The organism is Streptomyces sp. NPDC096012, assembly GCF_040426375.1.
In the GTDB taxonomy this organism is placed as follows: domain Bacteria; phylum Actinomycetota; class Actinomycetes; order Streptomycetales; family Streptomycetaceae; genus Streptomyces.
Window position 1 is genome coordinate 12,210 of the sequence record NZ_JBEOTD010000037.1, and the last position, 57,671, is coordinate 69,880.

The following is a 57,671-nucleotide window of genomic DNA, read 5'->3' on the forward strand; positions in this document are numbered from 1 at the left end:
ACACCCGACACCCGCACTATTGGGACGGGAGTACAGCCGTGTCCTCTTCCGATCGGGCCCTCCGCCCAACGGGCGGGGCCCGGGCGGCAGGGCACCGTCCGGTCCTCCCGCGGGAGGACCGGACCGCCGTGCGTCAGGCGTCGTCGCGGGCCCGCAGCAGCAGCATCGCCACGTCGTCCAGCCGCTCCCGGGCCGCCGCGCTGTGCCGGAGGATCTCGTCCGCGAGTCCCTCCAGCGGCTGGTTCCCGACCTCCGAGAGCAGCCCGCCCAACTCGACCAACGCGTCCTCGATGTCGATGCCCGGGGACTCCACCAGACCGTCGGTATAGAGGACGAGGACCGAGCCCGGCGCGAGGGAGACCTCGGTCGTCGGATAGACCGCCGCCGGGTCGATCCCCAGCAGCGGGCCGCCGGCCAGGTCCAGCACCCGTACCCGCCCGTCCGGCCGTCTCAGCAACGGCGGCGGATGCCCGGCGCGCGCCATCACGGCATGACCGCGCCCCGGATCCAGCCGCAGATACAGGCAGCTCGCGAACAACTCGGCACCGAGATCGATCAGCAGCCGGTTGGTGCTGCCCATGACCTCGTGCGGCGCCTGCCCCACCGTGCTGTACGCGCGCACCCCGGTGCGGATCTGCCCCATCAGGCCCGCCGCCGTCACGTTGTGGCCCTGTACGTCCCCGATCACCGCGGCAGCCAGCGGCCGGGTCGGTACCAGGTCGTAGAAGTCGCCGCCGATCTCCATGCCGTGAGTGGCCGGCAGATAGCGGGCCGCCGCGTCCAGGCCGGGCGGCGGGACCAGCGAACGGGGCAGCAGCGCCTGCTGCAGCCCTTGCGCCAGGCGGTGCTTGGCGTCGTAGAGCAGGGCCCGCGCCAGGGCCTGCGCGATCAGCCCGCCGAGAGAGGTCAGCACGACCCGCTCGTCGGCGGGGAAGGGATGCGGCTCGGCGTACGCCAGCACGCACGTGCCCACCGGCCGCCCGGACGCGATCAGCGGCAGGTAGGCCCAGGCCGCGTAGCCGTCGGGGGTGTCGTGCCGGCCCGGATACAGCCGTTCCAGCTCCGCCCGGGACTCGAAGAACGCGGGCACCCCGCTGCTCAGGGCCTGGGCGCCCGGGGTGCGCTCGGTCAGCGGCAGTCCGGTGAACCGCTCCACGACGTGCGCGTCCGCATATCCCCGGTGCCCCAGTACGTGCAGCCGTCCACCCTGCGTGCCGAGGACCGCGAACGCCTGGCTGCCGACCGCCGGGGCCACCTCGTCCCAGACCAGCTGGACCACGTCCTGCACGCCCACCGCCTCGGTCAGCGCCCCCGCCAGACTCAGTACCTGGGAGATCGTCACCAGCCGGGCCGGGTGCGGTTCCACCGCCGGCGCCCGCCGCGCCGGATCCACCGCCGTCCGGGCCCTGGAGACGCGCACGGTCAGCCCGGTCCTGCCGGGGTACAACCGGAACGACAGCCACTCACCCGGTGGGCGCACGGCGACGAACGACATCACCTGCTGGCTGATCAGTGCCGCCCGGTAACGGTCCTCGTACACGGGGTCGTTCAGCCAGGGCACCGCCACCCACAGCGGGCTGCCGAGCAGGTCGCCGGCCGGCCTCCCGAGCAGATCGGCCGCCGCCGCGTTGACGAAACCGATCCGGCCGTGCAGGTCGAGCGAGACCAGGCCGTAGGGCAACCGGGACGCCATCCGGGCCGCCTCCACCGCACCCAGCGTGTCCGCCACGCCCGGCGCCTGCGCCGCGAGCACATCCGACTCCGGGCCGACCGGCCGGTTCTCCGCGGCGGCCCGCTCCAGCCGCAGTGCCAGCCGCTCGCAGGCCCCCGTCAGATGCTCGCGCTCCACATCGGACAGCTCCGGCGCGTGGCCGCCGGGCCAGGTCACGTACACCGCGCCGTACACATCGTGCCGCGTCGCCACAGGCACCGCCGCCAGCGCGAACGGGTACGGCAGCACCACCGAGATCCGTGGATAGCGGCGGGCCATCTCCTCCTCGCCGCCCACCCACACCAGCCGCCGGTCGCGTGCCGCGTCGGCGACCGGGATCGGCGCGCTGAGCCCCACCCGCTGCCACGGCGCGGCGAAGGCCCGCGGCATGCCCGCCGTCACGGCCATCTCCAGGACCGGCTCGTCGGGGCTGAGCAGGTACACGGCGCCGGAGTGCGCCCCCACCTCCTCCATCATGGAGGCCAGCGCGAGCGACAGCATCGGCTGCCCGACCGGCACCGAGTCGGCGGCCGGTGCCCGTTCCGGCCCGGGCCCGTCGGACACGCCGACCACCTCCTCGTACGGCCGCGCGTCGCATCCAGGGGACAAGACTCCCTCGCGGGGGCCTCACCCGCACGGCGAGCGCGGATTCCCGCGCACTGCGAGCGCGCCGCTCACGCCCGCGCGTGGGCGCCGAGGGGTGGTCACTGCCCGGGAGCTTCCCGCTCAAGCCCGCGCAGCCGGAGCATGCCGCGGCACACCGGTCCACCTGTGCGCCCCCACGCGCCCGGATGGCTGATTTTGTATGGGTGGTGGCCGTCGGCCGGTACTTCGGCTCGTTCTCGACGGTGTGGCGGTGGCGTGACTCTCCTCGCCCGGCTCGCCGGAACCGTCCGCCGTGGGCGGCCGGTGGAGGGAAGCGCTCCGGTGCGGCCGTTCGACCCGGCCTCCGTCAGTAGCGGGATCGTCTCCCCTGGTCAGAGGCGGCTCGGGCCGGCCGCCTGGCCGTACGGCAGGGCCCGGCACGGCGGATGGCGGGGTCCGGTCGCAGATGCGCGGCCGGTCACCGGAGCGGATTTTTTTCCGAGCCACCCGGTTTGGCGACGGGATGCCCGGGCACACGCGGGGGCGGCGACCCGGCCCGAGCGTCGCCTGAGCGCGAGGGGGGACGAAGTGGCCGGGTGGTGACGCAAAAGCACGGCCGAAGTACTCTCCGTTCAACCTCATGGGGTTGCTATCCGATGACCCGCCGTGAAGACTGTGGCCGGGTTCCATCGAAACGAAGGTGTTTTGAGGTGCGGAACGTGCCATTCCTGGGTCAACACGCCTCTGGACCACGTATTCTCTCACCTCGTTTCGAGCGGCCGGGTCCTCGGACCCCCGTTGTCCGTTCACGACCGGGAGGGTCCCGCGCGCTCACCGCGCGGGAGGTGTCACCAAGGGGGAAGTGTTATGCCGGGTTGGTCCGCCGGAAGGGCGGGTGCCGAACGGGCCCGTGGCCGGCCGCGCGGCGGCGGCGTCCGTCATCGGGCGTGTTGAGATGCTTCCAGCCGTCGTGGCGGCGAGCTGAGGCCGTCTGACCATCGGACCGCGCACCGAGCGCCGCGCGAGTCGCCCGCTGTACGCCCGCACGTGGCGAACGCGGTGGCGAGGCCCTGTCCGGGCCGCCCGGTCCGTCCGTCGTGCTCGTCCCGAAGCACCACGCTGTCCGCGATCGGCCCTGCCCGTGTGCCGTAACCGAGGAGAACACGTGACCAGTGAGCAACTGACCGAGGAGCCACTCCTCCTGGAGGCGTTACCCGAGCGCTGGCAGAGACTGCGCGAGGCCGGCCCCGTGCGCTACGACGAGGACCAGGGCGTATGGCAGGTGCTGGACCACGCCACGGTCTCCACCGTGCTCGCCGACCAGGCGACCTACTCCTCCGACCTCTCCGCCCTCGCGCCCACCCAGGAGGACTTCGAGACCTTCCGGCAGGGCAACTTCGTCGGCATGGACCCGCCGGAACACCGCAAGCTGCGCACCCTGGTGAGTCAGGCCTTCACCCCGCGGGTCGTACAGGAACTCGGGCCCCGCATCGAGGACGTGAGCGCGCGGCTGCTGGACGCCGTGGCCGACCGCGACCGCTTCGACCTCGTCGACGCGCTGGCCTACCCGCTCCCCATCATCGTGATCGCCGAACTGCTCGGCATCCCGGCCGAGGAGCACCGGCTGTTCCAGGACTGGGCGAGCGTCCTGTTCGGCGGCGACCAGCTCGGCGAGACCCCCGACATGGCCGACCTGGAACGGGCGCTGGAGGCCATCGCGCCGACGGTGCGCGAGATGAACGGCTACATGCTGGACCACATCCGCCACCGACGTGCCCATCCCGGCACCGACCTGACCAGCAGGCTCATCGCCGCCGAGGTGGACGGGGTCCGCCTCGAGGACCAGGAGATGGTCGGCTTCGTGGCGCTGCTGCTGGTCGCGGGTCACATCACCACGACCGCACTGCTCGGCAACGCCGTCGTCACCTTCGACCGGCATCCCGGAACCGACGCCGCCCTGCGCGCCGACCCCGCCCTGCTGCCCCAGGCCGTCGAGGAAGTGCTGCGCTGGCTGCCCCCCTTCCCCGAGCTGGGGCGCCGCGTCGCCCGTCCGGTGGTCCTCGGCGGTCACGAACTGCCCGCCGACGCCCTGCTGATGACGCATCTCGGTGCCGCCAACCGCGACCCGGCCCGCTTCGACCGCCCCGATGTGTTCGACGTGACCCGGCGGCCCAACCCCCATCTGACCTTCGGCCACGGCATTCATTTCTGCTTCGGCGCGCCGCTGGCCCGGCTGGAGGCACGGATCGCGCTGCGTATGTTGCATGAACGATTCCGCATGCTGGCGGTCCCCTCCTACGAGGACGTCACCTTCCAGAACCCCGCCGTACTCATCGGCGTACGCCACCTGCCGGTCGAGGTCGGCAGAGCTTGACTCCGGCGCGCAGGCGCCCCGGCCGCCCCGCGCCGTTCACCTGCGGGCCGGACCGGTCACCCGCACAGGAGACCCACTCAACGGGAGTCCTCTTCTCATGCCCTACACCGTCCCCACCGCTCCTGCCCCCTCCGCGGCGCCCTCCCCGTCATTACGCCAGGAACTGCAGGACCGCCTCGACACCCTCGCCCGCCGGCACCGCGTGCCGGGCGCCCAACTGGCCCTGGACACCGGCGCCGACCTCCTCACCCTGCACACCGGAACCGCCGACGTCACGACCGGTGCGCCGGTCACGGACGACACGGCCGTACCCCTCGGCTCGCTCACCAAGCCCTACACGGCCGCCCTGGTGCTGCTCCTGGCCGACGACGGCGACCTCGACCCGGACGAACCCGCCGCCGCCCATCTCCCCGAGCTGCGGCAGCTGCCCGGGGTGACCATCCGCCACCTGCTCAGTCACACCTCGGGTCTGCCCACCGGACCCGACTCCGACACCGCGGCGGCGACCACCGGCGCCCGCTACCTCACCGCCCTGTGCACCCCCCGCAGCCTGCTCTTCGCGCCGGGGACCGACTTCTCGTACTCCAACGCCGGCTACGTCGCCGCCGGACGGCTGGTGGAGGCGGTCACCGGCATGCCCTGGCACGAGGCCGTCCGGGCGCTCCTCCTCGAACCCCTCGGGACGGTGCCCGCGTTCCTCGGCGACAGCGGCGCCGACCGCCCCGTGGCCGCAGGTCACGCCGTCAACACCGCCACCGGCAGGGCCCGTCCGGCCCGGCAGAACCTGGCACCCCTGGAGGCGCCGGCCGGGGCACTGCTGGCGAGCGCCCGCGACCTGCGGGAGTTCGGCAGGCTGCTGGCCGACCGCTCGGACGTCCTGCCGCCCGCCGTGGCCAAGGAGATGCGCCGCGCCGAGAGCGCCGCGCGCCCGAATGCGCTGGCCGACGGCTGGGGGCCCGGCCTCGCGCTGTACCGGCAGGACGACCGTGTGTGGTGCGGCCACGACGGCAACGCCCAGGGCACCTCCTGCCATCTGCGGGTCGACCCCGCCGGCGGCGTGGTGGTCGCCTTCACCGGCAACGCCGGCGGCGCCACCGCCCTCTGGCGCGACCTCGCCGAGGACCTGGCCCGGATCGCCGGCGTCCGGGTCCCCGCCGCACCGCCGACCGGGGGCCGGGGCGCCCGCATCGCCCTGCCCGACGCGGTCGGCACCTACCGCAACGGGGACGTCACCTACCGGGTGGCCCCGGGGCCCGACGGCTCATCGGCCCTCTCCGTGGACGGCGACGTGGGCCTGCCGCTGGTCTGTTACGCCGACCTGTCGTGCGATCTGCTCGACCCGGTCACCGGCCGGCTGGAACCCGGCGGGCACTTCCACCGCGACCCCGTCACCGGCAGGATCGACCGCGTGCAGATATCCGGGCGCACGGCCCGCCGCACCGACGACGGCTGACCGCCCGGCCCGGTCGCCGCGCCCGGACCCGGCCCGCCGGACCACCGGACGACCTGGCCGCCGGACCCCCGCGCCCACCGCCGGCTGAGGGACGCCCGTAGGCCGTCGCCGTCGCCGGAGCGCACCGCCCGGCGCCGGCCCGAAGCGCGCCGTGCGGCTTCCGGGTCAGCGGCCCTCCCGCCCTCCGTGTGCCGCCGGGCCGCCGAGGCACCGGTTCACCCCCGGGTACGCCGACCGCCCCGACGGCACCGGCGTGCCGCCCGGCGTGACCGCCCCCGAGCCGCCGCACCGGCGCCGGTGTGCGGACCGCGCGCGTCCGCCTTCGCACCCCGCGCCGCATCGTCCAGCCCTGCAGAAGGACTTCACCCATGACGGACCTGCACGACAAGCCCGCACCGGCATCCGCACCGGCACCGTCCGGCCATCCCTCCGGCTCTTCGGAGAGCGCCGTGGCCGCCCCGGCGCGGCCGCGGCCCACGCTCGGCGAGTTGTTCACCGCCTGGGTGGCCCGGACTCCCGACGCGCCGGCGCTCACCGACGGCCGCCGCACCTGGTCCTACCGCGAACTCGCCGCCCGGGCGGACCGGTTGGCCGGCCACCTCGTACGCCGGGGGGCGGGGCCGGACCGCGTGGTCGCACTGGTCCTGCCGCGCTCGATGGAACTGATCGCGGCGGAGCTGGCCGTCGCCCGGGCGGGCGCCGCCTTCCTCCCCGTGGACCCCGCCTACCCGGCCGAGCGGCGGGCGCTGATGCTCGACGACGCGGCGCCGGCGGTCGTCATCGACGACCCGCAGCACGTCAGCCGGTTGCTGGAGACCGAGGACTCCGCAGAGACGGTCGCGGGCGGTGCGGGCGGTGCGGGCGGTGCGGACACGCCGGGTACGTCGGGTACGTCGGGCGGCGTAGAGACCTCGGGCCGCGTGGAGACCTCGGGCCGCGTGGAGACCTCGGGCCGCGCAGGCACCGCGGGAACCTCCGGCCCCGCCGACACCTCGGGCACCTCGCACACCGCGGATGCCGCACAGGATGCCGCGGTCACCCCAGGCGCCGGACCCATTTCCGGCCGAACAGGCGGGCCCGGTGAGGGAATCGGCACGCGTGCCGGAGACGGAGACGGACCGCGTGCCGGAAATGGAGGCGCACCGCGTGCCGGTAACGGACCGGGTGCCGGTGTCGGAGGCGCTCCGCGTGTCGGTGACGGACCCGGTGCCGGAGGCGCTCCGCGTGTCGGTGACGGACCCGGTGTCGGAGGCGCTCCGCGTGTCGGTGACGGACCCGGTGTCGGAGGCGCTCCGCGTGTCGGTGACGGACCCGGTGTCGGAGGCGCTCCGCGTGCCGGAGACGGACCGGGTGCCGCTGCCGGAGGCGCACCGCGTGCCGGAGACGGACCGGGTGCCGCTGCCGGAGGCGCACCGCGTGCCGGTGACGGGCCGGGTGCCGCAGACGGGCCGGGTGCCGCAGGCGGGCCCGGCGGTGCCGGGGCCGTCGGCGACGACCACGTGGCGTACGTGATCTACACGTCCGGTTCCACCGGGACGCCCAAGGGCGTGGCGGTGACCCACCGCGGCATCGGCGGCTTCACGGCCGCCGCCGGCGAACGTTACGCCGTGGGCCCCGGCGACCGCGTGCTGCAGTTCTCCTCGCCCAGCTTCGACGCCTCCGTACTGGAGTTGTGCATATCCGTGCTCTCCGGCGCGACACTCGTGGTGCCGCCGCACGGCCCCTGGCTGGGCGACGAACTCGGCGCCGTCCTGGACGACCACCGGATCACCCACGCCCTCATCCCGCCGGCCGCCCTGGCCACCCTTCCCGACCCGGCTCGGGGCACCGCCCGCCGGCTGCGCACACTGATCGTCGGAGCCGAGGCCTGCCCGGCCGGACTCGTGGACCGCTGGGCACCCGGTCGCCGCATGATCAACTCCTACGGGCCCACCGAGGCCACCATCGTCGCCACCTGGACCGGGCCGCTCACCGCGGGCCGCGGCACGCCGACGATCGGCGACGCCCTGCCGCACACCCGGGTGTACGTCCTCGACGCCGCGATGCGTCCCGTACCGCCCGGCGCGGACGGGGAGTTGTTCGTGGGCGGCGACGCGGTCGCCCGCGGCTACCTGGGCCGGCCGGGACTGACCGCCGCCCGTTTCGTCGCCGACCCCTTCGGGGTGCCCGGCGGCCGCCTCTACCGCACGGGGGACCGGGCCCGCCGGACCCCCGACGGGGAGCTGGAGTTCCTCGGCCGCCTCGACCGGCAGGTGAAGATCCGCGGCTTCCGCATCGAACCGGGCGAGATCGAGGCGGCCCTGGTGCGGGCCGGCGGCGTCGGCGAGGCCGTGGTCGTCGTACGGGAGGACGACCCCGGCAGACGGCGCCTCGTCGGCTACGTCACGCCCGCCGGGCCGGCAGCCGCCCCCGACCCGGCGGCCCTGCGCACCGCGCTGGCCGGCGCCCTGCCCGCCCACATGGTGCCGTCCGCCGTCGTGGTCCTGGACCGGTTCCCGCTCACCGAGAACGGCAAGACCGACCGGGCCGCCCTGCCCGCCCCGGACCGTGCTCCCGCGGCCGGTCACGTGCCGCCGCGCACCGCCCGGGAGCAGGACCTGGCCGCCATCTGGTCGGACGTCCTGGGCGCCGAACCGGTCGGCGTCACCGACGACTTCTTCGAGCTGGGCGGCGACTCGGTCCTCGCCGCCCGCGCCCTGGGCCGCATCCGGGACGACCTCGGCGTCCGGCTGACCATGCGGGACGTCTTCACCGCGCGCACCGTCGCCGCCCTGGCCCCGCTGCTCGGCGACCCGTCAGCCGCCGCGCCGCCGGAGCCGATCCCGGCCGCCCCCCGCGCCGGCGGCCTCCCCCTGTCCAGCGCCCAGCGGCGGCTGTGGTTCCTCGACGACCTCACCGCCGGCGGCACCGAATACAACACCGGTGTGTCCCTCAGGCTGAGCGGCGCGCTGGACACGGACGCCCTGCGCCGGTCCCTGACGCGTCTCGCCGCCCGCCACGACGCCCTGCGCACCACGTTCGCCACCGTCGACGGACAGGGCGTCCAGCGCGTCGCACCGGAGCCCCGGCTGCCGCTGCGCACGGCCGACCTGCGCGACGTACCCGCGGCCCACCGCGCCGAGAACGCGCGGCGGCTGCTCACCGACGAGCTGAACGACCCCTTCGACCTGGCGGCCGGCCCGCTCACCCGCGCCCTGCTCGTCCGTCTCGCCGACCAGGACCACCTGCTGCTCCTGGCGCAGCACCACATCGTGACCGACGGCTGGTCCGTGGGCGTCCTCACCCGGGAACTCGCGGCCCTGTACCACGCGGAGGCCACCGGCGAACCCGACGGGCTGCCCGCACCGGCCGTGCAGTACCCCGACTTCGCCGTGTGGGAGCAGCGGCAGCGGTCCACCGGGACGGACGCGCAGGACCTCGCCTACTGGAGACGGCACCTGGCGGGCATCCAGCACCTGGAACTGCCCACGGACCGGCCCCGGCCCGCCGTCCGCACCGCCGTCGGCGCGGCACACCGGCACCACCTCCCCGCGGACCTGGTCGACCGGCTGCGGCAGCTGGCCGGCGGACGGGGCACCACGGTGTTCACCCTGTTCGCCGCCGCCTCCGCGCTGCTGTTCTCCCGCTACTCCGGCCAGCGGGACGTGGCCTTCGGCACCGTCACCAACGGGCGGGGGCGCCCGGACCTGGAGGACGTGGCGGGCTTCTTCGCCAACACCCTGGTGCTGCGCGGCGACGTGGACGAGACGATGACCGTGGACCGGTTCGTGGAGCACATGCGCGCGACGGTGCTGGACGCCTTCGCCCACGACGCGGTGCCCTTCGACCGGGTGGTGGAGGAACTCGCGCCGCCCCGTGACCCGAGCCGTACCCCCCTGGTCCAGGCGCTCGTCGTGCAGCAGACCGCCATGGGCGTGCCCCGGCAGGCGGGCGGCCTGCGCTTCGACGCCCACCCGCTGCCCCGTCCCGCCGCCCGCTTCGACCTGGTCCTGGAGTTCGCGCCGGACACGGACGGCGGCTGGGTGCTGACCGCCGAGTTCGACACCGGCCTGTTCGAGGCCTCGACCGTGGCCCGCGTCTGCCGTCATCTGCACCGTCTGCTGGACGGCATGGCCGACGGACCGAGCCGGACGCTGACCGAACTGCCCATGCTCGCGGACGACGAGCAGCGCACCCTGGTCGACAGCTGGAACCCGCCCGTACGGCGTGTCCGCGACACCGGGGCCGGCACGCTGCCCGGGCTGTTCCGGGCGCAGGTGGACCGCACCCCGGACCGGACCGCCGTGGTCTGCGGCTCCGACCGGCTCGACTACGCCGAGACCGACCGGCGGGCCAACCGCCTGGCCCGGCTGCTCGTCGCCCGCGGCGCCGGCCCGGAGGCCCTGGTCGCGCTGTGCCTGCCGCGCTCCGCCGACCTCGTGCCCGTGCTGTGGGCGGTGCTGAAGGCGGGCGCCGGCTACCTCCCCGTCGACCCCGCCTACCCGGCCGAACGCGTCCGCTTCATGCTCGACGACGCCCGCCCCACGCTCGTGCTCGCCACCCGCGAGACCGCCGCCGCCCTCCCCGGGGACTGCGAGCCGCTGCTCCTGGAGGACTGCGACCGGCTGGCCCGGCAGGTCTGCGCGGACCCCGCGACGGCCCAACGCGACCTGGGCGACGACGACCGCGTCCGCCCGCTCTCGCCGGACCACCCCGCGTACGTCATCTACACCTCGGGTTCGACCGGCCGCCCCAAGGGCGTCGTCGTCACCCACCGCAGCGTCGCCGCGCTCGCCGCCTGGGCGGCGGAGCGGTTCGGCCCGGACCGGCTGGCGCACGTGATCGCCTCCACCTCACTCAACTTCGACGTCTCCGTCTTCGAGCTGCTCTGCCCGCTGCTCGCCGGCGGCAGCGTGGAGGTCGTCGCGGACCTGCCGTCCCTCGCCGACACGCCGGGCGGCCCGCGGCGTGCCGGTCTCGTCAGCGGCGTGCCGTCCGTGATCTCCCGGCTGGTCGCCGACGGAGCGGCCCCGGTGACGGCGGACACGGTCGTCCTCGCCGGCGAGGCCCTGCCCCTGCAGACCGTGCGCGACCTGCGCGCCGCCATGCCCGGCTGCGAGATCGCCAACGTCTACGGGCCCACCGAGGCCACCGTGTACGCCACCGCCTGGTACGCCGGCGACCGGACCCCCGGTCAGGCCCCGCCCATCGGCCGCCCGGTCGCCCTCACCCGGGCCTACGTCCTCGACCGTGCGCTGCGCCCGCAACCCCTCAAAGTCACCGCCGAGTTGTACCTCGGCGGCGCCGGACTCGCCCGCGGCTACCTGGGCCGGCCCGGCCTGACCGCCGCCCGGTTCGTCGCCGATCCGTTCGGCGCCCCCGGCGACCGCATGTACCGCACCGGGGACCTGGCGCGCTGGAGCGCGGACGGTGAACTGGAGTACGTCGGCCGGATCGACCAGCAGGTGAAGGTGCGCGGCTTCCGCATCGAACTCGGCGAGGTGGAGGAGGCGCTGCGCGGCTGCCCGGGCGTGGCCGAGGCCGCGGCGACCGCTTCCGAGAACGACGGGCACCGGCGCCTGGTCGGGTACGTCGTCCCCGCCCCCGGGGAGCGGGTGGAGCCGGAGGCGGTCCGCCGGGCGCTCGGCCGCACCCTGCCCGACTACATGGTCCCCTCGGCCGTCGTACCGCTGGACGCCCTGCCGCTCAACCCCAACGGCAAGCTCGACCGCGGCCGGCTGCCCGACCCGGGCCCGGCCGTGCCCGCCGTACGGCACGTGCCGCCCCGCACCCCGGCCGAGCGCACCCTCGCCGCCATCCTGTGCGACGTACTGCGGGTCGAGCGGGTCGGCGTCGACGACAACTTCTTCGAGCTGGGCGGCGATTCGATCCTCAGCATCCAGGTCGTGGCACGGGCCCGCCAGGAGGGCCTGGCGCTGACCTCCCGGGACGTCTACCAGCACCAGACGGTGGCCGCCCTCGCCCGGTGCGCGACCGCCGCGGCCGCCCTGCCGGCGGCCGGCGCCGAAGCGGCGGAGGCCACCGGGACGACGCCCCTGACACCCATCCAGCACTGGCTCCTCGACACCGCGGCCGACCGGGCCGCCCACTTCGCGCAGGCGCTGTCCCTCGAACTGCCCGACGACCTGGACCCCGCGGCGCTGCGGGACGCACTGGACGACGTGGTCGCCCACCACGACGCCCTGCGCTCCCGGTTCGTCGCCGCCGACGACGGTTCCGGCGCGGTCCGGTGGCACATCGACGAGCGCGCGGCCCCCCTCACCCTGACCCACCACACCGGCCCCGACACCGACACACCCCACTTCGGCCCCTTCGACCTGGCCCGGGGACCGCTGCTGCGCGCCGTGCTGCACGACCGCGGTCCCGGCCGGTCCCGCGTGCTGCACCTGGCCGTGCACCACCTCGTCGTCGACGGCGTCTCCTGGCGGCTGCTGCTGGAGGACCTCGACCGCGCCTACCGGGCCCGGCGCGCCGGCGGCGACGGCGCGGCGGCGCTGCCCGCCAGATCCTCGGCACTGCGGCACTGGGCCCGCCGGCTGGCCGCCCACGCCGCCGACGGCGGTTTCGCCGACGAGACGGAGTACTGGAACACGGCCCTCCCGGACACCGAGCCCCCGCTGCCCGCCGACCTGACCGGCGCCGACACCTACGCCTCGGCCCGCGCGGTGACCGTACGACTGAGCCCGAAGGACACCGCCGTCCTGCTGCGCACCCTGCCCGACACCTACCGCACCCAGGTGAACGACGTGCTGCTCAGCGCCCTCGGACGGGCGCTGTGCGGCTGGAGCGGCCGGGACCGGGTGGTGGTGGACGTCGAGGGGCACGGCCGCGAGGAACTCTTCGCCGACGTGGACCTCAGCCGCACCGTCGGCTGGTTCACCACCCGCTACCCGGTCGCCCTCGCCGTCCCCGAAGAGAGCGGCTGGGACGCCGTACTGAAGCAGGTCAAGGAGCAGCTGCGGGCCGTACCCCGGCACGGGCTCGGCCACGACGCGCTGCGCCATCTCGCCACGCCCGGGCCGGCACCGCGGACTCCCACGGCCCAGGTCAGCTTCAACTACCTGGGCCGGATGGGGGTGTCGGACGAGCCGGACGGCCTGTACCGCGGCACCGTCCGGCCGCTCGAGCTGGACGCCGACCCGCGGTCCGGACGCCCGCACCCGCTGGAGGTCGTGGGCCGGCTGGACGGCGACACCCTGGAGTTCAGCTGGTTCTACTCCGGCGGCCGGTACCGGCACGACACGGTCGCGGCGCTGGCCCGGCGGTTCGCCGACGCACTGGCCGACCTCGCCCGGCACGCCGCCCGGCCGGGGGCCGCCGGGCGCACCCCGTCCGACTTCCCGCTCACCTCGCTGGACCAGGCCACCGTGGACCGGCTCGCCGGGCAGGACCCGGCGGCGGTGGAGGACGTCCTGCCGCTGACCCCCACCCAGGCCGGCATGCTCTTCCACGGCCTCTCCCAGGACGACCGCGGCGTCTACTTCCAGCAGCTGACCTTCGTCCTGGACGGCGTCCCCGACCCGCGGGCCCTCGAAGCCGCCTGGCAGCGGGTCACGGACCGCACCGCGGTGCTGCGCGGCCGGGTCGTCTGGCAGGACGTACCCGAACCGCTCTTCGTGGTGCAGCGCCACGCCGCCGTGCCCGTCACGCACCTCGACTGGCGCGAACTGACGGACGACGAGCGCGCCGCCCGGCTGGACGAGCTGACGGACCGGGACCGCGCGGCCGGCATCGACCTGGCGCGGGCCCCCCTCCAGCGGCTGGCGCTCGCCCGCGTCTCGGACACCGCCGTGCGTGTGGTGTGGTCCTTCCACCACCTGATCCTGGACGGCTGGAGCCTCTTCCAGGTGCTCTCCGACGTCTTCGCGGCCCACGCCGGATCCGGCCCGGACGCCCTGCCGGACCGCCGCCCCTACCGGGACTACGTGGCCTGGCTGCGCACCCGCGACCGGGCCGAGGCCGAGGAGCACTGGCGCCGGCGCCTGAGCGGGCTGACCGAGGCCACGCCGCTGCCCTTCGACCGCGAGCCGCGCGAGACCCACCGCGCCGAGTCCACCCGGGCGGTGCGCGTCACGCTGCCCGACGACCGGACCCGCGCGCTGGAGGAACTCGCCCGCAGCTGCGGGGTCACCCTGAACACCCTCGTCCAGGGCGCCTGGGCGCTGCTGCTGGCCCGGCAGGCGGGCCGGGACGAGGTGGTCTTCGGCACCACCGTGTCCGGGCGGCCGCCCGAGCTGCCCGGCGCCGACTCCATGACCGGTCTGTTCATCGCCACCCTGCCCACCCGCGTCACCGTCCCCGCCGGCGGCACCCTGCGCGACTGGCTCCGCCGCCTCCAGCACGACCAGAGCGAGGACCGGCGCTTCGACCACGTGCCGCTCACCCGGATGCGGGCGCTCACCGGACTCCCGGAACGCGTCACCCTGTTCGACAGCATCGTCGTCTTCGAGAACTACCCGGTGGACGACCGCCCGGCCGCCGCCCACGGGCTGGGCCTGAGCGGCCTCGACGGCATCGAGACCACCAACTACCCGCTGAGCCTCGTCGCCTACCCGGGTGCCCGGCTGGCGCTCCGGCTGGGCTACGACCCGGAGCTGTTCGACGCCACGACCGTCCAGCGGCTGGCCGAGTACCTCGGCGTCCTGCTGCACGGCATGGTGACGGGAGCCGAACGGCCGCCCGCGCGGCTGCCGTTGCTGACGCCCGAGCGCCGCGAGCAGGTGCTGCGCGAGTGGAACGACACCGCGACCGGCCTCCCCGAGGCCACCGTCGCGGACCTCTTCGCCGCACAGGTCCGGCGCACACCCGACGCCGTGGCCCTGGAGGCCGGCGACCGGCGCGTCACCTACCGCGAACTCGACGCGGCGGCCTCCGCGTTGGCGCACCGCCTCGCGGGCCTCGGGGTGCGGGCCGAACGCCCGGTGGGCGTGCTGATGGACCGCTCCGTACAGCTGGTCGTCGCCCAGCTGGCGCTGGTGCGCACCGGCGGGGTGTACGTCCCCCTGGACGGCAGGGCACCCCGCGAACGGCTGCGCCGGATGCTGGCCGAGGCCGGAGCCGACCTGCTGCTCACCGACACCGCGTGGCAGGAGAGTGCCGGACAGCTGCTGCCCGCCGACGGCATCCTGCGGCTGGACGACAGCGCGGTGCCGTCGGGTGGTGGCGGTTCGGGACCGGCTGACGACGCGTCCGCTTCCCGCGACGGGGGTTCGGGAGCGGCTGACGACGCGTCTGCTTCCGGCGATGGTGGTTCGGGACCGGCCGGCGATGCTTCGGCGTCCCGCAGCGGGAGTCCGGGAGCGGCCGGTGACGCCTCGGTGTCCCGCAGCGGGGGTTCGCGGCCGGCCGGCGGGGCCGCGGCGTCCGGCGACGCGGTCGCGGTGGGCGCCGGATCGCCGGGGGACCGGGCGGTCCATCCCGACAACGTCCAGTACCTGATGTTCACCTCCGGCTCCACCGGAGTGCCCAAGGGAGTCGCGGTACGCCAGCGGGACGTCGCCGCGCTCGCCCTCGACCGAGCCTTCACCGGCCACGACCGGGTCCTCGTACACTCCCCGCACGCCTTCGACGCGGCCACGTACGAGGTGTGGGTGCCGCTGCTGCGCGGCGGCACGGCGGTCCTGGCACCGCCGGCCGACCTGGACGCCGCCGCCGTCCGGCACGCCGTCACCGAACGCCGGGTCGGCTGCCTGTGGCTGACCGCGGGCCTGTTCCGGCTCCTCGCCCAGGAGGACCCCACCTGCCTGCGCGGCGCGCGCGAGGTGTGGACGGGCGGCGAGGCCGTGCCCGGAGCGGTCGTACGCCGTGTCCTGGACGCCTGCCCCGGCCTCACCGTGGTCGACGGCTACGGCCCGACCGAGACCACCACCTTCGCCACCCGGCGCGTCTTCCGCTCCGGCGACCCGCTGCCCGCCGTGCTGCCCATCGGACGGCCGCTGGACAACACCCGCGTGTACGTCCTGGACGCCGCACTCCAGCCCCAGCCACCCGGCGTTCCGGGCGAGTTGTTCATCGCCGGGGCCGGCGTGGCCCGCGGCTACGCGGGGCGGCCGGGGGCGAGCGCCGCCCGCTACGTGGCCGACCCGTTCGGGCCGCCCGGCGGCCGGATGTACCGCACCGGCGACGTCGTGCGCTGGAGCGCCGACGGCGAGCTGCACTTCGTGGGCCGTGCCGACGACCAGATCAAGATCCGCGGCTTCCGCGTCGAACCCGCCGAGATAGAGGCCCGGCTGACCGCCCACCCCGCCGTCGCCGAGGCCGTCGTGTCCCTGTACGAGGACGGCGGGCGCAAACGCCTCGCGGCCCACCTCGTGGCGGCCGACGGCGCCGCCGTGCCCTCCGGCGCCGAGCTGCGCACCCATCTGGCGGCCGGCCTGCCCGACTACATGCTGCCCGCCGCGTTCGTCACCGTGCCGGGACTGCCGCTGACCGCCAACGGCAAGGTCGACCGGCGCCAACTGCCCGACCCCGACTGGTCGGCGGCCGGCGGCGACCGCGCCCACCGCGCCCCGCGCACCGACGCCGAGCGCGTCCTCGCCGGGATCTGGGCCGAACTGCTCGGCGTGGAACGCGTCGGCGTCGACGACAACTTCTTCATGCTGGGCGGCGACTCCATCCTCAGCATCCAGGTCGTCTCCCGCGCCCGCGCGGCGGGCCTCGATCTCACACCCCGCGATCTCTTCCGCCGTCCCACGGTGGCCGAACTGGCGGCCGCGGGCGGCACCACCGCGTCCGTCGCCGGCACCGGACCGGTCGCCGGCGAGGTCGCGCTGACCCCCATCCAGCACTGGTTCCTCGACCCCCGGCCGCCGCAGGCCGCCTTCTTCAACCAGTCGGTCGTCGTCGAGGCGCCCGGCACCGTCGACCCGGACGCCCTGTGCCGGGCGCTCGCCGCCCTGTGGACCCACCACGACGCCCTGCGCTCGCGCTTCGTCCTCCAGGACGACCGGACCTGGCGCCAGGACGTCACCCCCGCGGACGCCCCCGTGCCCCCGCTGCTCGAGGTCTGCCCGCTCGACGCCGCGACCGCCGAGGAGGCCGAGGCCGGCATCACGGCGCAGGCCCACGCCGGTCTCCGCCTCGACGAGGGCCCGCTGCTCACCGCCCGGCTGTTCACCACCGACGGCCCCCGGCCGGACCGGCTGCTGCTCGCCGTCCACCACCTGGTCGTCGACGGCGTGTCCTGGCGGATCCTGCTGGAGGACCTGGAGACCGCCTACCGGCAGGCCGCGGCGGGGGAGCCGGTGCAGCTGCCGGACCGCACCACCTCCGTCCGGGAATGGGCCGGCCGGCTGCGCGCCCGCACCGCCGGCGGCGGCTTCGCGGCACAGCGCGCCTACTGGGAGGCCACCGCCCGGCACTGCGCGGCGCCGCTGCCGGTGGACGGCGACGGCGGCAACACCAGCGCCGACGTCCGCGAGGTCACCGTCCGGCTGGACCGGGAGCGCACCGACCACCTCCTGCGCACGGTCCCCGGCGTGTACCGCACCCGCATCGACGACGTGCTGCTCACCGCGCTGGGCCGGGTGCTCGCCGACTGGACCGGACGCGACACCGTCGCCGTGGGCCTGGAGGGACACGGCCGCGAGGACCGGATGTTCGAGGACGTCGACCTGTCCCGCACGGTCGGCTGGTTCACCTCGCTCTTCCCCGTCGCCCTCCAGGTCCCCGCAGGCGGGTGGGGGACCGCGCTGAAGGCGGTGAAGGAGCAGTTGCGCGCCGTACCGGACCGCGGCATCGGCCACGGCGCCCTGCGCCACCTCGCACGCGACGAACGGATCGCGGCGGCCCCGGCTCCCGGCATCAGCTTCAACTACCTGGGCCGGTTCGACTGGACCGCCGACGGCGCCGCCCTGGTCGGCGCGGTGCCCGGCGGCCTCGGCGGCGCGGAGGCGCCCGGCACCGAACGGGCCCACCTGCTGGACGTCGTGGCCCGCGTGGAGGACGGCCGGCTGGAGATCACCTGGTACCACAGCCGCGGACGGCACCGCGAGGAGACCGTCACCGGCCTCGCCGAGGGCATGCTGCGGGCGCTGGAGGACATCGTCGCGCACTGCGCCCGCCCCGGGGCCGGCGGCCGCACCCCGTCGGACTTCCCGCTGGCCCGCCTCGACCAGACGGCCGTGGACCGCATCGCCGGGGACGGCCGCGACGTCGCCGACATCCTCCCGCTGACGCCGATGCAGGCGGGGATGCTCTTCCACAGCCTGCTCGAGCCGGGCGGCCCCGCCTACGTCAACCAGGTGCAGCTGGTGCTGTCCGGCGTCACCGACCCGCACGCCCTCGCCGAGGCGTGGCAGCGCACCGCCGACGCCAACCCGGTCCTGCGCACCCACCTGGTGTGGCGGGAGACCCCCGAACCGGTCCAGGTCGTACGGCACCGGGTCACCGTGCCCGTCACCCACCACGACTGGACCGGGTGGCCCGCCGACCGGGGCGCGGCCGCACTGGACCGGCTGCTCGCCGAGGACCGGGAGTCGGGCATCGACCTGGCGGCGGCGCCGCTGATGCGGCTGGCCCTCATCCGCCTCGCACCGGACCGGGTACGCCTGGTGTGGACCTTCCACCACGTGCTGCTCGACGGCTGGAGCGCGGCCCAGGTCTTCGACGAGGTGTGCGAACGGTATGCGGCGCTGGTCTCGGGACGCCGCGCGCAGCCGGCCGAGCGCCGGCCCTTCGCCGACTACCTGCGCTGGCTGGCCGGGCAGGACACCGCCGCGGCCGAACGGCACTGGCGCGAGACCCTCGCCGGGTTCCCCGCGCCGACCGCGCTGCCGAGGGACCGGCAGGCGGCCGGCGCCCACAGCGGCTCCTCGTCCGGAACGGTCCGGGTGACCCTCGACGCCACCGTCTCGGCGCGGCTGCGGGAGACGGCCCAGCGGGCGGGCCTGACCCTCAACACCGTCCTGCAGGGCGCGTGGGCGCTGCTGCTGTCCCGCTACGGCGGCGGTGACGACGTCGTGTTCGGTACGACCGTCTCCGGCCGGCCCGCCGAACTGCCGGGCGTGACCGCGATGGTCGGCCTGTTCATCAACACCCTGCCCACCCGGGCCCGCGTCGACGGGCGGCGCCCGCTGCTGGACTGGCTGCGCGAACTGCAGGCCGCCCAGTCCGAGGCCCGCCGCCACGACTTCGTGTCGCTGGCCCAGGTGCAGACGTGGAGCGAAGTGCCCGGCGGCACCCGGCTGTTCGACTCCATCGTGGTCTTCGAGAACTACCCCTTCGACGAGGGTGCGCTCGCCCGGCACGGGCTGGCCATGGAGACCGAACGGGACCTCGAACCCACCAACTACCCGCTCAGCGTGGTCGTCGCCCCCGGGGACGCCCTGGCCGTGAACCTCGACTACGACCCGGCCGCCTTCGACGCGGCCACCGTGGAAGGGATCGGGCGGAGCCTGCGCACGCTGCTGACGGAAATGGCCGCCGACCCGGACCGCACCCTGGCCGGCCTCCCGCTCCAGGAGCACGGCGCGGCGCGGGAGGTGCTCGGCCGGTTCGCCGGAGCGAGCGTCCGGGCGCCGCACGACACCCTGCCCGAGGCGTTCCGGCGGCAGGTGGCGCGCACTCCCGACGCCCCGGCCGTCATCGCCGGTGAGGAGCGCCTCACCTATCGCGCACTCGACGAGCGCTCCGGCCGGCTCGCCCGGCTGCTCCGCGCCGCCGGAGCGGGACCGGAGCGCTTCGTCGCGCTCGCCCTGCCCCGCACCGCCGACCTGGTCGTGGCGCTCTGGGCGGTCCTCAAGAGCGGCGCCGCCTACCTACCGGTGGACCCCCGGTACCCGGCCGAGCGCATCGCGTTCCTCTTCGACGACGTACGCCCCGACGCCGTGATCACCACCTCCGGCACCGCGGCCGGGCTGCCCGAGGGCCCGTTCACCCGGATCCTGCTGGACGACCTCGGCTCCGACCTCGGCTCCGGCTCCGACCTCGGCTCCGGCTCCGACCTCGGCTCCGACTCCGGCCCCGACTCCGACTTCGGGCGCGCCCGTGACCGGGCCACCGCGCCGGCCGTCCCGACCGGCGCCGACGAGCGGGACCGGCCGGACGGGCCGCACGCCACCCTGCTCCCGGACCATCCCGCCTACGTCATCCACACCTCCGGCTCCACCGGCCGCCCCAAGGGGGTCGTCGTCAGCCACGCGTCGGTGCTGGCCCTCACCGACTGGGCCGCGGCCGAGTTCAGCGGGCGGGGCCTGGAGCACGTCGTGGCGTCCACCTCGCTCAACTTCGACGTGTCCGTCTTCGAGATCTTCTCGCCGCTGCTGTCCGGCGGCTGTGTGGAGGTGGTCCGCGACCTGCTGGCCCTGGCCGAACGCCCCGGGCCGTGGCGCGCCGGACTGCTCAGCGCGGTTCCCTCCGCGCTGGACCGGCTGCTGGCCGAGGACACCGTGCACGTCACGGCGGACACCGTGGTGCTCGCGGGCGAGGGGCTGCCCGCCCGGACGGTCCGCCGGGTCCGCGCGGCCGTCCCCGGCTGCCAGGTACGCAACATCTACGGGCCCACCGAGGCCACCGTCTACGCCACCGCCTTCACCTGCGACCCCGCCGACCCCGACCGCGACCCGCCGATCGGCCGGCCGGCCGGCGGTGCCCGCGCCTACGTCCTGGACGACCGGATGCGCCCGGTGCCCGTCGGCGCGCCCGGCGAGCTGTACCTGGGCGGCACCGGTGTGGCGCGCGGCTACCTGCGCCGGCCCGGCCTGACCGCGTCCCGCTTCGTGCCCGACCCCTTCGCCGCCCCCGGCGACCGCATGTACCGCACCGGTGACCTGGTGCGCTGGACGGCCGACGGCGACCTCGTGTACCTCGGCCGCGGCGACGACCAGGTCAAGGTCCGCGGCTTCCGCATCGAACTCGGCGAGGTGGAGGCCGCGCTGGCCCGGCACCCGGCGGTGGTGGCCGCCGCGGCCCGGGTGGTGGAGCACGACGGCCACCGCCGGCTGGTCGGCTACGCGGTACCCCGGGACGCGGCCCTGCCGGACCCGGCCGAGCTGCGCGCCTTCCTCGGCCGCAGCCTCCCCGACCATCTGGTCCCCGCCCTGGTCGTACCGCTGGAGCGGCTGCCGCTCGGCGCCACCGGCAAGCTGGACCGGCGGGCGCTGCCCGAACCCGTGTGGGCGGCCCCGGCGGCCGGCGGCGGCCGTCCCCCCGGCACCGCGGCCGAGCGCACCCTCGCGGCGATCTGGTCCGAGGTGCTCGGCGTGCCCGAAGTCGGCGCCGACGACAACTACTTCACCCTCGGCGGTGATTCCGTCCTCGGCATCCAGATCGTCTCGGCCGCCCGCCGGGCCGGTCTCGTCCTGACGCCACGGCACCTGTTCACCCACCAGAGCCTCGCCGAACTCGCCGCCGCGGCCGAGGAGTCGCCCACCCCGGCGCACGCCCCCGCCGAACAGGGGCCGGTGACCGGCGACGTGCCGCTCACCCCCGTACAGCACTGGCTCCTCGACACCCTCACCGGCGACCCCGCCCACTTCAGCCAGGCCGTCTCCTACGAGCTGGCGGCCGACACCGACGAGGCGCTGCTGGGGGCCGCCCTGGCCGCCGTGACCGACCACCACGACGCGCTGCGGCTGCGCTTCGAGCGGACCGGAGACGGAGTCTGGCGGCAGCACTGCACGGCGCCCGGGGACGCGCCGCCGCCGCGGCTCGAGGTGCACCGCACCACCGGCCCGCGCGAGGTGGCCGAAGCCCTCGCCACGGGCTTCGACCTGGCGTCCGGGCCGCTGCTGCGGGCCGCGCTGTGCCACCCCGGCGACGGCGCCCGCCCGGTGCTGGTGCTCGCCGCCCACCACCTCGTCGTGGACGCGGTGTCCTGGCGGCTGGTGCTGGAGGACCTGGACACCGCCTACCAGGCCCTGCGGGCCGGGAACCGGCCGGACCTCGGCCCCCGGAGCACCTCGTTCGCCACCTGGGCCCGGCGCCTCGCCGCCCACACCGAGGCCGGCGGCTTCGACGGCGAACGCGCCCACTGGCGGGACTTCGACGCCGACGTCTCCCTGCCGGCGGACCACACCGGCGGGGCGAACACCACCGCCGTGGAGGAGAGCGTGACGGCGGGCCTCGACGCCGAGGACACCCGCCGGCTGCTGCAGGACGTACCCGACGTGTACCGCACCCGCGTCAACGACGTGCTGCTGTGCGCGCTCGGCCGGGTCCTGGCCCGCTGGACCGGCCGGGACCGGGTGGCGGTGACCCTGGAGGGGCACGGCCGCGACGACCTCTTCGGCGACGTCGACCTCACCCGCACCGTCGGCTGGTTCACCACCCTCCACCCGGTCGCCCTGGACGTGCCGCGGGACGCGGACACCGGCACCGTCCTGAAGGCCGTCAAGGAGAACCTGCGCGCCGTACCGCACGGCGGGCTCGGCTACGGCGCCCTGCGCTTCCTGCACCCCACGGACCGCCCGGACCTGCCCGGCCTGCCCCAGGTCTGCTTCAACTACCTGGGCCGGCAGGACGGCGGCACCTCGCCCGGCGGCCTGGTGCTGGCGCCCCACGACGCACTCACCGGCGGCATGGACCGCGCGGCCGACCGCCCGCACCTGCTCGACGTCCTCGGCCGGGTGACCGGCGGGGAACTGCGGTTCACCTGGTCCTACTCGCGCGAGGTGCACCGGCGCGAGACCGTCGCCCGGCTCGCCGCCGAACTCACCGGCGAACTGCGCGCCATCGTCCGGCACTGCGCCGAGCCCGGGGCCGGCGGCCGCACCCCGTCCGACTTCCCGCTCGCCCCGCTGGACCAGGCGGCCGTCGACCGGCTCGCCGGCACCGGAGCCGACGTCCAGGACGTGTACCCGCTCACCCCCACCCAGACCGGCATGGTCGTGCACGGCCTGGACGACGCCGCCCACGGCCTCTACGTCGAGCAGATCACCTTCGAGGTGGACGGCGCCGGCGACACCCGTACCCAGGCCGCCGCCTGGCAGCACGTCGTCGACCGCACGCCCGTCCTGCGCACCTCCGTCGCCCTGCACGACGTGCCGCTGCCCCTGCAACTCGTCCACCGCACCGTGTCGCTGCCCGTCACCGAGCACGACTGGAGCGGCCTGCCGGCCGACCGGCTGGCCACCGAACTGGAACGGCTGCTCGCCGAGGAGCGGGCCCGGGGCATCGACCTGGACCGCGCCCCCCTCATGCGGCTCGCCCTGGTCCGCCTCGGGACCGGCGCGGTGCGCGTGGTGTGGACCTTCCACCACGTCCTGCTCGACGGATGGAGCGTCTTCCACGTGCTGTCCGACGTCCTGGCGGCACACGCCGCGCTCGCCCGCGGCGAGCGGCCCCGGCTGCCCGAGCGCAGGCCGTTCGCGGACTACGCGGCCTGGCTCGCCGCCCGGGACACCGGCCGGGCGGAGCAGCACTGGCGCGGTGTCCTGGCCGGCCTGACCACCCCGACCCCGCTGCCCTACGACCGCCGGCCCGCCCCGGGCGGCACCGCCCGCTCCGGCACCTGGCTGTCCCAGCGGCTCGACACCGCCACCACCCGGGCGCTCCAGGACTTCGCCCGCCGCCACCGGCTCACCCTCAGCTCCCTGGTCCAGGGGGCCTGGGCGCTGCTGCTGGCGCGCTGGAGCGGGGAACGCGAGGTGTGCTTCGGCACCACCGTCTCCGGGCGGCCCGCCGACCTGCCCGGCGCCGACACGATCACCGGGCTGTTCATCACCACCCTGCCCGCCCGCGTCACCGTCGACGGCTGCGCGCCCTGCGGCACCTGGCTGCGCGGCCTCCAGGACGCGAGCGCCGAGGACCGCCGCTTCGACCACATGCCGCTCAACGAACTGCACGCGCTCAGCGCCGTACCCCCGGGCACCGCCCTGTTCGACAGCCTGGTGGTGTTCGAGAACTACCCGGTCGGCGACGCCACGGCCGGCGCGCACGGTCTCACGCTGCGGGAACTGGACGCCCGGGAGGCCACCAACTACCCCCTCACCGTGGTCGTCTCACCCGGAGACCGGCTCGCCGTCGAACTCGGCTACGATCCCCGGTGCTTCGACGCGGTCACGGCCGGCTCCCTGGCCCGGCAGCTGCTGCACACCCTGCGGGCGCTGGCCGGCTCGGACGGCACGGCGCGCCTGGACGACCTCGACGTCCTGCCGCCCGCCGACCGGGCCCGGCTGCTCCGCGGACCGGCCCGCCCCGACCTCGGCCCGGTGCTCCCGGTCACCCTGCCCGCCCTCGTGGAGGCCGCCGTGGACCGGTGGCCCGGCGCACCGGCGCTCGCGGACCCCGGCCGGCTGCTGTCCTTCGCGGAGACCGACGAGCAGGCCAACCGCCTGGCGCACCGGCTCATCGCCCGGGGCGCCGGGCCCGGCACCCTCGTCGCGCTGCTGCTGCCACGCTCGGCGGACATGGTGCTCGCGCAGCTCGCGGTGGCGAAGTCGGGCGCCGCCTTCCTGCCGGTCGACCCCGCCTACCCGGAGGAGCGCATCGCGCTCATGCTGCGGGACGCCGCCCCCGCCCTCACCCTCGACGGCAAGGAGATCGCTGACCTGCTGACCGCACCCGGGGACAGCGCCCCCGGGCACCGGCCCACCGATACCGACCGGACCCGCCCGCTCGACCCGGACGACCCGGCCTACGTCATCTACACCTCCGGCTCCACCGGCACCCCCAAGGGCGTCGTCGTCACCCACCGCGGTCTCGCCGCGTTCTCCGCCGCCGAGGCCGCCCACTACCAAGTGGCCCCGGGGGACCGGGTGCTGGCCTTCGCCACGCCCAGCTTCGACGCCTCCGTGCTGGAACTGTGCGCGTCCCTGCCGCACGGCGCCCGCCTGGTGGTACCCGCGCCCGGCCCCCTCCTCGGCGCCGCACTGGCCGACGTGCTGCGGTCCGAGCGCATCACCCACACCCTGCTGCCGCCGGCCGCCCTCGCCACCCTGCCGCCCGGCACCCCGGGCACCCTGCCGGACCTCAAGACGGTCATCGTCGGCGCCGACGCGTGCGGGGCCGAACTGGTCGCCCGCTGGGCCCCCCACCACCGCATGGTCAACTCCTACGGGCCCACCGAGGCGACCGTCGTGGCCACCTGGTCCGCACCCCTGGAACCGGACGGCGGCGCGCCGCCCATCGGCCGCCCGCTGCCCGCGACCGGCGCCTACGTCCTCGACGCCCGGCTGCGGCCGGTCCCCGACGGGGTACCCGGTGAACTCTGGCTCAGCGGGCCGGCCCTGGCCCGCGGCTACCTGGGCCGCCCGGGCCTGACGGCGGCCCGGTTCACGGCCGACCCGTTCGGGCCGCCCGGCACCCGCATGTACCGCACCGGCGACCTGGTGCGCCGCGACGCCCACGGCGAGCTGCACTACCTGGGCCGCACCGACCACCAGCTCAAACTGCGCGGCCACCGCATCGAGGCCGGGGAGGTCGAGGCCACCCTGGTGCGCCACCCCGCGGTGCTGGACGCGGTGGTGAGCGTGCGCGAGGACGAACCGGGCCTGCCGCGCCTGGTCGCCCACCTGCTCACGGCGCCCGGCGCACAGCCGCCGGCCGGCGCCGAACTGCGTGCGCTGGCCGCCCGTTCGCTGCCGGGCCACATGGTTCCCACGGCGTTCGTGGCGCTCGACCGCTTCCCGCTCACCGAGAACGGCAAGACCGATCGTGCTGCCCTGCCCGCGCCGGAACCGGTCGTCGAGCAGGCGCGGGCCGAGTACGTGGCACCGCGCACGCCGACGGAGGAGGTTCTGGCGGACATCTGGGAGGAGACCCTCCGCACGGCCGTGGGCGCCGAGGACGACTACCTGGCGCTGGGCGGCGACTCGATGCGCGCCCTGCTCATCGCCTCCCGCGCCAACGACGCGTTCGGCGTCACGCTCACCCCCCGCGACGTCCTGGTCTCCCGCACCGTCGCCGCCCTGGCGGAACTGGTGGAGGAACAGGTGCTGCGCGAACTCGAAGACGCCGCGTACGGCGGCCCCGACCACGACGAACAGTGAGGATCCGACGGCCATGACGTCTTCGAACCCCACGAACCCCTCCGGAACGGACCCCGTGAACCCCACCGAGCCGAATACGTCCACCTCGCCCGGCACGAACCCGGCGCCCCCGGCGAACTCCGGCGAGTCCGGTGCGGCGACCTCGCCTGGTACGAGCTCGGCGGCCCCGGCGAACTCCGGCGAGTCCGGTGCGGCGACCTCGCCTGGTACGAGCTCGGCGGCCCCGGCGAACCCCGGCGAGCCCGGTGCGGCGACCTCGCCTGGCATGAACGCGGCGGTCCCGGCGAACTCCGGCGAGTCCAGTGCGGTGACCTCGCCTGGTACGAGCTCGGCGGTCCCGGCGAACTCCGGCGAGTCCAGTGCGGTGACCTCGCCCGGCACGAGCCCGGCGGTCCCGGCGAACCCCGGTGAGCCGAACGCCAGGAGCTCCTCCGGAAGGGCTCCGGCGAGCTCCGGCGAGACGGGTCCCGTGGCCCCCACCGCATCCGGCGCGGCGGACCCGTCGGCCCCGGACTCCGCGTCGAGAGCGGTGACTTCCTCCGCCCCGGACTCCACCACCCGGGCAGCGGGTTCCTCCGCGACGAACCCCGCGACCGACCCGGCGGCCACCTCCGGCGCTCGCCCCGCCCGGCCCTCCGCTCGCTCGGCCGCGTCGGTGGGGGAGCGGGCCCGGGCGTTGCCCGCCGAGCTGCAGGAGGCGATGCGCCGGAGACTGGCCGGGCGGGCCGGTGGTGCGTCCGGCGCCGCGTCGCGCGGTATACCGCGGGCCGGCCGGGACCGGCCGCTGCCCCTGTCCTTCGCCCAGCAGCGCCTGTGGTTCCTGGACCGGCTGCGGCCCGGCGACCCGCGCTACAACAGCGCCGTGGCGGTGCGGTTCACCGGCGCCCTGGACCGCGCCGCGCTGGAGGCGGCGCTCGCCACCGTCGTCGGCCGCCACGAAGCGCTGCGCACCACGTTCGAGGAGGCCGACGGACGGCCGGCGCAGACCGTCCGCCCCGCGGGGCCGGTGCCGCTCGCGGTCCGGGACACCACGGACACGGGCACCTCGGGCACCGTGGACCGGGACACCACGGACACGGGCACCTCGGGCACCGTGGACCAGGGCACGACAGGCACCGACGCGGCCCTGCTGGAGGAGTACTCCCGGCCCTTCGACCTGCGGCGCGGCCCCCTGCTGCGGGCCCTGCTGCTGCGCGAGTCGGCGACCTCGCACGTGCTGCTGCTGACCGCCCATCACATCGTCACCGACGGCTGGTCGATGGGCATCGTCCTGGACGAACTGTGCACCGCCTACGACGCCCTGGCCCGGGGCACCGAGGCACAGCTGCCGCCGGTGCCGACGCAGTACCCGGACTTCGCGGTGTGGCAGCGCGAGCAGCTCTCGGGTGCCCGGCTGGAGCGGGAGCTGGCCCACTGGAAGGAACGGCTGACGGGCGCGGCGGCCCCCGAACTGCCCCTGGACCACCCGCGGCGCGGTGAGGAGGCGGGCGCGGGCGCCGTCCACACCTTCACCGTCCCCGCCGGTGTCACGGCACGGCTGCGCGACCTCGCCAGACAGCGGCACACCACCCTGTACACCGCCCTGGTCGCCGCCACCCAGGCCCTGCTGGCCCGCTGGTCCGGCCAGGACGACATCACCGTCGGCTCACTCACCCCCGGCCGCTCCCGCACCGACCTCGAACGCGCCGTCGGCTTCTTCGTGAACACGGTGGCGCTGCGCACGACGGTACGGGCGGCCGGGTCCTTCAGCGACCTGCTGGCCGAGACCGCCGGCACCGTCAACGACGCCTTCGCGCACGGCGACACGCCGTTCGAGCGGATCGTGGAGGCGGTGGGCGCGCCCCGTGAGGCGGGCCGCAACCCGCTGTTCGACGTGATGGTCCTGCTGCACCCCGATCCGCCCGCCGCCGGCGCCGCCCGCGGACTCGCCGCCTCCCCGGTCGCCGTACCGCGCCAGGCGGCCACCTTCGACCTGAGCGTGGAGTTCGTACCGGACGGGGACGCACTGACCGGCCTGCTGGAGTACCGCACCGACCTGTTCGACGCGGCGACGGCCGAGCGGGCGGCCGGGCAGCTGGTGCGGCTGCTGGAGGCCGCCACCGGTGAACCGGACCGGCCGCTCGGCACCCTGCCGCTGCTGTCCGAGCGAGAGCTGCGGCAGGTCACCGTCGACTGGAACGCCACCGACCCCGAAGCGTGGAACACCACCGACTCCGAAGCGGCCCCCTCCGGCGCAACCGGCCCCCGTGCCACCGGCCAGGAAACAACCGGCGGCGAAACAACCGGCGGCGAAACAACCGGCCACGAAGCAACTGCCCCCGGCGCAACCGCCCCTCAGGCCACCGACCACGAAGCCACCGACCACGAAGCCACCGACCACGAAGCCACCGACCATGAGGCAACGCGTCACGAAGCAACCGGTCACGAGGCGGCCGCCACCGACACGACCGTCCCCGCCGCCACCGACACGACCGCCCCCGCCACCACCCCCCGCGCCACCACACCCCCCGCCGCCGTCCACCCCGCTCCCGCCGGTGACACCACCTACCCGGAGATCTTCGAGCGCCGGGCGGCCCTCACCCCCGGCGCGCTCGCCCTGGTCGCCGGTGGCGAGCGGCTGGACTACGCCACGCTCAACGCCCGCGCCAACCGGCTCGCCCACCATCTGATCGCCCGCGGCGCCGGCCCCGAACGGCTGGTCGCGCTGCGGCTGCCGCGGACCGCCGGCATGATCGTGGCGATCCTCGCCGTCTGGAAGTCCGGCGCCGGCTACCTGCCCCTGGACCCGGCGCTGCCGGAAGAGCGCGTCCAGTACCTGCTGGAGGACGCCCGTCCGGCCCTGGTCCTCGACGAGGCCGCGCTGCGGGCCGTACCCGCCGGCGTCCCGGACACCGACCCCACCGACGCCGACCGCCGCGCCCCGCTGGACCCCTGGCACACCGCGTACGTCATCTACACCTCCGGCTCCACCGGCCGCCCCAAGGGTGTCGCGGTGGCCCACCGTTCGGCGGCGCACCTGCTCGCGGCGCACCGCTCGGGCTTCGTCGCCGAGGCGGGCGGCGGCCCGCTGCGAGTGGCCCTCACCGCGTCCTTCTCCTTCGACACCTCCCTCGAAGGGGTGCTGCTGATGGCCGACGGCCACCCGCTGCACCTGGTCGACGAGGTGACCCGGATGGACCCGGCGGCCCTGGTCGAGTACGTCGTCGCGCACCGCGTCGACTTCCTCGACGTCACCCCCTCGTACCTGCGCCAGCTGCTGCCCGCCGGACTGCTGACCGATCCGCGGCACCACCCCCGGGTGCTGATGCTCGGCGGCGAGCCGGTCGGCCCCGCCCTGTGGCGCGAGCTGGCCGCGCGGCCCGGGTTGAGCGCCTACAACTTCTACGGGCCCACCGAGTGCACGGTCGACGCGCTGGCCTGCCGCATCGAGGACGCCGACCGTCCGCTGGTGGGGCGGCCGCTGCCGAAGGTGAGCGCCTACGTCCTCGACGACCGGCTGCAGCCCGTGCCCCCCGGCGTCGGCGGCGAGCTCTACCTGGCCGGCGAGCAGCTCGCCCGGGGCTACGCCGGCCGGCCCGGGCTGACCGCCGCCCGCTTCCGGCCCGATCCCTTCGGGCCGCCCGGAAGCCGCATGTACCGCACGGGCGACCTGGCACGCTGGACCGCCGACGGGCGCATCGACTACCTGGGACGCGCCGACGACCAGGTCAAGGTGCGCGGCCACCGCATCGAACCCGGCGAGATCGAGGCGGCCCTGCTCGACCTGCCGGAGGTCGCCGCGGCCGCGGTCGCCGCCGTGACCGACCCGCACGGCCACACCCGGCTGGCCGGCTACGTCGTCCCCGCGTCCGGTGCGCCCCGGCCCGCCCCGGCGGACCTGCGGGCCGCCCTGCGGCGCGTGCTGCCCGACCACATGGTGCCGTCCTCCTTCACCGCGCTGGCCGCGCTGCCGCTGACCACCAGCGGCAAGCTGGACCGCCGCGCCCTGCCCGCGCCCGACCCCGAAGGCGCCGAAAGGGAAGGGGAGTTCACGGCCCCCCGCACCCCCGCCGAGGAGACCCTGGCCGGCATCTGGGCCGAGGTGCTCGGCGTGGCCCGGGTGGGCGTCACGGACAACTTCTTCGAGCTGGGCGGCGACTCGATCCTGAGCATCCAGGCCGTCTCCCGGGCCCGCGCGGCCGGCCTGCGCCTCGGTTCACAGGACGTCTTCCGCCATCAGACGGTCGCCGACCTGGCCGCGGCGGCGGCCCACCGCAGCGCCGCCGAGCCCGCCCCCAGGCGTCCGCACGACGACGGCCCCGCCCCGCTGACCCCGGTCCAGGAGTGGTTCCTCGCCACTCACGGACCGCTGCGCCACTTCAGCATGTCCCTGCTGCTCGACCTGCCGCACGACCTGGACGAGGCGGCGCTGGAGCGGGCGTTGGAGGCGGTCGTGGTCCGCCACCCGGCTCTGCGCACCCGCTTCACCGGCACGGACGACGCCCGCCGGCAGCACCCGGGCACCGGCCCGGCCACCGGGCTGCTGACCCGGCACAGCGCCACGACCGCACCCGAGGAGGCCGCCGACGCCGCCCGGGCGGCCCTGGACCCGGCCACCGGAGCACTGCTGCGAGCGGCCCTGCTGCCGGGCCGCGAGCGGCCCCGACTCTTCCTGACGGCCCATCACCTGGCCGTGGACAGCGTCTCCTGGCGGGTGCTCCTCGAGGACCTGGCGCTCGCCTATCGGCAGGCCGCCGCGGGCGAGGACCCCCGACTCGAGCCCGAGCACACCCCGTTGACGGCGTGGTCCCGCCACCTGGCCGAGCGGGTGCGGGCCGGCGACCTCGACGACGACCTGCCCTACTGGACGGCCGAGACCGCCGGCCCGCGCACCCCCCTGCCCGTGGACCTGCCCGGCACCCCGCTCGCCGGTTCCGTGCGCACGGTGCGCACCCGTGTCGACCGCGCCACCACCGAGGCGCTGCTGCGCCGGGTGCCGGGCGTCTACCGCACCCAGGTCAACGACGTACTGCTGAGCGCGCTCGGCCGGGTGCTCGCCGACTGGGCGGGCGCCGAGCGGATCACCGTCGCCCTGGAGGGCCACGGCCGCGAGGAGGACCTGGCCGAGGGCGTCGACCTGTCCCGCACGGTCGGCTGGTTCACCAGCCAGTACCCCGTCACCCTCACCCCGGCGGGCCCCGCCGGCACACCGGACTGGGGCGCCACGCTCAAGAGCGTCAAGGAACGGCTGCGTGCCGTGCCCCGGCGGGGGCTGAGCTACCAGGCACTGGCCCATCTCGGCTCACCCGACCCGGCCGCCCGGCCGCTGCGCCAACTGCCCCTGCCGCAGGTGTGCTTCACCTACCACGGGCAGTGGGAGGCGCCCGGCGGCGGGGACTTCGCCCCCGCCGCCGACGTCCCCGGCCGCGACATGGACCCCGGCGCCCCGCTGGACCACCTCCTCGACGTCTCGGCCGTGGTGGCCGACGGCCGGCTGGAGATCACCTGGCACTACAGCGACCAGGTGCACCGCGCGGACACCGTCCAGGGTCTCGCGGACGCCATGGCCGGCGCGCTCGCCGCCATCGCCGGGCACTGCGCGCGCCCCGGCGCGGGCGGCCGCACCCCGTCCGACTTCCCGCTCGCCCGCCTGGACCAGGCCGCCGTGGACCGCCTGGTGGGCGACGGCCGCGACGTGACGGACCTGCTGCCGCTCACCCCGCTCCAGGAGGGCATGCTCTTCCACCGCCTGGTCGGCGGGCCGGACGACGTGTACGTCGACCAGGCCGCGCTGCTGCTGGAAGGAGTGAGCGACCCGGACGCCCTGGCCCTCGCCTGGCAGCGGGTGACCGACCGCACCCCGGCGCTGCGCACCTCGGTGGTCTGGGAGGGTGTCCCGGTCCCGCTCCAGGTGGTGCACCGGGAGGTGCGGGTGCCCGTCACCCAGGTGGACTGGCGCGAGCTGGACCCGGCCGAGCGGGCCGGCCGGCTGGCCGCGCTGCGCGCCGACGACCTCGCGCGGGGCCTGGACCTCACCGCGGCGCCGCTGATGCGGCTGACCCTCGTCCGGCTGCCCGACGCCCGCCTGCACCTGCTGTGGACCTCCCACCACCTGATCCTGGACGGCTGGAGCCTGGCCCAGGTGCTCACCGACGTCTTCGAGGAGTACGCGGCCCTCACCACCGGTGCCGAACCGCGGCCGTCCGCGCGGCGCCCCTTCGGCGACTACGTGCGCTGGCTGGCCGGCCAGGACGCCGAGGCCGCCCGCACCCACTGGCGCGGCGTCCTGGCCGGCTTCGCCACGCCGACCCCGCTGCCCGCCGACCGCGCCCGGCGTGCCGGACACGAGACGCGTTCCACCCGGGCGCACACGGCCGGGCTGTCCGAGGAGGTGTCCGCGCGGCTCGCGCGCACCGCCCGCCGAGCGGGCCTGACGCTCGGCACGGTGGTGCAGGGCGCCTGGGCGCTGCTGCTGTCCCGCTACAGCGCCGAACGGGACGTGCTGTTCGGCACCACCGTCTCCGGCCGCCCGGACGACCTGCCCGGCGTGGAGTCGATGGTGGGCATGTTCATCAACACCCTGCCCACCCGGGTGTCCGTGGACGGCAGCCGTACCGCCGGCGCCTGGCTGCGGGAGCTGCAGGAGGCGCAGGCCGAGGCGCGGCGGTTCGCCGCGGTGTCCCTCGCCGAGCTGACCGGCCTGAGCGCCGTGCCGTCCGGCAGCCCGCTGTTCGACAGCATGGTCGCGTTCGAGAACTACCCCTTCGACGAGACCCGTTCGGCCGGCTCCGGCATCCGCCTGGCCGACGTCTCCTCGCGGGACGCCACCAACTACGCCCTGGTGCTGCGGGCCTACCAGGGCGAGCGCTTCGGCTTCGACCTCGCCTACGACCCCGAGCTGTTCGACGCGGCGACCGTCCGAACCCTCGCCGGCCGGCTGTGCCTGCTGCTCGGTGAGCTGGCCGACGACCCGGACCGCCCGCTGCGCAGCCTGGCCTGGACCACCGCCGAGGAACGGCGGCGCATGCTGGTCGACTTCCAGGGCACCGAGGAGGGCCGGCCCGCCGACACCCTCGTCGGCCTCTTCGCCGCCCAGGTCGCCCGCACCCCCGCCGCCGAGGCCGTCGGCTGCGGCGACGAGCGCCTCGACTACGCCACGCTGAACGCGCGCGCCAACCGGCTCGCGCACCGGCTCGCCGAACTCGGCGCCGCACCCGAGCGGTTCGTGGCCCTCGCGCTGCCCCGCTCCTGCGACCTGGTCGTGGCCGTCCTCGCCGTCCTCAAGACCGGCGCCGCCTATCTGCCCATCGACCCCGCCCTGCCCGCCGAACGCGTCGCCGGGCTGCTGGCGGACGCCGCCCCGGTGACGCTGGTGACCACCACCGGCACCGCCGCGCGGGCCGGGTACACCGCCGTACCCCTGCTGCTGCTCGACGACGCCGGGGTACGGGACGACCTGGCCCGGCGTCCGGCCACGGACCCGCGGGACCCGGCCCGGTGCCCGCTGCCCGAGAGCCCCGCCTACGCCATCTACACCTCCGGCTCCACCGGCCGGCCCAAGGGCGTCGTCGTCCCGCACGCCAACGTGGTGCGCCTGTTCACCCGCACCCGGCAGTGGTTCGGCTTCGGCGAGGACGACGTGTGGACGCTGTTCCACTCCTACGCCTTCGACTTCTCGGTGTGGGAACTGTGGGGCCCCCTGCTGCACGGCGGCCGGCTCGTCGTCGTCCCCGAGGACACCGCCCGCTCCCCGGAGGACTTCCTGCGGCTCCTCGCCGACGAACGGGTCACCGTCCTCAACCAGACCCCGTCCGCGTTCTACCCGCTGGCCCGGGCCGACGCCCAGCTCCCCGGCACCGGCGACCGGCTGGCGCTGCGCACCGTGATCTTCGGTGGCGAGGCACTGGACGTGTCCCGGCTCGCCGGCTGGTACGCGCGCCACCCGGACACCGCCCCGCGCCTGGTGAACATGTACGGCATCACCGAGACCACCGTGCACGTCACCTACGCCCCGCTCGACCGGGCGACGGCCCGCACGGGCACCGCGAGCCCGATCGGCACCGGCATCCCCGACCTGCGCGTCCACGTCCTCGACGACACCCTGCAACCCGTACCCCCCGGCGCCGTGGGCGAGATGTACGTCGCCGGAGAGGGGCTCGCCCGCGGCTACCTGCGCCGCCCCGGCCTGACCGCGACCCGCTTCCTCGCCGACCCGTTCGGGCGGCCCGGCACCCGCATGTACCGCACCGGCGACCGGGCCCGCAGGCGGGCCGACGGCACCCTGGAGTACCTGGGCCGGGCCGACCAGCAGGTGAAGATCCGCGGCTACCGCATCGAGCCGGGCGAGATCGAGGCCGCCCTGCACACCCACCCGGGCGTCGGCGCCGCGACCGTCGGCGTCTACGAGGACGCCGCAGGGACGCGCCGGCTGGTGGCCCACGTCGTCGGCACCGGCGGCGGCGACCGGGCCACGGCACCGCCCTCGGCCGCCGAACTCCGCTCCCACCTGGAGGGGTTGCTGCCCGCGCACATGGTGCCCGCCGCCTATGTGCCGATGACCACCCTGCCACTCACCGCCAACGGCAAGCTCGACCGCCGCGCGCTGCCCGCGCCCGGCCCGGACGGGTTCGCCGCCGATGCCGGCCGCACCCCGCCGCGCACCCCCGCCGAACGGCTGGTCGCCACGGCCTGGACGGACGTCCTGGACACCGACGGCGTCGGCGCCGACGACGACTTCTTCGCCCTGGGCGGCGACTCCATCCTCGCCGTCCGCGTCGTCTCCCGGCTGCGCGCCGCCTTCGGCACCGCCGTCTCGCCCCGCCTGCTGTTCACCCACCCGAGGCTGTCGGAGCTCGCCGCCGCCCTCGGCGACCCGCCCGCCGGACACACCGCTCCCGCCGGCACCATCCCGGCCGCCGGTCCCGGCGCCCCGGCGCCGCTGTCGTACGCCCAGCAACGGCTGTGGTTCCTCGACCGCTTCGAGCCGGGCAGCACCGAGTACACCACCCTGTCGGTGCTGCGGCTGCGCGGCCCGCTCGACCGGGCCGCCCTGCGCACCGCCCTGGACGGTCTCGTCGCCCGGCACGAGGCACTGCGCACCACCTTCGAGGAGCACGACGGCCAGGCCCGGCAGATCGTCCACCCGCCCGGCACCGTGGACCTCCCGGCGGAGGATCTCGCCCGCCACACCGACCTGGACGCCCTCCTCGCCCGCGAGGCCGCCCTCCCCTTCGACCTGGCCGCCGGACCGCTGCTGCGCGCCCGCCTGGCCCGCCTGGCCGCCGACGACCACGTCCTGATCCTGGCCGTCCACCACATCGTCACCGACGGCTGGTCGATGGGCGTGCTCGGCCGCGACCTCGGCGAGCTGTACACGGCGGCCCACGAGAACCGCCCACCCGCCCTGCCCGGCCTCCCCGTGCGCTACACCGACTACGCCGTCTGGCAGCGCACCCGCGCCGACCGCCTCGACGCCGGCCTCGACCACTGGCGCCGCGCCCTGGACGGGGTCACCGCGCTGGAGCTGCCCACCGACCGGCCGCGCCCGGCCGTCCGCACCCGCGACGGCGCCCTGCTGACCTTCACGCTGCCCGCCGCCCTGACCGAGCGGCTGCGCGAGCGCGGCCGGGAGGCCGACGCCACCCTCTACATGACCCTCGTGACGGCCTGCCAGGTGCTGCTCGCCCGCTGGTCCGGACAGCAGGACGTCACCGTCGGCACCGTCACCGCCGGCCGCGACCGGCCCGAACTTCACGACGTGGTCGGCATGTTCGTCAACACGCTGGTGCTGCGCGCCCGGGTGCGGCCGGAACTGCCGTTCCGCGAGCTGCTGACCGAGGTGCGCGGCACCGTGCTGGACGCCTTCGCCCACCAGGAGGTGCCCTTCGAACGGGTGGTGGACGCCCTCCAGCCCGAACGCGACACCAGCCGGACCCCCTTGTTCCAGGTCATGGTGGCCCTGCACAACCTCGGCGCCGGCGCCCTGCGGCTGCCGGGCCTCGAGACCGAGCCGGTGACCCCGCCGGTCCGCAACGCCACCTTCGACCTCGCCTTCGACTTCGTCGAGCGGGACGGCGGGCTCACCGGATACCTGGAGTACAACACCGGCCTGTTCGACACCGCCACCGCCGAGCGGCTGGCCGACCGGCTGCGCATCCTGCTGGAAGCCGCCGCCGAGGATCCCGAACGCCCCGTCGGCACACTGCCGTTGATGACCGACGGCGAACGCCGGCGGGTGCTCGGCTTCGGGCGGGGCGCCCGCCTGCCCGAACCGGACACCACGTTCACCGCCCTGTTCGAGGCACAGGCCGCCCGCACCCCGCACCGCACCGCACTGGTCGCCCGGGACACCACCCTCGGCTTCGCCGCGCTGAACGAGCGCGCCAACCGCCTCGCCCACCACCTCATCGCACTCGGCGCCGGCCCCGAACGCGTCGTCGCCGTCCGGCTGCCCCGCACCTCCGAGCAGCTGGTGGCGCTGTTCGCGGTGCTCAAGGCAGGCGCCGCCCTGCTCTGCCTCGACCCCGAACTACCGGCGGAACGCGCCCGGTTCCTGCTGGCGGACACCCGGCCGCACACGCTGCTCGACGACCTGGCCGACGTGCCCTGGGACCGGCTGCCCGCCCACGACCCGACCGACGCCGACCGCACCGAACCGCTGCTGCCCGGGCACACCGCCTACCTCGTCCACACCTCCGGCTCCACCGGCCTCCCCAAGGGCGTCGCCGTGGAACACCGGCAGCTGGTCAACCTCTGCCACGACCACCAGGCACGCCTTCTCGCCCCGCACACCACCGGCGGGCAGCGGCTGCGCGCCGCGCTCAGCGCCTCCTTCTCCTTCGACACCTCCTGGGAGGGACCGCTGCTGCTCGCCCTCGGCCACGAGGTCCACCTCCTCGACGAGGACGTGCGCCTGGACCCGGAGGCCTTCTGCGCCCAGGTCGCCGAACACCGGCTCGACCTGGTCAACGTCACCCCGTCCTTCCTGCGGGAACTCACCTCCGCCGGACTGCTGGCCCCCGGCCGCCACCACCCGCGCCTGCTGCTCGTGGGCGGCGAGGCGGTCCCCACCGCCACCTGGCGCGAACTCGCCGCGGCCGAACGGGACCTGGGCATCACCGTCCAGAACATGTACGGGCCCACCGAGTGCACCGTCGACGCCGTCTACGGCCGCTGCGCCGACAGCCCCGGCCGGCCGGTCATCGGCCGCCCCGGCGGCAACCTGCGCGCCCACGTCCTCGACGGCGCCCTGCGCCCGGTACCGCCCGGGGTCCCCGGTGAGCTGTACCTGGCCGGGGCGCAGGTCGCCCGCGGCTACCTGAACCGCCCTGGTCTGACCGCCGCCCGCTTCGTCGCCGACCCGCTGGGGGCGCCGGGGGAGCGGATGTACCGCACCGGCGACCGGGCCCGCTGGACCGGCGACGGGCAGCTGGAGTTCCTCGGCCGCGTCGACGAGCAGGTGAAGATCCGCGGCTTCCGCATCGAACCCGGCGAGGTGGAGGCCGCCCTCCTCGGCCACCCCGACGTCACCGACGCGGCCGTCGCCGCCCGCGAGCACGCGGGCCGGCTCACCCTGGTCGGCTACCTCGTACCCGCCGCCGGCCGGGCCCCGGCGCCCGAGGACCTGCGCCTGTGGCTGCGGCGCACGCTGCCGGACCACATGGTGCCCACCGCGTTCGTCCCGCTGGCCCGCATCCCGCGCACCACCAGCGGCAAGACCGACCGCCGCGCGCTGCCCGCACCGCCCGCGCAGCCCGGCACCACCACCGCGTATGTGGCACCCCGGCCCGGCACGGAGGAGCGGCTCGCCACGATCTGGGCCGAGGTGCTCGGTGCCGAACGCGTCGGCGCCCAGGACAACTTCTTCGCCCTCGGCGGCGACTCCATCCTCAGCATCCAGATCGTCTCCCGCGCCCGGCAGGCCGGACTCGCCCTCACCACCAAGGACGTCTTCCGGCACCAGACCGTCGCCGAACTCGCCCTGCGCGTCGGCGAGAACACCGCCCGCCCGGCCGTCAGCGGCGGCGCCCCGCCCGCCGACGCCCCGCTCACCCCGATCCAGCACTGGTACCTCGACGGCCGCGACCCCGCGCACAGCCTGCGCTTCACCATGACCCAGCGGCTGCGCACCTCCCCGGGCACCGACCCCGCGGCCCTGGCCCGGGCCGCCGAGGCCGTCGTCGCCCGGCACGCCGCCCTGCGCACCCGGTTCCGGCACACCGGCGACGGCTGGCGCCAGGAGGTCCTGGCCGAGGCGCCGGACGCCGTCCTCACCCGCCACGACGTCGCCCGGCTCGACGCCACGGAGCTGGAGACGGAGGTGCAGCGACGCACCGACGAGGCGCAGGCCGCCCTCGACCCCGCCACCGGCCGGGTCGTCCGCCTCCTGTTCTTCGACCCCGGCCCCGACCGGGACGGCCAACTCGTCTTCACCGCCCACCACCTGGCGGTCGACGGGGTGTCCTGGCGGATCCTGCTGGCGAACCTGGACACCGCCTACCGGGCGGCCCGGGCCGGACAGCCCGTGGCGCTCCCCGCACCCGGCACCTCGTACGGGCACTGGGCCACCCGGCTGGAGCGGCACACCCGCGGCGGCGCCCTGGACGCCGACCTGCCGTACTGGACCCGCACCGGCGCGGCCCCGGCCGGGCTGCCCGCGGGCCGGCCCGGCCCCAACACCCACGGCACCGCCGCCACCCTCACCGTCACCCTCGACCAGGACACCACCGACGCCCTGCTGCGCCAGGTCCCGGAGGCCTACCGCACCCAGGTCAACGACGTCCTCCTCAGCGCCCTCGGCCGCACCCTGGCCCGATGGTGCGGACGCGACACCGTGCTGCTCGGCGTGGAGGGACACGGCCGCGAGGACCTCTTCGAGGACGTGGACCTCTCCCGGACGGTGGGCTGGTTCACCGCCGAGTTCCCCCTCGCACTGCGCGTCGACCCGGACGCCGGCTGGCACGACACCCTGCGCTCGGTCAAGGAGCAGCTGCGCGCCGTGCCGCTGCACGGCCTCAGCCACGGCGCCCTGCGCCACCTGCTCCCCGGCAGCCCGCTCACCGGCGGCGCGGCCCCCCAGGTCGGCTTCAACTACCACGGGCAGTGGGACGCCGGCGGCACCGGTGCCGACGGCCTGTTCACGGGGGCGCTGCCCCCGGCCGGCCGCGACACCGACCCGGACGAACCCCGCCCCTACCTCCTGGACATCACCGGCGTGGTCCAGGAGGGACGGCTCGAACTGGGCTGGACCTACCCGCCGGCCGTCTACGACGAGACCACCGTGCGCCGGCTGGCCGAGGACACCGTCAGCGCCCTGCGCGACATCGCGGACCACTGCGCCCGGCCCGGGGCGGGCGGCCGCACCCCGTCCGACTTCCCCCTCGCCGGCCTCACCCAGGACCAGCTCGACGCGCTGGCCGGCGACGGCCGGGACGTCGAGGACGTGCTGCCGCTCACCCCGCTGCAGTCCGGCATGCTCTTCCACGGGGTCGTCGACACCGAGGGCGCCTACTTCGACCGCACCGCGGTACGGCTCGCCGGGGTGGCCGACCCGCAGGCGTTCGCCGAGGCCTGGCAGCGCGTCACCGACCGCACCCCCGTGCTGCGCACGAGCGTCCACTTCAAGGGCCTGCCCCAGCCCGTGCAGGTGGTCCACCGCCGCGCCCGGTTGCCCATCACCCACCTCGACTGGCGCGGCCTGACCGCCGAAGCGCGCGCGGAGGCGACCGAGCGGCTGCTCGCCGAGGACCGCGCCGCCGGCATGGACCTGGGCACGGCGCCGCTCACCCGGCTCACCCTGGCCGCGCTGCCCGGCGACGAGGTGCTGCTGGTGTGGTCCACCCACCACATCGTGCTGGACGGCTGGAGCACCGGACAGCTGCTCACCGAGGTGTGCGAACACTACGCCGCGCTGACCGGCGGCCCGGCCGCGCAGCCCCGGGCGCGACGGCCGTTCGCGGACTTCCTGCACTGGCTGCGCGCCCAGGACACGGCGGTCGCCGAGCGGCACTGGGCCGACGCCCTGGCCGGGTTCACCGCCCGCACCCCGCTGCCGTACGACCGCACACCCGGCGAGGCGCACCGCGCCCGGTCCGCGGCCGCCGTCCACCACGAGCTGGACGAGGAGGTCTCCCGGCGGCTGCGGGAGACCGCCGCGCACGCCGGACTGACCGTCAGCACCGTGGTGGAGGGCGCCTGGGGGCTGCTGCTGGCCCGCTCCTGCGGACGCGACGACGTGGTGTTCGGCACGACCGTCTCCGGCCGGCCGGCCGAACTGCCCGGCGTCGAGACGATGATCGGCATGTTCATCAACACCGTGCCGACCCGCGTCCGTGTCCCGCACGGCGCCGACCGGGCGGTGCTGCCCTGGCTGCGCGCCCTGCAGGAGCGGCAGAGCGAGGCCCGCCGCTTCGACTTCCTGGCGCTGCCCCGCATCCAGGCCGTGAGTGGAACGGACCCGGGTGAGCCGCTCTTCGACAGCATGGTGGTGTTCGAGAACTACCCCGTCGACGAGGCCGCCACGGCGCGTACGGGCGTCCGGGTGGCGGAGGTGCGCGCCGACGACGCCACCACCTTCCCGTGGTGCCTGCGCGCCCACCTGGCCGACCGGCTCGGCTTCGACCTGGCCTACGACCCCGCGCTGTTCGACCGCGCCACCGTCGAGCGGGCCGCGGACCGCCTGACCGTCCTGCTGACCGCCCTCGCCGACGGCGTCGACGGCTCGCTCGACGACCTGGACGCGCTCACCGAGGACGACCGCCGGCTGCTGGCGGACTGGAACACCACCGCCCGCCAGGCGGAACCGGCCAGCCCGGTCGACCTGTTCGCCGCACAGGCGCGGCGCACACCGGACGCGGTCGCGGTCCGCGACGGCGACCGGGACCTGACGTACGGGCAGCTCTCCGACTGGGCGCGGCGACTCGCCTCCCGGCTGGTCGCCGACGGCCTGGCGCCCGAGGACCGGGTCGCGCTCCTGATGGACCGCTCGGCCGAACTCGTCGTCGCCCAGCTCGCGGTCCTCATGGCGGGCGGCGCCTACGTGCCCGTCGACACCCGGGCCCCCGGGGAACGTCGCGACACCCTGCTCACCCAGGCGGCCGCCACCGTCCGCCTCACCACCACCGACGTCACCGCGTCCCGCACCGACGGCACCGCTCCCGGCGCCCCCGGCGCCAACGGCAGCGTCCCCGGCACCGCCGGCACCGCCCCCGGCACCGTCCCGGGCACCGACGGCACCACTCCCGGCACCGACGACGGCGGCGTCCCCGGCGCCGACATTCGCACCGCCCCCGGCACCGCCGCCGAGGTGCCCGCCCGCGCCGGTGCGGTGGCGCGGTCCCTGCCGCCCGCCGACCCCGACCGGCTGGCCTACGTGATGTTCACCTCCGGCTCCACCGGCCGGCCCAAGGCGGTCGCGGTGCGGCACCGGGACGTGGCGGCGCTGGCCACCGACAGCCGTTTCGCCGGCGGCGTGTGCGCCCGGGTGCTCCTGCACTCGCCGGTGGCCTTCGACGCCGCCACCTTCGAGGTGTGGGCGCCGCTGCTCAACGGCGGGCGCGTGGTCGTCGCCCCGGACGGCGGCGTGGACGCGGCCCTCGTCCGACGCCTCGCCGCCGACGGCGGGCTGACCGCCCTGTGGCTGACCGCCGGACTCTTCCGGCTGCTCGCACAGGACGCGCCGGACTGCTTCCGCGGCCTGGCCCAGGTGTGGACCGGCGGTGACGTGGTCCCGGCCGCGGCCGTGCGCCGGGTGCTGGCCGCCTGCCCGGGCCTGAGCGTGGTGGACGGCTACGGCCCCACCGAGACGACCACCTTCGCGACCTCCTTCGCCCTCAGCGACGCGACCGCGGTGCCGGACACCGTGCCCATCGGGCGCCCCCTGGACGACATGCGCGTCCACGTCCTGGACGGCCGGCTGCGGCCCGTCCCGCCGGGCTGCGCCGGCGAACTGTACCTGGCCGGCGAGGGCGTGGCGCGCGGCTACCTGGGCCGCCCCGGCGACACCGCGGCCCGCTTCCCCGCCGACCCCTGCGGCCCGCCCGGGGCCCGTATGTACCGCACCGGCGACCTGGCCAGGCGGCGCCGGGACGGCACCGTCGAGTTCCTCGGCCGGGCCGACGACCAGGTGAAGATCCGCGGCTTCCGGGTGGAGCCCGGCGAGGTGGAGGCCGCGCTCGCGGCCCACCCGGACGTCGCGGACGTGGCCGTGCTGGCCCGCGAGGACCGGCCGGGCGTCAAGCGGCTCGTGGCCTACGTGGTCGGGCCGGCCGGACAGGATCCGGCCCGGCTGGCCGCCTTCGCGGGCCGCGCCCTGCCCGACTACCTCGTGCCCACCGCCTTCGTCCCGCTCGACGCCCTGCCGCTCAGCGGCAACGGCAAGGTCGACCGCGCCGCCCTCCCAGCACCGCAGAGCCTGGCCGGACAGGAGCGGATCGAGCCCCGCGACGACACCGAGCGCCGTACGGCGGAGGTCTTCGCGGAGGTGCTGGGCATCGAACCACCCGGCGTGGAGGACGACTTCTTCCGGCTCGGCGGTGACTCCATCCTCAGCATCCGGCTGGCCTCCCGCCTCGCCGAGGTCTTCGCCACCGACCTCACACCCCGCGCCGTGTTCACCCACCCCACCCCCGCCGGCCTGGCCCGCCTCGTCTCCGGGACGCGGCCCGCGCACCGGCCGGCGATCGTGCCGGTGGCCCGCGACGCGGTGGCCCCGATGTCGTACGCCCAGCAACGCCTCTGGTTCCTGGAGGAGTTCACGCCCGGCGGCGCCGAGTACGTCACCGCCCTCGCCCTGCGGCTGCGCGGCACCCTGGACACCGGCGCACTCGGCGCCGCGCTCGACGCCCTGGTGGCCCGGCACGAGTCACTGCGCACCACCTTCGACAGCGTCGACGGCCGCGGTGTCCAGATCGTCCATCCGCCCCAGGACGTCCCCCTGCCCCTGCGCGACCTGACCGGCCTGCCCGCACAGGAGCGCGAACCGGCCCTGCGCCGCCTGCTCGCCGACGACCGCACCCGCCCCTTCGACCTGCGCCGGGGGCCGCTACTGCGCACCGCCCTGGTGAGGCTGGCCGACGACGACCACGTCCTCGGGCTCACCCTGCACCACATCGTCACCGACGGCTGGTCCACCTCGGTGCTGTTCGGCGACCTGGCCCAGCTGTACCGAGCCGAAATCGGCATGCCGGGGCAGGAGTTGCCGGCGCTGCCGGTGCAGTATGCCGACTACGCCCACTGGCAGCGCACCGCCGGCGGCACCGGCACCGACGAGCAGCTCGCCTACTGGAAGGAGCACCTGGCCGGCACCGAACCGCTGGAACTGCCCACCGACCGGCCCCGGCCCCCGGTGCGCACCGGCGACGGGGCGAGCACCCCCCTGCTGGTGCCGGCCCGGACCGCCCGGCGCCTGACCCGGCTCGCCCGGGAGCGGGGGACCACCCTGTTCACCACGCTGGTCGCCGCCGCCCAGGCCTATCTCGCCCGGCTGTCCGGCACCACGGACATCGCCGTCGGCACCGTCACCTCCGGCCGCGACCGGGCCGAGACCCAGGGACTCGTCGGGTTCTTCGTCAACACCCTGGTGCTGCGCTCGCGGGTGGAGACCCAGCGGCCCTTCGCCGAGTTCCTCACCGCGGTGCGGCAGACCGTTCTGGACGCCTTCGCCCACCAGGACGTGCCGTTCGAGCGGGTGGTGGACGAGGTTCAGCCGGTCCGCGACACCAGCCGCAGCCCGCTCTTCCAGGTCATGGTCGTCCTGCAGAACACCCCGGCGGCCGACCTCGACCTGCCCGGCCTGGACGTCACCGACGTCGAACCCGAGTCGCAGCAGGCGGCGTTCGACCTCACCCTGGAGTTCGCCGAGACCGCCTCCGGCGCGCTGCACGGCCTGCTCACCTACAACACCGGCCTGTTCGACGCCGGCACGGCCGAACGGATGGCCGCCCAGCTCGGCAGCCTGCTGGCCGCCGTCGCCGAAGACCCCGAACGCCCCCTCGGAGCCCTGCCGCTGACCTCGGACGACGAGCTGAAGACCCTGCTCGACCAGGGACGGGGCACGTTCCGCCCGGTGCCCGAGACGACCCTGCCGGAGCTGTTCCAGCGGCAGGCCGCCCGTACCCCGGACGCGGTGGCACTGGTGGACGGCGACCGGGAACTGACCTATGCGGAGGTGGACCGGGCGGCCAACCGGCTCGCGCACCGCCTCATCCGGGACGGCGTCGGACCCGAGCGGATCGTGGCCCTGGCCCTGCCCCGCTCGGCGGCGACCGTGCTGGCCCAGCTCGCCGTCACCAAGGCCGGCGGCGCCTTCCTGCCCGTGGACCCCGACTACCCGGCACAGCGGCGGCAGTTCATGGTCCGGGACGCGGGCGCCCACCTGGTGCTCGACGACCCGGCCGCGGTGTGGGCCGCCGAGGGACCGGACACGGCCCCCACGGACGCCGACCGCACCGCCCCCCTCACCCCCGGCCACCCCGCCTACGTCATCTACACCTCGGGCTCGACCGGCACCCCCAAGGGCGTGACGGTCACCCACCGGGGCCTGTCCTCCTTCGCCGCGGCCGCGGCCGAACGGTACGCGGCCGGCCCCGGCGACCGGGTGCTGCAGTTCGCCTCGCCCAGCTTCGACGCCTCCGTGCTGGAACTGTGCACGTCGCTGCTCAGCGGAGCCGCCCTGGTGACGGGGGAGGAGGGCCCGCTCGTCGGGGAACGGCTGGCCGAGGTGCTCGCCACGCGCCGCATCAGCCACACCCTGATCCCCCCGGCGGCCCTCGCCACCGTCCAGCCCCAGGCGGCGGCCACCCTGCCCGGACTGCGCACCCTCATCGTCGGCGCCGAGGCCTGCCCGGCCGACCTGGTGGAGACCTGGGCACCCGGCCGGCGGATGATCAACTCCTACGGACCCACCGAGGCCACCGTCGTCGCCACCTGGACCGGCCCCCTGTCGCCCGGCGCCGGCGCCCCGCCCATAGGCCGTCCCTCCGGCGCCACCCGGATCCACGTCCTCGACGCCGCCCTCCGCCCGGTCCCGCCCGGCGTCACCGGGGAGCTGTACGTGGCGGGCCCCGGCCTCGCCCGCGGCTACCTCGGCCGGCCCGGGCTCACCGCCCGGCGGTTCGTCGCCGACCCGTTCGGCGCGCCGGGGGAGCGGATGTACCGCACCGGCGACCTGGTGCGGTGGACCGCCGACGGTGAACTCCGCTTCGCCGGACGCGTCGACGAGCAGGTCAAGCTGCGCGGCTTCCGCATCGAGCCGGGCGAGATAGAGAGCGCGCTGCGCCGCAGCCCGCTGGTGCGGGACGCGGTCGTCCTCGTCCGCACCGACGCGCCGAAGGAAGGCGCCGGCGCCGGACCGGCCCGGCTCGTGGCCTACCTCGTGCCGGCGGACCCGGCCGACACGGGCGTGCCCGTCGGCGAGCTGCGGGAACACCTGGCGCACCAACTGCCCCCGCACATGGTGCCGGCGCTCTTCGTACCGCTGCAGCGGCTGCCGCTCACCCCGAACGGCAAGCTCGACCGGCGCGCCCTGCCGGCCCCCGGCACCGCCCAGGCGGCCGACGGACCGCGTACCGCGCCCCGCACCGAGACCGAGCGCCGGATCGCCCGGATCTGGGCCGACGTGCTCGGCATCGAGGACGTCGGCGCCGACGACAACTTCTTCGCGCTCGGCGGCGACTCCATCCTGAGCATGCAGGTCGTCTCGCGCCTGCGCAGGGACGGCCTGCACCTGGCCACCCGGGACCTGTTCACGCACCAGACCGTGGCCGAACTGGCCGCCGTCGTCCGCACCGCGCCGCGCGGCACCGAGGACGGACCGGTCACGGGCGAGGTACCGCTCACCCCCATCCAGGACTGGTTCCTGAACACCCCGCGCGCCGCCCACCACCACTTCAACCAGTCGGCGCTGCTCGAACTCGACGGCACCCCCGACCCGGACGCCCTGCGCCGCGGCCTCGAAGCCCTGCTGGAGCACCACGACGCCCTGCGCATGCGCTTCACCCGGGACGAGAACGGCTGGCACCAGTTCAACCCGCCACCCGCACGGAGCCACGACGTCCTCGTGCGCCACGACCTGACGGGCCTGTCCGCCGAGGAGGCCGACGCGGCCATGCAGAAGGCCGCCGACGACCTGCACGCGAGCTTCGACCTGGCCCGCGGCCCGCACCTGCGGGCGGCCCTGTTCACCGGGGACGCGGACCGGCCCGTCTTCCTCCTGCTCGTCGCCCACCACCTGGTGATCGACGCGGTGTCCTGGCGCATCCTGCGCGACGACCTGGAGACCGCCTACCGGCAGGCCGCCGAGGGCGGCCCCGTCACCCTCGGGGAACGCACCACCAGCTTCCGCGCCTGGTCCATGAAACTGTCGGCGCACGTCGCCGAGGGCGGCCTGGACCACGAACTGCCCTACTGGGAGGAGGCCGTACGCGCCGAGCCCGCCCCGGCGGACGCGCCGTCCGGGGCCGAGACGGCGCGCACCGCGGTGGTCGGCGTGGAACTGGACGAGGAGGACACGGCGGCCCTGCTGCGCTCGGCGCCCACGGCCTACCGCACCCGGGTCAACGACGTCCTGCTCGCCGCCCTCGCCCTGTCCCTGGCCCGCTGGACCGGGCACGACCGGGTCCGCCTCGACCTCGAAGGGCACGGCCGCGAGGACCTCCTCGACGGCGTCGACCTGTCCCGCACGGTCGGCTGGTTCACCACCGTCCACCCGGTCGCCCTCCAGGTGCCCGACCCCGCCGGCCCCGGCGCCGAGCGGGACTGGCGGTCCCTGGTGAAGTCGGTGCGCCGCCAGCTGCGCGCCGTCCCCGGCAACGGTCTCGGCTTCGGCGCCCTGCGCACCTTCGGGCCGCCCGGGATCCGCGAGCGTCTGGGCTCCGGCGCGCACGGACAGGTGGTGTTCAACTACCTCGGCCAGTGGGACTCCGGCCCCGAGACCCGGGGCAGCGGCCTGGTGCGCGCCGAGCACGGCTCCTTCGGGCAGGACCACGACCCCCGGGACCCCGGATCGCACCTGCTGGAGGTGGTGGGCGCGGTGCAGCACGGCCGCCTCGCCTTCAGCTGGCACCACCGGCCCGCCGTGCACGACACCGGGACCGTCCGCCGGGTCGCCGAGGAGTTCGCCGACGCCCTGCGGCACATCGCCCGCCACGCCCGGGGAGGCCGGTGAGGACTCCACGGCCCCGGGCCGTGCCGCCCAGGCGGCCGGCCCGGCACGAACCCCGCTCACCGCGCGCCCCGACCCCGCGCGCCCCACCCCGCGCGCTCCGAACCCGCTCGCCGCGGCCCGCGACCACCCGAAACGACCACCGTGAAGGAACGTGACATGGACGAGAACACCCGCTACCAGGTGCTGCGCAACGACGAGGACCAGTACTCCCTGTGGCCCGTCGACGTCGAGGTGCCCGCCGGCTGGCAGACCGTCGGCAAGGAGGGCACCGAGACCGAGTGCTCCGCCTACGTCGACGAGGTCTGGACCGACATGCGCCCGCGCAGCCTGCGCGAGCGCATGGAGAACGCCGAAGCCTGACCGGCTGCCGGCCCGGCACCACCACGCCGGGCCGGCCGCACCGGGCCGGCCCGGCGGCCCCCCCCACCGCCCGCAGTCCCGCCGTACCGGCGCCCCACCGCCCTCGGCCCCACCATGACGCACCGCCTCCGAGGAGCCCGCCATGACCCCCGTACTGCGCACCGAGCGCCTGGAGTTCCTGCCCTACCGCCCCGAACACGAGGACGCCTTCGTCGCGCTGCTGCGCAACGAGGAGGTGTGCCGCTGGATGGGCCAGGACCTCGTGCCCGAAGCCGACATCCGCGCCCTGTTCCGGGCCATCCTCACCGACGTCTACCCGCAGAACCGCTTCGACGTGTGGGGCCTGTGGCTCCAGGGCGCGTACGTCGGCCACGCCGAGGTGAAGAGGACCGGCAACGTCGACGGCCACGAACTCGTCACCGCGCTCGTCCCCGAACACTGGGGCCGCGGGCTGGGCGGCGAGGTGGTGCGCGGCCTGCTCCGCCACGCCGCCGACCACCTCGGGGTCGACGAGGCCTACGGCATGGTGGGCGCCGACAACACCGCGAGTCTGACGATGTGCCGGCGCCTGGGCTTCCGTCATGTGCGCGACGTCGTCGCCGACGACGGCTCCGTGACCAGGCTGCTGGTCGTCCCCACGAGGACGGCGACCACCGCGACGACCGGCACCCCCGCCGCGGACCACCCGCAGCGGACGGCGGATCCGGTGGTGGGCGCGGCGAGCCCGGCGGCGGACACGGTGGATCAGGTGGCGGGCGCGGCGAACCTCTCGGCGCGCACGGCCGATCCAGTGGCGGGCGTGGCGAGCCCGGCGGCGGACACGGCGAACCCGGTGGTGGGCGTGGCGAACCTGGCGGCGGGCACGGCGGATCATGTGGCGGGCGTGGCGAACCTGGCGGTGCGCACGGCCGATCCGGTGGCGGGCGTGGCGAACATGGCGGCTCGCAGGGCGCATTCGATGGCGGGTGAGGCCGACTCGGCCGCGGACGAGGCGCATCCGGTGGTCGGCGCGGAGAACCTGGCGGCAGGCACCGCGGACACGGCAGGCACCGCTAGGACCGTGGAGACGGCAGGCACCGCGAGGACCGTGGACACGGTGGCGGATGCGGCGGGTGCACCGCGCAGCGCGGACCCGGTGTGACCCGGCCGCCGCTCGCCGGGGACGGCACCGGCGCGCCGGACACCGGACGGCCGCCGAGCCTGTGGCGCAACCGCGACTTCAACCTGGTGTGGGCCGGCCAGTGCCTGTCGGACCTCGGCGGCGCCATGACGGACCTGGCGGTGCCGCTGCTGGTCCTGCAGCAGACCGGTTCACCGGCGCGCGCCGGACTCGTCGGCACCACCGGCCTCGCCGTCACCATGGTCTGCCGGCTGCCGGCGGGTGTCCTCGCCGACCGTTTCGACCGGCGCCGGCTGATGATCGTCTCCGACCTCGTCCGGCTGGCCCTGTTCACCCTGCTCGCCTGTCTGCTCCTGGCGCGCTCGGCCCACCTCGCCGTGATCGTCGCCGTGGTGGCCTGCAGCGCCGCCGCGACGGCCGTCTTCAGCACCGCCGAGCACGCCGCGATCCGCAGTCTGGTACGCCCCGGCCAGCTCGCCGACGCGGTGGCCCGCAACGAGGCGCGCGCCTACGGCACCTCGCTGGCCGGCCCGCCGCTGGGCGGCCTGCTGTTCGGGATCGGCCGGGCCCTGCCCTTCGCCGGCAACGCGCTCAGCTTCCTGCTCTCGCTTGCGGCCGTCCTCCGGGTGCGGCAGCCCCTCCAACAGCCCCGGCAGCAAGGCCCGCCGTCCGCGGGCGCGTCGGCCGCAGAGGGTGTGCGGTTCGTGCTGCGCCACCCGTTCCTGCGTGCTCTGCTGCTGATCGCCGCGCCGCTCAACATGGCGTTCACCGGTACGGTCTTCGCACTGACCCTCTCGCTCAGACGCGCCGGACTGCCGCCGTTCCTGGTCGGCCTCGCCGGCACGATCTTCGCGGCGGGCGGCCTCCTCGGCGCCTTCGCCGCGCCGGTCCTGCAGCGCATGCTGCGGCTGCCCGTACTGCTCACCGTGCTCTGCTGGACCACCGCCGCGCTGATGGCGGTCAGCGCGCTGCTGTCCACCACGATCCTCGCCGCGGTGCCGCTGGCCGCCGCCGTCTTCCTCGGGCCCACCGCCAACGCCGCCCTCTTCGGCCACCAGGCCGCGGTCACCCCCGACGCTCTGCAGGGCCGCGTGGTCAGCGTGATCCTCCTGGCCGCCGGCTCGGCGGCGGCCCTGGCCCCCACCCTGGCGGGAGCCCTGCTGGGCCGCTGGAGCGGCGGCACGGCGATGCTCGCCTTCACCGTCCTGGTCGGCGTCGCCGCGGTCGCCGCCGGCGGCAGCCGGGGCATCCGGGACAAGCCCTCACGTCAGCGGGGCTGCGCGGACGGCCCGTACGCGCTGTAATGGCGACGTGGTGAGTGAGGGCGCTGCGATCAGCGGAACGAGAACGGCGCCGGAGCGTGCCGAAGCCGCTCTGTACACGCTCACCGCGTCGCCCGCCGCCCCCGACCGGCTCCGCCGCGTCCTGGAACAGGCCCTCGTACTCGCCGGGGCCGCCTTCGCCGGGGTGTACACGCCCGGCGGCGACCCCTCCCACCTGTGCCTCGCCGAGTCCGCGGGGCTGCCGCGCACCCTGTACGGGCTGCGCGACGGCTATCCGGCCGCCGGCGCGTCCCCCGTCGCCGAGGTTCATCGCACCGGGCGGCCGCTGTGGCTCGGCCCCGCGGAACTGGCCGGCGGCCCCGAGGCGCGGCGCACCCCGTCCGGCGAGTTCTCCGTGGCGGTCCAGCCGCTCGGTCCGGCGGGCGGCGGCTGCCTGCTGGCCGTCACCGAGCACCCCGACGGCTTCGGCGCCGACGACCGCGCCGTTCTGGAGCTGGTCGCCCGGGCGATCGCCGTACCCGCCGCGGCCGGCTTCGCCGAGGACACCGGCGAACTGACCCCGGACGCCTTCAGTCTCGCCATGGACACCGGCCGGGTCGAGGTCGGTGACGTGATCCTGCGCCTGTTCGGCATCGGCCGGGAGGAGTTCGACGGCCGGGTGGAGAGCCTGCTCGGGCTCACCGTGCCCGAGGACCTGCCCGCGCTGATGTCCGTGGTCGAGGCCGACCACATGTCCATCGGCGACCGCGAGCTGGAGTTCCGCGTCGTGCAGCCCTCCGGCCCGCCCAAGTGGCTGAGACTGCGCGGCCGGATGCTGCCCGCCGGCCAGGGCCGTGCGGCCCGCCTCGTCGGTACCGTCGCCGACGCCTCCACCCTGCGCTCCGACGTCACGGACGTGGCCCGTGTCCAGCGCCTCGCCGCCGCCCTCGCCATCGCGGGCACCGTCAGGGACGTCGGCCAGGCCGTCGTGGCCGCGCTGCGCAGGCCACTGCAGGCCGACCGGATCGCCGTCGCCGAACTGGACAACGACCGGCTGGTGGTCACGGTCCTCGACCCGCCCGAGGCCGAGGCCTGGCCCGAGGTGTGGCGCAGCGAATGGCGTACCGAGTGGCCCGACGCGCCGGTGCGCGCCATGCCCACGCTGGCCGCCGCGCTGCGCGAGGGCCGGGCCCGGATCTGGCCCGCCGGCAGCGCCCTGGAGCCGGCTCTCGCCGAGGTCGGTCCGGGCGGCCTCGCGGTGCTGCCGCTGCCCGCCGGCGGCCGCATGGCCGGCGCCTGCCTGATCGGCTGGGACAGCCCGCACGCCTTCGGCCCCGACGAACGCGCCCTGCTCACCGCCTGCGCCGGCCTGACCGGGCAGGCCCTGCTGCGCGCCCACGCCTTCGACGCCGAACACGAACTCGTCGGCATGCTCCAGCGCACCCTGCTGCCCCGCCGCCTGCCCCGGCTGCCCGGCGCGGTCGCCGTCGCCCGCTATCTGCCCACCACCGCCGGCCTGGAGGTCGGCGGCGACTGGTACGACGTGATCCCGCTCGCCGACAACCACGTGGCCCTGGTCATCGGCGACGTCCAGGGCCACAACGCGGGCGCCGCCACCCTGATGGGCCAGATGCGCACCGCGCTGCGCGCCTACGCCGCCGAGGGCCACCCCCCGGACGTCGTCGTCGCGCACGCCAACCGGCTGCTGCTCGACATGGAGACCGACCTCTTCGCCACCTGCGCCTACGTCGACGTCGACATGGAGCAGGGCACCGCCCTGTGCGTGCGGGCGGGCCACGTGCAGCCCGTGCTGCGCCACCCGGACGGCTCCACCGAGATCGTGCAGGCCGAGGGCGGGCCGCCGCTGGGCGTGACGAGCCAGGCCGAGTACCCGATGACCCCGCTCGGGCTCAGGCCCGGCACGGTGATCGCGCTCACCACCGACGGCCTGGTGGAGTCCGCCGAGACCGACATCGACGAGGGCATGGAACGGCTCGCCGCCCGGCTGTCGGCCGCCGACCCCGCCCATCTCGGGCTGGTCGCCGACGCCCTGCTCACCGGCGCCGACCGCGGCGACGACGTGGCCCTGCTGCTGACGCGCTACGACGGCATGGCCGTACGGCCGCTGCGGGAGAGCTGGACGGTGTGGCGGGTGCCGGAGGCCGTGCGGCACGCCCGCCGGTTCACCCGGCGCACCCTGCGCGCCTGGGGCGTCGCCCAGGGCACCCTCGACGCCGCCCTGCTGGTGGTCTCCGAACTCGTCACCAACGCCCTCGTGCACACCGGCGGCCCGGTGCGGCTCGACATGAGCCTGGTCCACCACCGGCTGCGGCTCGCCGTCGCCGACTCCTCGCCGCGCAGCCCCGTCAAGCCGGCCGGCATCGGCTGGGAGGCCACGGGCGGCCGGGGCATCCTGCTGGTGGAGGCCGTGTCGGCGGCGTGGGGCACGATCCCGGTCAGCGGCGGGAAGCAGGTGTGGGCGGACCTCGTACCGGGCGACTGACCCCGCCACTGGGATCTCGTGCCGGCCGACCGACCCCGCCACTCGGTGCCGGCCGGCCGCCCCGCCACTCGGATCTCGTGCCGGCCCGGCGACCCGCCACTCGGGGTACGGGTGAGGGCCGTTCAGTCCGGTTCGGCGGGCGCGCCGCGCGACCCGTGCCTAGGGTCGGTTGGTGTGGCACACACCTTCCAAGAACTGGTGCAGAAGCAGCGCGCGGCCGACGCGGCCGGCGCCACGGTCGAGGAACTGCGGGAGACCTACGGCCCGCCGGCCGACCGGCGGATGACGGGCGCCCAGTCGGGCACCTACGAGACCGCCCTGCGGGCCTGGCGCGACCTGGCCCGCGACGTGCAGACCGCGGTCAGTGAGTACGCCAAGGAGACGGGCCGGCCGCGGGCCGAGGTGGAAGCCGAGGTGGAGCGGGCCGCCGCCACGGAGGAGCCGTGAGCCGAGCCGGCCACCGCGCCGAACGGCTCGTGGACGCGGCCGACGCCCGGCTGCCCGTCGTCGAGGGCGGCTCGCTGCTGCGCAAGGCCTTCCCCGAGCACTGGTCCTTCTTCCTCGGCGAAATCGCCCTCTACAGCCTGCTCGTGCTGGTCCTGACCGGCGTGTGGCTGACGTTCTTCTTCCAGCCGGAGATGCGCGAGGTCGTCTACACGGGCCCGTACACGCCGCTGCGCGGCGTGCGCATGTCGGCCGCCTTCGACTCCACCCTGCACATCAGTTTCGACGTGCGCGGCGGGCTGCTGATGCGGCAGACCCACCACTGGGCCGCGCTCGTCTTCGTCGGCGCGATCGGCCTGCACATGCTGCGGATCTTCTTCACCGGCGCGTTCCGCCGGCCGCGCGAGCTGAACTGGGTCATCGGGCTGACCCTGTTCGTGATCTCCCTCGCCGAGGGCTTCGCCGGCTACTCGCTCCCCGACGACCTGCTCTCCGGCACCGGACTGCGCATCGCACACGGCATCATGCTGTCGATCCCCGTGGTGGGCACGTACGTCGCCTTCTTCGCCTTCGGCGGCCAGTTCCCGGGCCACGACATCATCACCCGCCTGTACCCGGCGCACATCCTGCTGCTCCCCGGCGTCCTCGTCGCGCTCGTGACGGTGCATCTGATCCTGGTCTTCCACCTCAAGCACACCCAGTGGCGGGGCCCCGGCCGCACCCAGCGCAACGTCATCGGCAAACCCCTCTTCCCGCAGTTCACCGCCACCTCCACCGGGCTGGCCCTGACCGTCTTCGGCGTCACCGTGCTGCTGTCCGGCCTCGCCCAGGTCAACCCGGTCTGGACCTACGGCCCCTACCGCCCGGACCTGGTCTCCACCGGCTCCCAGCCCGACTGGTACGTCGGCTTCTTGGAGGGCGCGCTGCGGCTCGTACCGCCGTGGGAGACGAACATCGCCGGGCACACCCTCATGTGGAACGTGCTGCTCCCGGCCGTCGTCCTGCCCGGCCTGCTGTTCGCCGCGCTCTACGCCTACCCGTTCGTTGAGCAGCGCCTGACGGGGGAGTGGCACCGTGAGCAGCATCTGTGCGACCGGCCCCGCGAGCGTCCCGTGCGCACCGGCCTCGGCGTGGCGGGCACCGTCTTCTACGCGGTGCTGCTGCTGGCCGGCGGCAACGACATCATCGCCCTGACCTTCCGTGTCTCCCTCGACGCGCTGACCTGGGTGCTGCGCGTCGCCCTCGTGGTGGCGCCCGTCCTCGCGTTCCTGGTGACCCGGTGGCTGTGCCGGGCCCTGACCCGGGCCGAAGGCGAACGCCTGGCAGCGGGCGTGCCCACCGGGGAGATCCGCCAGAACGTCGCGGGCGGCTACGAGGACGACCACGAGCCCGTCCAGAGCTTCCGGCCCGGCGCTCCGCGCAGACCGCTCACCGTCGCGCGTACTGGAACACCAGCCCGCCCACGCCGCGAGCCAGAACGCCCAGCCCGATGAGGAACAGCCACAGCCCGAAGACGACGCCGGCGGCCGTCACCGCGAAGCCGAACGCGGTGACGACCGGCCAGACGCTCTCGTCCGGGAAGAACGCCACCGGACCGACCCCGTCGGCCACCGCGGCGTCGGGGCGGTCCTGCGGACGCGTGCCCCGGCGCCGGTACTGGACCAGGCAGAAGAAGGCGACCAGCGCCGCCATCCCGCACGCCACGACCAGCGCGGTGGTGCCCGTCTCGTCCCGCGACCACAGCCCGTACAGGGCGGCGGAGCCCCCGAAGAACAGCGCCACCCCGCCGAACAGCATCGCCTCCGCCTTCATCGCGCGCTCTCCTCGCCGGCCGGGGTCCCGACCTCCGGATGGTTCAGGTCGAAGGCGGGCGACTCCGACCGGATCCGGGGCAGCGCCACGAAGTTGTGCCGGGGCGGCGGGCAGGACGTCGCCCACTCCAGGCCGCGCCCCCACCCCCAGGGGTCGTCGAGGAGGACCTTCTCGGCCTTGGCCGCCGTGCGCCAGACGTTGTAGAGGAACGGCAGCGTGGACACGCCCAGCAGGAACGCGCCCGCCGACGACAGCGTGTTGAGCAGGGTGAAGCCGTCCTCCGGCAGATAGTCCGCGTACCGGCGGGGCATCCCCTGTTCGCCGAGCCAGTGCTGCACCAGGAACGTCAGCTGGAATCCCGGGAACAGCAGCCAGAAGTGCACCTTGCCGAGCCGCTCGTCCAGCATCTTCCCGGTGAACTTCGGCCACCAGAAGTAGAACCCGGCGAACATCGCGAACACCACCGTGCCGAACAGCACGTAGTGCAGGTGCGCCACGATGAAGTACGAGTCGGTCAGGTGGAAGTCGAGCGGCGGAGCGGCGATCAGCACCCCGCTCAGCCCGCCCAGCAGGAACGACACCAGGAAACCCAGCGACCACAGCATCGGCGTCTCGAACGAGACCGACCCGTGGACCATGGTCCCGATCCAGGCGAAGAACTTGATGCCCGTGGGCACCGCGATCAGGAAGGACATGACCGAGAAGAACGGCAGCAGCACCGCGCCGGTGGCGAACATGTGGTGCGCCCACACCACCGCCGACAGCATGGTGATCGAGGTCGTCGCCCCGATCATGGGCAGATAGCCGAACAGCGGTTTCCGGGAGAAGACCGGGATGATCTCCGAGACGATCCCGAAGAACGGCAGTGCCACGATGTAGACCTCGGGATGCCCGAAGAACCAGAACAGGTGCTGCCACAGCAGCGCGCCGCCGTTCGCCGCGTCGAAGACGTGCGCCCCGAACTTGCGGTCCGCCTCCAGCGCCAGCAGGGCCGCGGTGAGCACCGGGAACGCCGGCAGGATCAGGATCGAGGTGAACAGCACGTTCCAGGTGAACATGGGCATCCGGAACACGGTCATGCCCGGTGCGCGCAGCGACATGACCGTGGCGAGGAAGTTCACCGCGGTCAGCGTCGTCGACACGCCCGACACCACCAGCCCCATGACCCACAGGTCACCGCCCGCACCGGGGGAGAAGTAGGCGCTGTTCAGCGGCGCGTAGGCGAACCAGCCGAACGCCGCCGCCCCGCCCGGCACCAGGAACCCCGACACCACCATCAGCCCGCCGAACAGGTACATCCAGTACGACAGCGCGTTCAGCCGCGGGAACGCCAGGTCGGGGGCGCCGATCTGCAGCGGCATCACGGCGTTGGCGAACCCGGCGAACATCGGCGTCGCGAACAGCAGCATCATGATCGTGCCGTGGATGGTGAGGAACTGGTCGTAGCCGTTTCTGCTCAGCAGCTGCAGACCCGGCCGGGCCAGTTCGGCGCGCATGCCGAGCGCGAGCACCCCGGCCAGCAGGAAGAAGCAGAACGCCGTGACCATGTAGAAGCGGCCGATCACCTTGTGGTCGGTGGTGGACACCCACCGCAGCAGGGCCCGGCCCGGGCGCGGAGCGGGCGCCGTGTACCGGGCGGTGATCTCCAGGATCTCTGACATCTGCGGCGATTCGGTCATCGCGGGCGACGCTACTCCCGGGCGGCCGGAGGCCCGAACACGCCACGCCCTGCACCCGGGCGTGGTGCGTGCGGACCCCTGCGCTGATCGGCTGAAGACCACCGGCCCGGGCATCCCCGGCCGGGCCCCGGGTACCCGTGGCCCATGGAAACTGCCATGTACGAATCAGCCGCGGGCGTGCAGGTGTTCGGATACGTCATCATTCTCGTCGCGGGGCTGGCCTGCGTCGCCGGACTGATCTGGGCCTTCCGGCTGGGGAGCAAGGTGCGCCGGCGCGAACCGGGGCCGCCCCGGCCCGACGAGCAGCCCACGATGCCGCCCTCCGGACCGGTGCACGAGGTCCAGGAGCGGCGCGAGCCGGACGAGGTGCCCCGGGCCGCCGACAACAGCGAACGGCTCACCCCGCACCAGCTCGGCAACGTCGGCACCAAGCGCGCCGACGACCAGCAGCGCTCGCGATGGTCGCCCGGTTCCAGTGGCTCCTTCGGCGGGGGCGGCGGCGGTCAGACCTGACCCGCTGTCGCCGGTCCCGGGTTTGCCGCTGTGCGGGGCGGGGACCCGAAACCGTACATTCGGCGCAGAAGGAAGATGGATGACGTGACCGCGCAGCTGACCGAGAAACCCGCAACAGCTCCTGTCGAGACCGGCTGGGCGGAGGCCCAGCGGTGCGCGAGCCGCGGCCCGCGCACCTGCGTCCCCGCCGTCCTGGAGCGCACCTCCGACCGGCCCGGGGGCGCCCCGGCCGAGGACAACATCGTGCGCGGCGAGGACTGAGCGCGAAACCGACGGGAGACGGCGCGGCCGGACGGCCGGCGCGGCCGGGAAGACGTCCGGGCGGCCGGCGCGGCCGAGCGGCGTCCGGACGGCCTGTCGGGCCCGGGCAGACGTCCGGACGCCGGTCGGTTGCCGGGAAGATCGCCGGACGGCGGGCGGGGCCGGGAAGCGCACGACGCTCCCGGCCCCGCCCGTTAGGGTGTCGTGGGCGAGGCCCGGGCCCCCGGCCGGCCGGTGGCCCGAGGCGGCCTCGGCGGACGGAGTACCGAGGCCCGCCGCCTCGTCCCGCGCACGACCACGGCAGGTCCGGATACGTTCATGAACCTTCTCGTCACCGGCGCCGCCGGCTTCATCGGCTCCCACTACGTCCGCACGCTCCTGGCCGGCGACGCCCCGGACGCCCCCCGCGTCACCGTGCTGGACAAGCTCACCTACGCCGGCACGCTCGGCAACCTGCCGACGGGCCATCCGCGCCTCGACTTCGTGCACGGCGACATCACCGACGCCGGGCTGGTCGACAAGCT

At 75.6% G+C, this 57,671-nt stretch carries 17 protein-coding genes and 1 pseudogene (1 of these 18 only partly in view); 15 read left to right on the plus strand and 3 right to left on the minus strand.

The window, feature by feature from the left end:
* Window positions 1-133: 133 nt before the first annotated feature.
* Window positions 134-2,284 carry a SpoIIE family protein phosphatase gene (locus tag ABVB68_RS28755; protein ID WP_503006324.1) on the minus strand — a complete coding sequence of 717 codons (2,151 nt, stop codon included), beginning with the start codon at window positions 2,282-2,284 and terminating at the stop codon, window positions 134-136.
* Between the two features lie 1,177 nt (window positions 2,285-3,461).
* On the opposite strand from ABVB68_RS28755, the gene ABVB68_RS28760 reads away from it, so the two are divergent.
* The 12 genes and pseudogenes from ABVB68_RS28760 (at window position 3,462) to qcrB (ending at window position 54,375) form a co-directional block, all read left to right on the plus strand.
* Window positions 3,462-4,670 carry a cytochrome P450 gene (locus ABVB68_RS28760; protein ID WP_353604081.1) on the plus strand — a complete coding sequence of 403 codons (1,209 nt, stop codon included), beginning with the start codon at window positions 3,462-3,464 and terminating at the stop codon, window positions 4,668-4,670.
* Window positions 4,671-4,767: 97 nt separating this feature from the next.
* Window positions 4,768-6,123, plus strand: coding sequence for a serine hydrolase domain-containing protein (locus tag ABVB68_RS28765; RefSeq protein WP_353604082.1), 1,356 nt, complete (start codon window positions 4,768-4,770; stop codon window positions 6,121-6,123).
* Between the two features lie 368 nt (window positions 6,124-6,491).
* Window positions 6,492-6,941: pseudogene (locus ABVB68_RS28770) on the plus strand (AMP-binding protein); the annotation flags it as partial.
* Between the two features lie 328 nt (window positions 6,942-7,269).
* Window positions 7,270-7,635, plus strand: coding sequence for a hypothetical protein (locus ABVB68_RS28775; RefSeq protein WP_353604112.1), 366 nt, complete (start codon window positions 7,270-7,272; stop codon window positions 7,633-7,635).
* Window positions 7,632-26,051, plus strand: coding sequence for a non-ribosomal peptide synthetase (locus ABVB68_RS28780; protein ID WP_353604109.1), 18,420 nt, complete (start codon window positions 7,632-7,634; stop codon window positions 26,049-26,051). The genes ABVB68_RS28775 and ABVB68_RS28780 overlap by 4 nt, the downstream gene beginning before the upstream one ends.
* Before the next feature lie 700 nt (window positions 26,052-26,751).
* Window positions 26,752-47,193, plus strand: a complete 20,442-nt coding sequence (locus tag ABVB68_RS28785) for a non-ribosomal peptide synthase/polyketide synthase (RefSeq protein WP_503006326.1) — start codon at window positions 26,752-26,754, stop codon at window positions 47,191-47,193.
* 156 nt (window positions 47,194-47,349) lie between these two features.
* A complete protein-coding gene (locus ABVB68_RS28790; RefSeq protein WP_353604084.1) occupies window positions 47,350-47,553 on the plus strand; it encodes an MbtH family protein in 204 nt (67 codons plus the stop codon).
* A 142-nt stretch (window positions 47,554-47,695) separates the two neighbouring features.
* Window positions 47,696-48,694: a GNAT family N-acetyltransferase gene (locus ABVB68_RS28795; RefSeq protein ID WP_353604085.1), complete on the plus strand. Its 999-nt coding sequence runs from the start codon at window positions 47,696-47,698 to the stop codon at window positions 48,692-48,694.
* Window positions 48,691-49,977, plus strand: a complete 1,287-nt coding sequence (locus ABVB68_RS28800) for an MFS transporter (RefSeq protein WP_353604086.1) — start codon at window positions 48,691-48,693, stop codon at window positions 49,975-49,977. The genes ABVB68_RS28795 and ABVB68_RS28800 overlap by 4 nt, the downstream gene beginning before the upstream one ends.
* A 7-nt stretch (window positions 49,978-49,984) precedes the next feature.
* Window positions 49,985-52,438, plus strand: coding sequence for a SpoIIE family protein phosphatase (locus ABVB68_RS28805; RefSeq protein ID WP_353604087.1), 2,454 nt, complete (start codon window positions 49,985-49,987; stop codon window positions 52,436-52,438).
* 174 nt (window positions 52,439-52,612) lie between these two features.
* A complete protein-coding gene (locus ABVB68_RS28810) occupies window positions 52,613-52,885 on the plus strand; it encodes a hypothetical protein (RefSeq protein ID WP_353604088.1) in 273 nt (90 codons plus the stop codon).
* Window positions 52,882-54,375 (plus strand): cytochrome bc1 complex cytochrome b subunit, encoded by a 1,494-nt coding sequence (qcrB, locus tag ABVB68_RS28815; RefSeq protein ID WP_353604089.1) that lies wholly within the window; start codon window positions 52,882-52,884, stop codon window positions 54,373-54,375. Before ABVB68_RS28810 ends, qcrB begins: the two co-directional genes overlap by 4 nt.
* On the opposite strand, the gene ctaF is transcribed toward qcrB, so the two are convergent.
* Window positions 54,311-54,694: an aa3-type cytochrome oxidase subunit IV gene (gene ctaF / locus ABVB68_RS28820; RefSeq protein ID WP_353604090.1), complete on the minus strand. Its 384-nt coding sequence runs from the start codon at window positions 54,692-54,694 to the stop codon at window positions 54,311-54,313. The genes qcrB and ctaF overlap by 65 nt on opposite strands.
* Window positions 54,691-56,355, minus strand: coding sequence for an aa3-type cytochrome oxidase subunit I (gene ctaD, locus ABVB68_RS28825; RefSeq protein ID WP_353604110.1), 1,665 nt, complete (start codon window positions 56,353-56,355; stop codon window positions 54,691-54,693). The genes ctaF and ctaD overlap by 4 nt, the downstream gene beginning before the upstream one ends.
* A gap of 174 nt (window positions 56,356-56,529) precedes the next feature.
* Between ctaD and ABVB68_RS28830 the strand changes: the two genes are divergently transcribed.
* The 3 genes from ABVB68_RS28830 to rfbB all read left to right on the plus strand — a co-directional run.
* Window positions 56,530-56,886: a DUF6479 family protein gene (locus tag ABVB68_RS28830; protein WP_353604091.1), complete on the plus strand. Its 357-nt coding sequence runs from the start codon at window positions 56,530-56,532 to the stop codon at window positions 56,884-56,886.
* 75 nt (window positions 56,887-56,961) lie between these two features.
* Window positions 56,962-57,147, plus strand: a complete 186-nt coding sequence (locus tag ABVB68_RS28835) for a hypothetical protein (RefSeq protein ID WP_353604092.1) — start codon at window positions 56,962-56,964, stop codon at window positions 57,145-57,147.
* A 318-nt stretch (window positions 57,148-57,465) separates the two neighbouring features.
* Window positions 57,466-57,671, plus strand: partial view of a dTDP-glucose 4,6-dehydratase gene (rfbB, locus tag ABVB68_RS28840; protein WP_353604093.1) — the beginning only. It continues 766 nt past the right edge of the window; 206 of the gene's 972 nt are visible here — the first part of the coding sequence; the start codon lies at window positions 57,466-57,468; its stop codon lies beyond the right edge, outside the window.

Bases quoted from the DNA above. Each gene is read 5' to 3' on its own strand.
- ABVB68_RS28795 (WP_353604085.1), top strand. From the start codon at position 47,696: ATGACCCCCGTACTGCGCACCGAGCGCCTGGAGTTCCTGCCCTACCGC.
- ABVB68_RS28765 (WP_353604082.1), top strand. From the start codon at position 4,768: ATGCCCTACACCGTCCCCACCGCTCCTGCCCCCTCCGCGGCGCCCTCC.
- ABVB68_RS28830 (WP_353604091.1), top strand. From the start codon at position 56,530: ATGTACGAATCAGCCGCGGGCGTGCAGGTGTTCGGATACGTCATCATT.
- ABVB68_RS28835 (WP_353604092.1), top strand. From the start codon at position 56,962: ATGGATGACGTGACCGCGCAGCTGACCGAGAAACCCGCAACAGCTCCT.
- ABVB68_RS28785 (WP_503006326.1), top strand. From the start codon at position 26,752: ATGCGCCGGAGACTGGCCGGGCGGGCCGGTGGTGCGTCCGGCGCCGCG.
- ctaD (WP_353604110.1), bottom strand. From the start codon at position 56,355: ATGTCAGAGATCCTGGAGATCACCGCCCGGTACACGGCGCCCGCTCCG.
- ABVB68_RS28790 (WP_353604084.1), top strand. From the start codon at position 47,350: ATGGACGAGAACACCCGCTACCAGGTGCTGCGCAACGACGAGGACCAG.
- ctaF (WP_353604090.1), bottom strand. From the start codon at position 54,694: ATGAAGGCGGAGGCGATGCTGTTCGGCGGGGTGGCGCTGTTCTTCGGG.